General features: G+C 66.1%; 52 protein-coding genes and 4 tRNA genes. 21 read left to right on the top strand and 35 right to left on the bottom strand.

Annotated features, from left to right (window positions below; genetic code table 11):
- Both AC3WL8_RS32910 and aceE read right to left on the bottom strand, forming a co-directional pair.
- The coding region (locus AC3WL8_RS32910; RefSeq protein WP_492379701.1) for a biotin/lipoyl-containing protein at positions 1-643 on the bottom strand (643 nt) is incomplete at its 3' end.
- A 167-nt stretch (positions 644-810) separates the two neighbouring features.
- Positions 811-3,498, bottom strand: coding sequence for a pyruvate dehydrogenase (acetyl-transferring), homodimeric type (gene aceE / locus AC3WL8_RS32905; protein WP_153955938.1), 2,688 nt, complete (start codon positions 3,496-3,498; stop codon positions 811-813).
- A 422-nt stretch (positions 3,499-3,920) separates the two neighbouring features.
- Here aceE and AC3WL8_RS32900 point away from each other — a divergent pair, with 422 nt between their 5' ends.
- The gene (locus AC3WL8_RS32900; RefSeq protein ID WP_492379700.1) at positions 3,921-6,506 is read left to right on the top strand and encodes a PAS domain S-box protein; all 2,586 of its coding nucleotides are present in this window, start codon (positions 3,921-3,923) and stop codon (positions 6,504-6,506) included.
- A 169-nt stretch (positions 6,507-6,675) separates the two neighbouring features.
- Positions 6,676-7,308, top strand: a complete 633-nt coding sequence (locus tag AC3WL8_RS32895; RefSeq protein WP_010813074.1) for a response regulator transcription factor — start codon at positions 6,676-6,678, stop codon at positions 7,306-7,308.
- A gap of 102 nt (positions 7,309-7,410) precedes the next feature.
- On the opposite strand, the gene AC3WL8_RS32890 is transcribed toward AC3WL8_RS32895, so the two are convergent.
- Positions 7,411-8,091, bottom strand: coding sequence for a hypothetical protein (locus tag AC3WL8_RS32890; protein ID WP_153955936.1), 681 nt, complete (start codon positions 8,089-8,091; stop codon positions 7,411-7,413).
- A gap of 160 nt (positions 8,092-8,251) precedes the next feature.
- Between AC3WL8_RS32890 and folD the strand changes: the two genes are divergently transcribed.
- The 5 genes from folD to AC3WL8_RS32865 all read left to right on the top strand — a co-directional run bounded on the left by folD (position 8,252) and on the right by AC3WL8_RS32865 (position 14,533).
- Entirely contained in the window at positions 8,252-9,103 is an 852-nt protein-coding gene (gene folD, locus AC3WL8_RS32885) for a bifunctional methylenetetrahydrofolate dehydrogenase/methenyltetrahydrofolate cyclohydrolase FolD (protein WP_013956386.1), read from the top strand.
- A gap of 103 nt (positions 9,104-9,206) precedes the next feature.
- Complete coding sequence (locus AC3WL8_RS32880) at positions 9,207-11,291, top strand: M3 family metallopeptidase (protein WP_013956385.1); 2,085 nt, start codon at positions 9,207-9,209, stop codon at positions 11,289-11,291.
- Positions 11,288-12,118: an exodeoxyribonuclease III gene (xth, locus tag AC3WL8_RS32875; protein ID WP_153955935.1), complete on the top strand. Its 831-nt coding sequence runs from the start codon at positions 11,288-11,290 to the stop codon at positions 12,116-12,118. Before AC3WL8_RS32880 ends, xth begins: the two co-directional genes overlap by 4 nt.
- Before the next feature lie 86 nt (positions 12,119-12,204).
- Complete coding sequence (gene hpaR / locus AC3WL8_RS32870; RefSeq protein WP_211980966.1) at positions 12,205-12,723, top strand: homoprotocatechuate degradation operon regulator HpaR; 519 nt, start codon at positions 12,205-12,207, stop codon at positions 12,721-12,723.
- A 19-nt stretch (positions 12,724-12,742) separates the two neighbouring features.
- Positions 12,743-14,533, top strand: coding sequence for a SulP family inorganic anion transporter (locus AC3WL8_RS32865; RefSeq protein ID WP_492379699.1), 1,791 nt, complete (start codon positions 12,743-12,745; stop codon positions 14,531-14,533).
- A 221-nt stretch (positions 14,534-14,754) separates the two neighbouring features.
- Here AC3WL8_RS32865 and AC3WL8_RS32860 read toward each other — a convergent pair whose 3' ends face one another.
- Positions 14,755-15,018 carry a DUF1488 family protein gene (locus AC3WL8_RS32860; protein WP_010813081.1) on the bottom strand — a complete coding sequence of 88 codons (264 nt, stop codon included), beginning with the start codon at positions 15,016-15,018 and terminating at the stop codon, positions 14,755-14,757.
- Positions 15,019-15,244: 226 nt separating this feature from the next.
- On the opposite strand from AC3WL8_RS32860, the gene AC3WL8_RS32855 reads away from it, so the two are divergent.
- Positions 15,245-15,320: transfer RNA gene (locus AC3WL8_RS32855), tRNA-Lys, on the top strand.
- A gap of 115 nt (positions 15,321-15,435) precedes the next feature.
- On the opposite strand, the gene AC3WL8_RS32850 is transcribed toward AC3WL8_RS32855, so the two are convergent.
- Positions 15,436-16,824 (bottom strand): 8-oxoguanine deaminase, encoded by a 1,389-nt coding sequence (locus AC3WL8_RS32850; RefSeq protein WP_211980964.1) that lies wholly within the window; start codon positions 16,822-16,824, stop codon positions 15,436-15,438.
- Positions 16,825-16,957: 133 nt separating this feature from the next.
- Positions 16,958-17,866, bottom strand: coding sequence for a LysR family transcriptional regulator (locus AC3WL8_RS32845; protein WP_153955931.1), 909 nt, complete (start codon positions 17,864-17,866; stop codon positions 16,958-16,960).
- A 147-nt stretch (positions 17,867-18,013) separates the two neighbouring features.
- Between AC3WL8_RS32845 and AC3WL8_RS32840 the strand changes: the two genes are divergently transcribed.
- The 3 genes from AC3WL8_RS32840 to AC3WL8_RS32830 all read left to right on the top strand — a co-directional run bounded on the left by AC3WL8_RS32840 (position 18,014) and on the right by AC3WL8_RS32830 (position 20,086).
- Positions 18,014-18,089: transfer RNA gene (locus AC3WL8_RS32840), tRNA-Lys, on the top strand.
- 339 nt (positions 18,090-18,428) lie between these two features.
- Positions 18,429-19,409 (top strand): Bug family tripartite tricarboxylate transporter substrate binding protein, encoded by a 981-nt coding sequence (locus AC3WL8_RS32835; protein WP_013956378.1) that lies wholly within the window; start codon positions 18,429-18,431, stop codon positions 19,407-19,409.
- 317 nt (positions 19,410-19,726) lie between these two features.
- Positions 19,727-20,086 carry a hypothetical protein gene (locus AC3WL8_RS32830; RefSeq protein WP_114130423.1) on the top strand — a complete coding sequence of 120 codons (360 nt, stop codon included), beginning with the start codon at positions 19,727-19,729 and terminating at the stop codon, positions 20,084-20,086.
- Positions 20,087-20,167: 81 nt separating this feature from the next.
- Here AC3WL8_RS32830 and scpC read toward each other — a convergent pair whose 3' ends face one another.
- Complete coding sequence (gene scpC / locus AC3WL8_RS32825; protein WP_013956375.1) at positions 20,168-21,685, bottom strand: succinyl-CoA:acetate CoA-transferase ScpC; 1,518 nt, start codon at positions 21,683-21,685, stop codon at positions 20,168-20,170.
- A gap of 396 nt (positions 21,686-22,081) precedes the next feature.
- Here scpC and AC3WL8_RS32820 point away from each other — a divergent pair, with 396 nt between their 5' ends.
- The gene (locus AC3WL8_RS32820; RefSeq protein ID WP_153955930.1) at positions 22,082-22,636 is read left to right on the top strand and encodes a MarR family transcriptional regulator; all 555 of its coding nucleotides are present in this window, start codon (positions 22,082-22,084) and stop codon (positions 22,634-22,636) included.
- Positions 22,637-22,804: 168 nt separating this feature from the next.
- A complete protein-coding gene (locus tag AC3WL8_RS32815) occupies positions 22,805-27,661 on the top strand; it encodes an NAD-glutamate dehydrogenase (protein ID WP_211980963.1) in 4,857 nt (1,618 codons plus the stop codon).
- A gap of 22 nt (positions 27,662-27,683) precedes the next feature.
- Here the strand turns inward: AC3WL8_RS32815 and AC3WL8_RS32810 are convergent, their stop codons facing one another.
- The 4 genes from AC3WL8_RS32810 to AC3WL8_RS32795 form a co-directional block, all read right to left on the bottom strand.
- On the bottom strand, positions 27,684-28,043 hold the full coding sequence (locus tag AC3WL8_RS32810; RefSeq protein WP_013956372.1) for a hypothetical protein: 360 nt from the start codon (positions 28,041-28,043) through the stop codon (positions 27,684-27,686).
- Between the two features lie 100 nt (positions 28,044-28,143).
- On the bottom strand, positions 28,144-28,332 hold the full coding sequence (locus tag AC3WL8_RS32805; protein WP_018310329.1) for a hypothetical protein: 189 nt from the start codon (positions 28,330-28,332) through the stop codon (positions 28,144-28,146).
- Positions 28,333-28,423: 91 nt separating this feature from the next.
- Complete coding sequence (locus tag AC3WL8_RS32800; protein ID WP_035817458.1) at positions 28,424-28,657, bottom strand: hypothetical protein; 234 nt, start codon at positions 28,655-28,657, stop codon at positions 28,424-28,426.
- A 40-nt stretch (positions 28,658-28,697) separates the two neighbouring features.
- Positions 28,698-29,039, bottom strand: a complete 342-nt coding sequence (locus AC3WL8_RS32795; RefSeq protein WP_235205703.1) for a DUF6566 family protein — start codon at positions 29,037-29,039, stop codon at positions 28,698-28,700.
- Between the two features lie 271 nt (positions 29,040-29,310).
- Here AC3WL8_RS32795 and AC3WL8_RS32790 point away from each other — a divergent pair, with 271 nt between their 5' ends.
- The 4 genes from AC3WL8_RS32790 (at position 29,311) to AC3WL8_RS32775 (ending at position 31,029) form a co-directional block, all read left to right on the top strand.
- Complete coding sequence (locus tag AC3WL8_RS32790) at positions 29,311-29,571, top strand: hypothetical protein (protein ID WP_035817461.1); 261 nt, start codon at positions 29,311-29,313, stop codon at positions 29,569-29,571.
- 43 nt (positions 29,572-29,614) lie between these two features.
- Entirely contained in the window at positions 29,615-30,121 is a 507-nt protein-coding gene (locus AC3WL8_RS32785; protein WP_211980962.1) for a cupin domain-containing protein, read from the top strand.
- A gap of 314 nt (positions 30,122-30,435) precedes the next feature.
- Positions 30,436-30,714 (top strand): type II toxin-antitoxin system RelE/ParE family toxin, encoded by a 279-nt coding sequence (locus AC3WL8_RS32780; protein WP_041228359.1) that lies wholly within the window; start codon positions 30,436-30,438, stop codon positions 30,712-30,714.
- 12 nt (positions 30,715-30,726) lie between these two features.
- Entirely contained in the window at positions 30,727-31,029 is a 303-nt protein-coding gene (locus tag AC3WL8_RS32775) for a HigA family addiction module antitoxin (protein ID WP_013956365.1), read from the top strand.
- Between the two features lie 92 nt (positions 31,030-31,121).
- Here AC3WL8_RS32775 and AC3WL8_RS32770 read toward each other — a convergent pair whose 3' ends face one another.
- The 14 genes from AC3WL8_RS32770 to phaZc all read right to left on the bottom strand — a co-directional run bounded on the left by AC3WL8_RS32770 (position 31,122) and on the right by phaZc (position 43,756).
- Positions 31,122-31,415: a hypothetical protein gene (locus tag AC3WL8_RS32770; protein ID WP_238553062.1), complete on the bottom strand. Its 294-nt coding sequence runs from the start codon at positions 31,413-31,415 to the stop codon at positions 31,122-31,124.
- A 160-nt stretch (positions 31,416-31,575) separates the two neighbouring features.
- A tRNA-Pro gene (locus tag AC3WL8_RS32765) sits at positions 31,576-31,652 on the bottom strand.
- Positions 31,653-31,707: 55 nt separating this feature from the next.
- Entirely contained in the window at positions 31,708-32,133 is a 426-nt protein-coding gene (locus AC3WL8_RS32760; protein ID WP_013956331.1) for a MerR family transcriptional regulator, read from the bottom strand.
- A 116-nt stretch (positions 32,134-32,249) separates the two neighbouring features.
- A complete protein-coding gene (locus AC3WL8_RS32755) occupies positions 32,250-32,660 on the bottom strand; it encodes an integration host factor subunit alpha (RefSeq protein WP_153955928.1) in 411 nt (136 codons plus the stop codon).
- A gap of 101 nt (positions 32,661-32,761) precedes the next feature.
- A complete protein-coding gene (gene pheT, locus AC3WL8_RS32750) occupies positions 32,762-35,209 on the bottom strand; it encodes a phenylalanine--tRNA ligase subunit beta (RefSeq protein WP_211980961.1) in 2,448 nt (815 codons plus the stop codon).
- A gap of 57 nt (positions 35,210-35,266) precedes the next feature.
- Positions 35,267-36,298, bottom strand: coding sequence for a phenylalanine--tRNA ligase subunit alpha (pheS, locus tag AC3WL8_RS32745; RefSeq protein ID WP_013956328.1), 1,032 nt, complete (start codon positions 36,296-36,298; stop codon positions 35,267-35,269).
- 238 nt (positions 36,299-36,536) lie between these two features.
- Positions 36,537-36,893, bottom strand: a complete 357-nt coding sequence (rplT, locus tag AC3WL8_RS32740; protein WP_008650487.1) for a 50S ribosomal protein L20 — start codon at positions 36,891-36,893, stop codon at positions 36,537-36,539.
- 28 nt (positions 36,894-36,921) lie between these two features.
- On the bottom strand, positions 36,922-37,119 hold the full coding sequence (gene rpmI / locus AC3WL8_RS32735; protein ID WP_006575466.1) for a 50S ribosomal protein L35: 198 nt from the start codon (positions 37,117-37,119) through the stop codon (positions 36,922-36,924).
- 167 nt (positions 37,120-37,286) lie between these two features.
- A complete protein-coding gene (gene infC / locus AC3WL8_RS32730) occupies positions 37,287-37,808 on the bottom strand; it encodes a translation initiation factor IF-3 (RefSeq protein WP_080569535.1) in 522 nt (173 codons plus the stop codon).
- 48 nt (positions 37,809-37,856) lie between these two features.
- Positions 37,857-39,764 carry a threonine--tRNA ligase gene (thrS, locus tag AC3WL8_RS32725; protein ID WP_013956326.1) on the bottom strand — a complete coding sequence of 636 codons (1,908 nt, stop codon included), beginning with the start codon at positions 39,762-39,764 and terminating at the stop codon, positions 37,857-37,859.
- 361 nt (positions 39,765-40,125) lie between these two features.
- Positions 40,126-40,202, bottom strand: a tRNA-Val gene (locus tag AC3WL8_RS32720).
- 21 nt (positions 40,203-40,223) lie between these two features.
- Complete coding sequence (locus AC3WL8_RS32715; RefSeq protein WP_153955926.1) at positions 40,224-42,452, bottom strand: RelA/SpoT family protein; 2,229 nt, start codon at positions 42,450-42,452, stop codon at positions 40,224-40,226.
- A gap of 15 nt (positions 42,453-42,467) precedes the next feature.
- Complete coding sequence (locus AC3WL8_RS32710) at positions 42,468-42,830, bottom strand: RidA family protein (protein WP_010813105.1); 363 nt, start codon at positions 42,828-42,830, stop codon at positions 42,468-42,470.
- Positions 42,831-42,874: 44 nt separating this feature from the next.
- Entirely contained in the window at positions 42,875-43,756 is an 882-nt protein-coding gene (gene phaZc, locus AC3WL8_RS32705) for a 3-hydroxybutyrate-oligomer hydrolase PhaZc (protein WP_013956324.1), read from the bottom strand.
- A 206-nt stretch (positions 43,757-43,962) separates the two neighbouring features.
- Between phaZc and AC3WL8_RS32700 the strand changes: the two genes are divergently transcribed.
- Positions 43,963-44,739, top strand: a complete 777-nt coding sequence (locus AC3WL8_RS32700) for a 3-hydroxybutyrate dehydrogenase (protein ID WP_114130446.1) — start codon at positions 43,963-43,965, stop codon at positions 44,737-44,739.
- Positions 44,740-44,749: 10 nt separating this feature from the next.
- Positions 44,750-45,232 carry a DUF411 domain-containing protein gene (locus AC3WL8_RS32695; protein ID WP_153955925.1) on the top strand — a complete coding sequence of 161 codons (483 nt, stop codon included), beginning with the start codon at positions 44,750-44,752 and terminating at the stop codon, positions 45,230-45,232.
- Positions 45,233-45,267: 35 nt separating this feature from the next.
- Here AC3WL8_RS32695 and AC3WL8_RS32690 read toward each other — a convergent pair whose 3' ends face one another.
- From AC3WL8_RS32690 to AC3WL8_RS32680, 3 genes are all read right to left on the bottom strand, one after another.
- Complete coding sequence (locus AC3WL8_RS32690) at positions 45,268-45,651, bottom strand: putative zinc-binding protein (protein WP_211980960.1); 384 nt, start codon at positions 45,649-45,651, stop codon at positions 45,268-45,270.
- Positions 45,652-45,876: 225 nt separating this feature from the next.
- Positions 45,877-46,515, bottom strand: coding sequence for a CoA transferase subunit B (locus tag AC3WL8_RS32685; protein WP_013956320.1), 639 nt, complete (start codon positions 46,513-46,515; stop codon positions 45,877-45,879).
- Positions 46,516-46,526: 11 nt separating this feature from the next.
- Positions 46,527-47,228, bottom strand: coding sequence for a CoA transferase subunit A (locus AC3WL8_RS32680; RefSeq protein WP_013956319.1), 702 nt, complete (start codon positions 47,226-47,228; stop codon positions 46,527-46,529).
- A 182-nt stretch (positions 47,229-47,410) separates the two neighbouring features.
- On the opposite strand from AC3WL8_RS32680, the gene AC3WL8_RS32675 reads away from it, so the two are divergent.
- On the top strand, positions 47,411-47,956 hold the full coding sequence (locus tag AC3WL8_RS32675) for a PAS and helix-turn-helix domain-containing protein (protein ID WP_013956318.1): 546 nt from the start codon (positions 47,411-47,413) through the stop codon (positions 47,954-47,956).
- A 15-nt stretch (positions 47,957-47,971) separates the two neighbouring features.
- On the opposite strand, the gene AC3WL8_RS32670 is transcribed toward AC3WL8_RS32675, so the two are convergent.
- From AC3WL8_RS32670 to AC3WL8_RS32650, 5 genes are all read right to left on the bottom strand, one after another.
- Positions 47,972-48,373, bottom strand: a complete 402-nt coding sequence (locus AC3WL8_RS32670; protein WP_013956317.1) for an acyl-CoA thioesterase — start codon at positions 48,371-48,373, stop codon at positions 47,972-47,974.
- 52 nt (positions 48,374-48,425) lie between these two features.
- On the bottom strand, positions 48,426-49,454 hold the full coding sequence (locus tag AC3WL8_RS32665) for a DctP family TRAP transporter solute-binding subunit (RefSeq protein WP_013956316.1): 1,029 nt from the start codon (positions 49,452-49,454) through the stop codon (positions 48,426-48,428).
- 49 nt (positions 49,455-49,503) lie between these two features.
- A complete protein-coding gene (locus AC3WL8_RS32660) occupies positions 49,504-50,808 on the bottom strand; it encodes a TRAP transporter large permease (RefSeq protein WP_013956315.1) in 1,305 nt (434 codons plus the stop codon).
- Positions 50,805-51,407, bottom strand: a complete 603-nt coding sequence (locus AC3WL8_RS32655) for a TRAP transporter small permease (protein WP_013956314.1) — start codon at positions 51,405-51,407, stop codon at positions 50,805-50,807. The genes AC3WL8_RS32660 and AC3WL8_RS32655 overlap by 4 nt, the downstream gene beginning before the upstream one ends.
- A gap of 268 nt (positions 51,408-51,675) precedes the next feature.
- Positions 51,676-52,461, bottom strand: a complete 786-nt coding sequence (locus AC3WL8_RS32650; protein ID WP_013956313.1) for an SDR family oxidoreductase — start codon at positions 52,459-52,461, stop codon at positions 51,676-51,678.
- A gap of 310 nt (positions 52,462-52,771) precedes the next feature.
- Between AC3WL8_RS32650 and AC3WL8_RS32645 the strand changes: the two genes are divergently transcribed.
- On the top strand, positions 52,772-54,460 hold the full coding sequence (locus tag AC3WL8_RS32645; protein WP_013956312.1) for an electron transfer flavoprotein-ubiquinone oxidoreductase: 1,689 nt from the start codon (positions 52,772-52,774) through the stop codon (positions 54,458-54,460).
- Between the two features lie 73 nt (positions 54,461-54,533).
- Here the strand turns inward: AC3WL8_RS32645 and AC3WL8_RS32640 are convergent, their stop codons facing one another.
- The gene (locus tag AC3WL8_RS32640; protein ID WP_256449307.1) at positions 54,534-55,583 is read right to left on the bottom strand and encodes a lipase secretion chaperone; all 1,050 of its coding nucleotides are present in this window, start codon (positions 55,581-55,583) and stop codon (positions 54,534-54,536) included.
- Positions 55,570-56,103 carry a hypothetical protein gene (locus AC3WL8_RS32635; RefSeq protein WP_013956310.1) on the bottom strand — a complete coding sequence of 178 codons (534 nt, stop codon included), beginning with the start codon at positions 56,101-56,103 and terminating at the stop codon, positions 55,570-55,572. Before AC3WL8_RS32635 ends, AC3WL8_RS32640 begins: the two co-directional genes overlap by 14 nt.
- Positions 56,104-56,226: the final 123 nt, after the last annotated feature.

Below are 56,226 nucleotides of genomic sequence, written 5' to 3'. Positions count from 1 at the left end.
CCGGTGCCGCGGCGGCAGCGGCCGGGGCGGCGGCTGCGGCGGCGCCTTCCAGGATCAGCAGCAGCGTGCCTTCGGCGACGTTGTCACCGACCTTGACCTTGACTTCCTTGACCACGCCGCCTTGCGGCGACGGCACGTCCATGGTGGCCTTGTCGGACTCCAGCGTCACCACGGCGTCTTCGGCATTGATGGTGTCGCCCGCCTTGACGTGAACTTCGATGACCGGCACGGCGTCGTAGTCGCCGATATCAGGCACCTTCACCTCGATGATGCCGCCACCGCCAGCCGGCGCTGCGGCCGGAGCCGGCGCGGGGGCTGCGGGGGCTGCGGCGGCTGCCGGGGCCGGTGCAGCGGCGGCAGGCGCCGGTGCGGCTGCAGGCGCGGGCGCAGCAGCGGCCTGGCCGGCCGGCTCCAGCATCACCAGCACCGAGCCTTCGGCGACGTTGTCGCCAACCTTGATCCTGACTTCCTTGACCACGCCGCCCTGCGGCGAGGGCACGTCCATGGTGGCCTTGTCCGACTCCAGCGTCACCAGCGCGTCTTCCGCGTCGATGCTGTCGCCGGGTTTCACATGCACTTCAATGACGGGAACGGCGTCATAGTCGCCGATATCCGGCACCTTGATTTCAATCGCTTGACTCATTCAGTGTCTCCTGGGCAGGCCGGCACGCGCGACGTCCGCAAGCGGCGAGATTACCTTCGCCGCCCGCTTCTGTCACGCCGCCATGCCGCAAGGCGCCGTCCGGGCTCTGGCCGGGGCGCCCGCGGCACGGCGTTGCCGTACTGCGGGGGTTGGTGCTGGCTGCCGGATCAGACCGACATCGGGTTGGGCTTGTTCGGATCGAGGTTGTACTTCTTGATGGCCTCGGCGACCTTGTCGCGGCCGATCGCACCCTCGTCGGCCAGCGCCTTGAGCGCGGCCAGCGTGACCCAGTAGCGGTCCACTTCAAAGAAGTGGCGCAGCTTCTCGCGCGTATCCGAGCGGCCGAAGCCGTCGGTGCCCAGCACCACGTAGCGGCGCGGCACGAACGGACGGATCTGCTCGGCAAAGGCGCGTACGTAGTCGGTGGAGGCGATCACCGGGCCGCGGGCCGATTTCAGACTCTTGGCCACGTGCGATTCGCGCGGGGTCTCGGTCGGGTGCAGCAGGTTGAAGCGCTCGACGTCGTGGCCTTCGCGGGCCAGTTCGGTGAAGCTCGGGCAGCCCCACAGGTCCGACTCCACGCCCCAGTCCTTCTTGAGGAGGTCAGCAGCGGCGATCACTTCGCGGAAGATCGTGCCCGAGCCCAGCAGCTGCACGCGCGGCGCGTTGCTGTTCTCGACGCCCTTGCGGAACTGGTACATGCCCTTGACGATGTCCTGCTCTACGCCAGCCGGCATTTCCGGATGCTCGTAGTTCTCGTTCATCACCGTCAGGTAGTAGTAGACGTCTTCCTGCTCGGCGTACATGCGGCGCAGGCCGTCCTGCATGACCACCGCCAGCTCGTACTGGAAGGTCGGGTCGTACGAGATGCAGTTCGGGATGGCGGCGTGGAACACGTGCGAGTGGCCGTCTTCATGCTGCAGGCCTTCGCCGTTCAGCGTGGTGCGGCCGGCGGTGCCGCCCAGCAGGAAACCGCGCGAGCGCATGTCGGCAGCGGCCCAGCACAGGTCGCCGATCCGCTGGATGCCGAACATCGAGTAGTAGATATAGAAGGGGATCATCTGCACGCCGTGCGTCGAGTACGACGTGGCGGCGGCGATCCAGTCGCACATGGCGCCGGCTTCGTTGATGCCTTCCTGCAGCACCTGGCCAGTCTGCGATTCCTTGTAGAACATCAGCTGGTCATGGTCTTCCGGCACGTACTTCTGGCCTTCCTGGTTCCAGATGCCGACCTGGCGGAACAGGCCTTCCATGCCGAAGGTGCGCGACTCGTCCGGGACGATGGGCACCACGTGCTTGCCGATCTGCTTGTCTTTCAGCAGGGTGTTCAGGATACGCACGAAGGCCATGGTGGTGGACACTTCTCGGCCCTCGCCGGTGGCCTTCAGCAGCGCCTCGAACGCGGACAGTTGCGGGACCGGTAGGGCTTCGGCCTTCTGGCGGCGGGTCGGCAGGTAGCCGCCCAGGTTCTGCCGCGCCTGGCGCATGTATTCCAGTTCCTTCGAACCTTCCGGGAAGGTGATGTACGGCACATCTTCCAGCTGGTCGTCGGCAACGGGGAGATTGAACTGGTCGCGGAACTTGCGGATCGCGTCCACCGGCATCTTCTTCTGCTGGTGGGCCACGTTCATGGCCTGGCCGGCGTCGCCCATGCCATAGCCCTTGATGGTCTTGGCCAGGATCAGCGTGGGCTGGCCCTTGTGCTCGCTGGCGGCCTTGTAGGCGGCGTAGATCTTGTGCGGATCGTGGCCGCCGCGGTTCAGGCGCCAGATATCGTCGTCGGACCAGTCGGCCACCATCGCCTTCAGTTCAGGCGTGTTGAAGAAATGCTCGCGGACGTAGGCGCCGTCCTTGGCCTTCATAGTCTGGTACTCGCCGTCGACGCATTCCATCATGCGCTTCATCAGCAGGCCCTTGGTGTCGCGCGCCAGCAGGGAATCCCACTTGCTGCCCCAAACCACCTTGATCACGTTCCAGCCGGCACCGCGGAATTCGGATTCCAGTTCCTGGATGATCTTGCCGTTGCCGCGCACCGGACCGTCCAGGCGCTGCAGGTTGCAGTTGATGACGAAGACCAGGTTGTCGAGTTTCTCGCGGCCGGCCATGCCGATCGCGCCCAGCGATTCCGGCTCGTCGGTCTCGCCGTCGCCCAGGAAGGCCCAGACCTTGCGATCGCCGGCCTTGGCCAGGCCGCGGCTGTCCAGGTACTTCATGAAGCGGGCCTGGTAGATGGCCATGATCGGGCCCAGGCCCATCGACACCGTCGGGAACTGCCAGAAGTCCGGCATCAGCCATGGGTGCGGGTAGGACGAGATGCCCTTGCCGTCCACCTCCTGGCGGAAGTTGTCGAGCTGGTCCTGGGTCAGGCGGCCGAGCAGGAAGGCGCGCGAATACACGCCCGGAGCCGAGTGGCCCTGGACGAAGACCAGGTCGCCGCCGCTGGCTTCCGACGGGGCGCGCCAGAAGTGGTTGTAGCCGACGTCATACAACGTGGCAGCCGAGGCGAACGACGAGATGTGGCCGCCGACGTTGGTGTGCTTGTTCGCGCGCAGCACCATCGCCATGGCGTTCCAGCGGGTGTACGAGCGGATGCGGTGCTCGATGTCCTGGTCGCCGGGAATGCGGGCCTGCTGCTCGACCGGAATCGTGTTGATGTACTGCGTCTCGGCGTGGAACGGCTGGGTGACGCCGTTCACGCGTGCGTATTCGATCTGCTTGTCGATCAGGAAAGCGGCGCGCGCCGGACCTTCGGCGGCCAGGACGCCCTGCAGGGCGTCGAGCCATTCATGGGTCTCCTGGGGATCGGCGTCGTTGGCGCTCGAGGCGCCGAGAATCTGCTCTGGTACGGCGGACATGACTGTCTCCTGGGTGAATTCTTTGCTTCCGCGCCCGCGCTGGCAGCGCCTGGACACGACTTTACGTATGACTCGCACCGACTTGCGGATCCGGTGCCATGCCGCCTTGCATCGGGCCGCCGCCGGGAAACCTGTTCCGGTCTCTCCGCGCGGCAGGCACATGGCTACCGCCGGCATTGTTGGGTCGAACCGATTCTATGGAAGCGCAAAGTCCAACACAAGTGAAATTTTCAAATTGCGATATCGTTTTTTATAATGTGGGATTATGCGGCAGCGCACCAAGAATCACCACCGGACCGGCCCGCCATGCGCCATAAGCCTGCCCGCACCGGCCGCAGCAGCAATGTTTTCATTGGCGCTTTCCCCAAGCGACGCACCGCAATAATCTCGGTACACTGGTCGATCAGCCGTCAATCCCTCCCATGCCGTTTTTCGACCGACTTCTCTCCAGCCTGCGTGCAGCCATGCTTCCTCCCGACGCGTCGGGATCAGCCAAGGCGGCCGGAGGCGATCCCGCGCACGCCCCTTCGCCGGCGGCCGGACTGGGGCCGATCGAGGCGCTGGGCCCCGACGACGGCGCCCCCGTGGCCGCACCGCGCGGGCTGTGGTGGCTGCGCTGGCGCAACCTGGTGGCCACCAGCTGGTTCATGTTCATCCCGCTGGTTGCCATCGTACTGTTCACGGTGGCCATGGGCGTGATCCTGTGGTCCCTTCACGAGACCGAGCGCCAGCAGCAACGCGACGCCCTGTACCGCGACGCCGCCTGGGCACAGCAGCGCGTGCGTCTGTCGCTGCTGAGCAACCAGGACCAGCTGGCCTCGCTGGCGCGCGACATCGCCGCCGCGCAGCTCGAGCAAGGCGCCTACCGCACCGCGGCGCAGGAAATCCTGCGCGAAAACCCCGAGATCGTCTTCATCAACTGGCTCGATGCCACCAAGCGCGGCCGCTGGTCGCTGCCATCGACCTCGGAATTCGCCAGCCGCCTGCGCGAGACCCAGGACCAGCCGCTCGAGCCCGAAGTGCTCGACACCTTCGACGCCGCGCGCGAGACCCAGCGCGTGGTCTACTCGCGCCCGCTGGTCAACGACCGCGGCGACAGCTTCATGCTGATGGAAGTGCCGATCGTGCGCGACAACGAGTTCCTCGGCACGCTCGGCGCGCTGTACTCGATCAACGGCATCCTGACGCACCTGCTGCCGCCCGAGCTGACCGAGCGCTACCGCTTCTCGCTGATCGACAAGAACAACCAGACCCGCGCCAGCACCTCATTGCGGCCAGTGCCGGGCAATGCGCTGTCGTACGAGGTGCTGCTGGATCCGCCGGGCCACTCGCTGTCGCTGCGCGCCGATGCCTACCCGCCGGCGTCGAACCTGCCCAACAACATGCTGCTGTGGCTGGTGGTAGGGCTGTCGTGCTTCCTGCTGTGGAGCCTGTGGAGCATGTGGCGCCACACCAGCCGCCGCTCCGAGGCGCAGCGCGCGCTGCTGGCCGAGACCTCGTTCCGGCGCGCGATGGAAAACTCGATGCTGATCGGCCTGCGCGCGCTCGACCTGAACGGCCGCATCACCTATGTCAACCCGGCCTTCTGCCGCATGACCGGCTGGCAGGAGAACGACCTGGTCGGGCGCCTGCCGCCCTTCCCCTACTGGCCGCCCAACGACCAGCAGGAGATGCAGAAGCAGATCGACCTGACCCTGCAGGGCAAGTCGCCCGCCGGCGGCTATGAGATGCGCGTGATGCGCCGCGACGGCAGCAGCTTCTATGCGCGCATGTACGTGTCGCCGCTGGTGGACAGCCGCGGCCGCCATACCGGCTGGATGAGCTCGATGACGGACATCACCGAGCCCAAGCGCGCGCGCGAGGAACTGGCCGCGGCGCATGACCGCTTCACCACGGTGCTGGAGAGCCTGGACGCCGCGGTGTCGGTGCTGGCCACCGACAAGGCGGAGCTGCTCTTTGCCAACCGCTATTACCGGCAGCTGTTTGGCTGGGAGGCCGAGGGCCACCTGAAGCTGGCCGGCGACGACCTCGACAAGGACCAGGTCTCCAGCGACAACACCGACTATGTCGACGCCTATGCCGGCCTGCCGGCGTCCGAGCTGATGCCGTACGCATCGGATGCGCGCGAAGTGTTCGTGCCGGACATGCAGAAATGGTTCGAAGTGCGCCGCCGCTATATCCAGTGGGTCGACGGCCACCTGGCGCAGATGCAGATCGCCACCGACATCACCGCCCGCAAGGCCGCCGAGGAAATGGCGCGCCAGCATGAAGAGCGCCTGCAGTTCACCAGCCGCCTGACCACCATGGGCGAGATGGCGTCGTCGCTGGCCCATGAGCTGAACCAGCCGCTGGCGGCCATCAACAACTACTGCATGGGCGCGGTGGCGCGGCTGCACTCGGGCCGCAGCACGCCCGAGGACCTGATCCCGGTGCTGGAGAAGACCTCGGCCCAGGCGGTGCGCGCCGGCACCATCATCAGCCGCATCCGCGGCTTCGTGAAGCGCAGCCAGCCGCAGCGGCGCGAGGCCGCGCTGCACGACATCGTCGCCGACGCGGTAGGCCTGGCCGACCTGGAGGCCACGCGCCGCCGCGTCACCATCCTGACCCGCCTGCCAACCCCGCCGCTGACGGTCTATGTCGACCCGGTGCTGATCGAGCAGGTGCTGGTGAACCTGCTCAAGAACGCCGTGGAAGCCATGGCCGGCCTGCCGGCTCTGCATGCCGGCGGCGTGGTGCGCCTGCACGCGCGGGTGGAGCCGGGCGAGATCGGCGACAACGTCCATATCGACGTGATCGACCAGGGGCCGGGCGTGGACGAAGCCACCAAGGAGCGCCTGTTCGAACCCTTCTTCAGCACCAAATCCGACGGCATGGGCATGGGGCTGAACATCTGCCGCTCGATCATCGAGTCGCACCAGGGCCGCCTGTGGGTGGAGAACAATGCCGACGGCATCGGATGTACATTTAAAATCATGCTGCCGCTGCAATCGGCGCTGGCCGAGCATTAAGCCGAACCACAGGCCCTGTTGCCGGGGCCTTCGCGCCCGGGCGTACCCAAGGATTCCAGAAAAAGCCGGCCCGCCCCGTTTCCCCACGGATGTGGGGGGCCTGTCTCGCCACAGAGGGCCGCTGCCGGTTACACTTCGCAGCAATGAATTGTTGTCCCGAGGAGACTACATGACCGCAACGCCAAACCCCACGCCCCACCGCGGCGAGACCGTGTTCATCGTCGACGACGATGAAGCCATGCGCGACTCGCTGACCTGGCTGCTGGAGGGCAATGGCTATCAGGTGCGCAGCTTCACCAGCGCCGAGCAGTTCCTCGCCGCCTACGATGCCAGCCAGGTGTCGTGCCTGATTCTCGACGTGCGCATGCCCGGCATGAGCGGCCCGGAGTTGCAGGAGCGCATGCTGGCCGAGCAGATCGACATTCCCATCGTCTTTATCACCGGCCACGGCGACGTGCCGATGGCGGTGTCGACGATGAAGCGCGGCGCCATCGACTTCATCGAAAAGCCCTTCGACGAGTCCGAGTTGCGCGCACTGGTCGAGCGCATGCTGACCAAGGCCCGCACCGACCATTCCGCCGCACGCGAGCAGCGCGCCGCCAAGGACCTGCTGGGCAAGCTGACCACGCGCGAACAGCAGGTGCTGGAGCGCATCGTGGCCGGCCGCCTGAACAAGCAGATCGCCGACGACCTGGGCATTTCCATCAAGACCGTGGAGGCGCACCGCGCCAACATCATGGAAAAGCTCAACGTCAACACCGTCGCCGACCTGCTGCGCCTGGCGCTGTCGCGCAACAGCTGAGCGGCCGGCGCCTGCCTCCGCCTGACCCGGTGCGGCCCGCGGCCGCACCGGCTGCCCTCTCCGCGCGCCGTCCGGCGCCGCCTCTGCATCCCCTCAGTCCCGTCAGCGGTCCAGGTATTCCTCGTCCCGGAACGTGACGACCCATTGTGGCCGATAGACCACAAAAATCGCCACCAGCATGCCGGTCAGGAAGGCCTCGCCAAAGGCCAGGATGACGGCTGCCGTCAGGGTTTCGGCAACGCTCCATGGCAGGCCCGGCGCCGTCAGGTGGCGCCAGCCGGCTTCCGCCGCACTGGCGCCCAGCGCGGCCAGCCCGGCCGTGAAATAGCCGTGCCCCAGGATAAAAACGAACGGATGGCGTGGCAGCAGGCGCCGCATCATTGCCTGCAGCGCCGCGGAGATCAGCGCCGGCAGCAGCGCCAGCCAGACGTAGCGCACCCACAGCGAGGGCCAGTCGAACTGGGCCCAGCCATGCCCGGCCAGGTATTCGAGCCCGAACAGCGACACCACGTCCACCACGAACAGCGACAGCAGCGCCAGCGGCAGCCCGAACAGCGTCACCATCAGCGTGGCGCCGAGCAGCTGGATCACCAGCCCGCCGACCAGCGTGGCGCGCAACGTCCACAGCAGCGCCACCAGCACCATCGCACCCAGCCAGGCGTTCTGCAGCGCATTGCGCCGCAACAGCTGCCAGGGCCGGCGCGTCAGCGCCCACAGCAGTGCCGCCAGGGACAGCAACAGCAGCAAGGGGTGGGACAGCAGGGACGGCAGCGCGGTGTGCATGCGGCCGATGCTACCAGCGCTGCCCCCGCTCGGCCCTTGCACCCGGTCAAGCTCCGTGCGGCAAGCCCCACGCAACCTTTATAATTCCGCCTTTAGCCCAACCCGCGCTCCGGCGCGCGGCGGCACCTCCACCTCCCGGCCACGAACCCGCCCAGCCTCCATGCCTGCCCACCTGATCGACGGCAACGCCCTTGCCAAACAAATCCGCTCCGAAGCCGCCCTGCGCGCCGCCCGCCTGACTGAGCGTGGTCACCGGCCCGGCCTGGCCGTGATCCTGGTCGGCGAGGACCCGGCCAGCCAGGTCTACGTCCGCAACAAGGTCAAGGCCTGCCAGGACAACGGCTTCCATTCCTCACTCGACCGCTACCCGGCCGACCTGTCGGAGGCGGAACTGCTGGCCCGCATCGAGGCACTAAACCAGGACCCCAACATCCACGGCATCCTGGTGCAGCTGCCCTTGCCCAAGCATATCGACAGCCACAAGGTGCTTGAAGCCATCGCGCCGGAAAAGGATGTCGACGGCTTCCACGTGGCCAATGCCGGTGCGCTGATGACCGGAGCCCCGCTGTTCCGCCCCTGCACGCCCTACGGCTGCATGAAGATGCTGGAATCGGTCCAGTTCCCGCTGCGCGGCGCGCGCGCCGTGGTGGTGGGCGCCTCCAATATTGTCGGCAAGCCGATGGCGATGCTGCTGCTGCAGGCCGGCGCCACCGTCACCATCTGCAACAGCAAGACGCGCGACATCGGCGCCCACACCCGCGACGCGGATGTGGTGGTGGCCGCGGTCGGCAAGCGCAACCTGATCACCGCCGACATGGTCAAACCGGGCGCGGTGGTGATCGACGTGGGCATGAACCGCGACGACAACGGCAAGCTGTGCGGCGACGTCGACTTTGCCGGCGTGCGTGAAGTCGCCGGCTACATCACGCCGGTGCCGGGCGGGGTCGGGCCGATGACCATCACCATGCTGCTGGTCAATACGCTGGAAGCCGCCGAGCGCGCCGCCGGCTGAGGCCGCGCGTACGATACGCCACCCGGGGCTCTGGAAAATCCAGCGCCCCGGCCCCATCTGCGGGAATATTGCCCGATCGAGGCCAGCCAACCGAGAACACGCCATGGACCAAGCCGCCAACGCTACCAATCCTCTGCTGGACTTTTCCGACCTGCCCCGCTTTGCAGAAATCCGGCCCGAGCACATCAGCCCGGCGCTGGACGTGCTGCTGGAACGCGCCCAGCAGGCCGTCGCCCGAGCCGAAGATCCGGCCACGCCCGCCGACTGGGCCAGCGCCGTGCAGGCGCTGGAAGCGGCCACCGAGCCGCTGGGCCGCGCCTGGGGCGTAGTCAGTCACCTGAGCGCCGTGGCCGATACGCCCGAACTGCGCCGCGCGCACGCCGAGAACCTGCCGCGCATGACCGAGTTCTGGTCCTCGCTCGGCCAGAGCCTGGCGCTGTACGACAAGTACAAGGCGCTGGCCGCCAGCCCGGAGTTCGCCGGCATGAGCGCGGCGCGCCACCAGCTGATCGAAAACGAACTGCGCGGCTTCCGCCTGGGCGGTGCCGAGCTGCCTGAGGACAAGAAGCCGCGCTTCGCCGAGATCCAGGAGCAGCAGGCCCAGCTGTCCAAGGCCTTCTCCGACCACGTGCTGGATGCCACCAACGCCTACGCGCTGCATGTCGAGGACGAGGCCCGCCTGTCCGGCCTGCCCGACGACGCCAAGGAAGCCGCCCGCCATGCCGCAGAGAAGGATGGCAAGGCCGGCTGGAAATTCACCCTGCACTTTCCGTCCTACTTCCCGGTGCTGCAGTACGCGGACGACCGCGCGCTGCGCCAGACCCTGTACGAAGCCAACGTCACGCGCGCCTCGGAACTGGGCCCGCAGCATGGCCAGGGCCAGGCCGACTGGGACAACACCGCCAATATGCGCGAGCAGCTGGCCCTGCGCCGCGAAGAGGCGCAGATGCTCGGCTACCAGTGCTACGGCGAAGTCTCGCTGGTGCCGAAGATGGCCGAATCGCCGGCCGAGGTGTTGAAGTTCCTCGACGAGCTCGCCGTCAAGGCGCGCCCCTATGCCGAGAAGGACTGGGCCGAGATGAAGGCCTTCGCCGCAGCAGAGCTGGGGCTGCCTGAACTGGCTCCGTGGGATGTCGCCTATGCCTCGGAGAAGCTGCGCCAGCAGCGCTATGCGTTCTCCGAGCAAGAGGTCAAGCAGTACTTCCCAGAGGCGAAGGTGCTCGAGGGCCTGTTCGGCGTGGTGCAGAAGCTGTTCTCGGTGCGCATCGAGCCCGAGCAGGCGCAGACCTGGCACAAGGACGCACGCTTCTTCCGCGTCACCACCGCCGACGGCACGCTGCTGGCCCAGTTCTACATCGACCTGTACGCGCGCGAAGGCAAGCGCGGCGGCGCCTGGATGGACGACGCGCGCGGCCGCAAGGTGCTGGAGCAAGGCGGCGTGCAGACGCCGGTGGCCTACCTGACCTGCAACTTCTCCGCGCCGGTGGGCGGCAAGCCCGCGCTGTTCACGCACGATGAAGTGATCACCCTGTTCCATGAGTTCGGCCATGGCCTGCACCACATGCTGACGCAGGTGGGCGAGCTGGGCGTGTCGGGCATCAACGGCGTGGAATGGGATGCGGTGGAACTGCCGTCGCAGTTCATGGAGAATTTCTGCTGGGAGTATGAGGTGCTGACCGGCATGACGCAGCACATCGACACCGGCGCGCCGCTGCCGCGCGCGCTGTTTGACCGCATGCTGGCGGCCAAGAACTTCCAGAACGGCATGATGACACTGCGCCAGATCGTGTTCTCGTCGTTCGACATGCACCTGCACACCGACTTCGACCCGGCCGGCGCCACCTCGGTGCTGGACCTGTCGCGCCAGATCAACGACCGCGTGCACGTGGTGCCGCAGCATCCGCTGTCGCGCTGGCCGAACACCTTCAGCCATATCTTCGCCGGCGGCTATGCGGCGGGCTACTACAGCTACAAGTGGGCCGAGGTGCTGTCGGCCGACGTGTACGCAGCGTTCGAAGAGGCCGCGCAGCTGTCGGGCAGCGTGCTCGACAGCGAGACCGGTGCGCGCTACCAGCGCGAGATCCTGTCGGTCGGCGGCAGCCGTCCGGCGATGGACTCGTTTGTCGCATTCCGCGGCCGCGCGCCGCAGATCGACGCGCTGCTGCGCCACGGCGGGATGGCAGCATGAGCGCCGCCGCCCTGCCCGCCAGCGGCCCGCTTCGCATTGCCAGCTGGAACGTCAACTCGCTCAAGGTGCGCCTGCCGCAGGTGCTGCAATGGCTGGCCGAGCAGGACCAGGCCGGCGCGCCGATCGACGCGCTGTGCCTGCAGGAACTGAAGCTGCCGGACGACAAGTACCCGCTGGCCGAGCTGGAGAACGCGGGCTTCCACAGCATCTACACCGGGCAGAAGACATACAACGGCGTGGCCATCCTCGCCCGCGACGACAGCATGCCCGGCCCCGCCGACGTGGTGCGCAACATCCCCGGCTTCGAGGACGCGCAGCAGCGCGTGATCGCGGCCACGTACGGCGACGTGCGGCTGGTCTGCGCCTACTTTCCCAACGGGCAGGCGCTGGACTCGGACAAGTTCGTCTACAAGCTCAAGTGGCTGGATGCGATGACGGCCTGGCTGCGCGAAGAGATGAAGCGCTACCCGAAGCTGGCGCTGCTGGGCGACTTCAATATCGCGCCGGAAGACCGCGACGTGCACGACCCCAAGAAATGGGAAGGCCAGAACCTGGTCTCGCCACAGGAGCGCGCTGCATTCGCCGCCCTGGTGGAACTCGGCCTGGCGGATGCGTTCCGCCAGTTCGAGCAGCCCGAGAAGGCCTTCTCGTGGTGGGACTACCGCATGATGGCATTCCGCCGCAATGCGGGCCTGCGCATTGACCACATCCTGCTGTCGCCGGCATTGACCAGCGGCTGCAGCGCCTGCGTGATCGACCGCGTGCCGCGCACGTGGGAGCAGCCGTCGGACCACACGCCGGTGGTGGCCACACTCAGCTGCGGCTGAACGCGCCGCTGGCGCCGCGCGCAGGTTCAGGCAAGTCCGGACAAGCCCCGCTCGCCGCGCGGCGCCGCGCCCGCTACACTGCGGGCATGAGCCACACCAGCCAGGCCATGTTCCGCCACCGCAACCTTCCTCACCTGCTGCTGCAAGCGCGCGAGACATTGCTGGCCGGCTTTCGCCCGATCTTGCGGCAGTTCGGCATCACCGAGCAGCAATGGCGCGTGATGCGCACGCTCAACGAGCACGAGCCGATGGAGCCGAACCAGCTGGCCGATGCCTGCCTGATCCTGAGCCCCAGCCTGACCCGCATGCTGTGCGGCATGGAAGACGCCGGGCTGGTCGAACGGACCCGCTCTGCCACCGACCAGCGCCGCCAGCTGGTCAGCCTGACGCCGTCGGCGCGCGCCATCATCATGCAAATGGAGCCGCTGGTCGATGCACGCTACCAGGAGCTGGCGCAGCGGCTCGGCCCCGAGCGTCTGACCGAGGTCTACCGCGCGCTCGACGCCATGCTGGCCGGCCTGGCGCCGCAGCCGAACCTGCCCGAATCCACCTCGCCCGAATCCGTTGCCTCGCCACCGCCCGGGCGCGGCGGCGAGGCCGGCTAAGCCTGCTCCTTCATTGCCAATGCCCGCGTCCCATCCCGGATCACTCCTGCCGCGCCTGTTCCCATGGAGCCAGCGCGTCGACAAGACCACGCTGCGCACCGACCTGGTGGCCGGCCTGCTCGGCGCCGTGCTGGTGCTGCCGCAGGGCGTGGCCTTCGCCACGCTGGCCGGCCTGCCGCCGCAATACGGCATCTACAGCGCGGTGGTGCCGTGCATCGTGGCGGCGCTGTTCGGTTCGAGCTGGCACGTGATGTCGGGGCCGACCAACGCCAATTCGCTGGCATTGTTCGCGATGCTGAGCCCGCTTGCGTTTGCCGGCAGCCCGGCCTATATCGGGCTGGCGCTGGCGGTCACCATCGTGGTGGGCGTGATCCAGCTCGCCGTGGGGACGTTGCGGCTCGGCACGCTGGCCAACTTTATCTCGCCGTCGGTGCTGCTCGGCTTCACCTGCGGCGCCGCGACGCTGATCGGCCTGTATGCGCTCAAGGACCTGTTCGGGCTGGCGGTGCCGACCGGCACCAGTGCGTTCGGCGTGCTGCGCCACCTGTTCGAGAACATCGACACCATCAACTGGGGCGCGGCCACCGTAGGCGCGGTCACGCTGGTGGTGACGCTGCTGTGCAAGCGGCTGTGGCGGCGGCTGCCGTTCATGTTGCTGGGGCTGCTGGCCGGCTATGGCGTGGCGCTGCTGCTGAACCAGTCCGGCGCGGGTGGCGCCCACCATGTCAACGTGGTCGGGCCGATCCCGTCGGCGATGCCGCGCTTCCACCTTCCCGATGTCGACTGGCGCAAGCTGCCCGACCTGCTTGGCATTGCCTCGGCGCTGACCATCGTCGCGCTGGGCCAGTCGATCTCGATCGCCAAGGCGGTGGCGCTGCGCTCGGGCCAGCATATCGACGCCAACCGCGAGTTCATTGGCCAGGGTCTGTCCAATATCGCGGGCGGCTTCTTCTCTGGCTATATCTCGTGCGGCTCGCTCAACCGCTCGGTGCCGAACTTCGAAGCCGGCGCGCGCACGCCGCTGGCCAGCGTGTTCTCGGCGCTGTGGCTGGTGGCGCTGGTGGCCGTCAGCTCCCCGCTGCTGGCACAGATCCCGATGGCGGCGATCGCCGCGATGCTGCTGCTGGTGGCGTGGGGCCTGCTCGACACCGCGCGGCTGCGCCGCATCTTCACGCTCAGCCGCACGGAATTCGCCATTTCCATCGGCACCTTCGCCGCCACGCTGGTGATCCGGCTGGAGATGGCGGTGCTGCTCGGCACCGTGCTGTCGCTGGTGGCCTACCTGTACCGCACGTCGCGGCCTGCCGTGCGCAGCCTGGTGCCCGACGCCGACGATCCCGGCCGGCGCTTCACGCCGCTGGACGAACTGCGCCGCCCGCAGCCGGAATGCCCGCAACTGAAACTGCTGCGCATGGAAGGCGCGATCTACTTCGGCGCCGTGCAGTACGTGACGGATCGCCTGCACTGGTTGCGCACGGTCAACGCCGGCCAGACGCACCTGCTGGCGATGACCAAGAGCATGAACTTCATCGACCTGGCCGGTGCCGAGATGTGGGAAAACGAGCTCGCCGAACGGCGCGCGCTGGGCGGCGATCTGTACTTCCACCGCCCGCGCACGCAGGTGCTGCAGACCTGGGCGCAGACCGGCTTTACCAACAAGCTCGGGGCCGACCATATCTTCCCGACCAAGCGGCAGGCGCTGCACACGATCGTCGAGCAGCTTTCGCCGGACATCTGCGCGCAATGCACCGTGCGGATCTTTGAAGAGTGCGCGTCACGGCCTGGCGCCGCGGCCCCGGCAGCACAATGAACTGAAGCACCGGCGCGTCGGCATGAGCGGCGGCCGCACACCAGCGTTCAAGCCACAATACGGCTGCAGGAAAACCAGGAAACTGAAACGGGAAAACCGGGAGATTGCCTGTGCCGGCGTTGCCGGCTTGGCACGCAAGGCCGGACGGCCCTACGTCTGGGAACCTGACAACAGATGGGCGCCCGCGGCATGCCGGGGGCTGGCCGGGGCATCCATCCGCATCAGATCGGCGCCACGTGGGCGCGCTTGACGACGATTGGCTGGGGCGCGCCCTGCTCGATCAGCACCACGGCGGCGCGTTCGATGGTTTCGCGACCGGCACGGAATGCCTCTTCCAGCGACAGTACCTGGTCGGCACTGAAGCCTTCCCACAGTGCTTCGCGTGTCACCACGCAAGTCACCTTCTCGCCATTGACAAGTGCCTGGAACAGCAAGCCTTCATTATTGATGTCGTAGCGCTCTTGCTCTTGGAATTTGATTTCCATCGGTGCAGCCCTCCATATGCAAGTGGAGAAACATCCTAACATGGCTCCGGCAAAATCGTATGGATAGAGCCCATGCGAATGCGCTCATTGCGAAGACCATCGCGGCCGTCTTTGAGTTCCATCCGCGCGTATGTGTGGCTCCCGGTCACAACGACGGGGGGTGTTCCGGCAAGTGCATCAAACATTTGACAGCGCCGAAAATCATGCTAGAATCTCGTTCTTCGTTGGGGCGTTAGCTCAGTTGGTAGAGCAGCGGACTCTTAATCCGTAGGTCGAGTGTTCGAGTCACTCACGCCCCACCACCGAATACAGAAAGGCCGGAAGCAGCAATGCTTCCGGCCTTTTGCTTTGTGCGCTTGCTTGATTGGCTAATCTGCTGTGGCACAGGCACATGCCCACGCCACGGCGGTCCCTGCATCAGGCGCCCTGGCTGGCCCGCTCGAACAGCGTACGCGCCAGCGCGCGATGACGCAGCAGTACGTTGGGCAGGTCGGCCGTCAGCAGTGCACCGTCGCGCACCACTTCCCTGCCGTTGATCACGCTCGCCGCGACGTTGGCCGGCGTGCAGAACACCAGCGCCGCCACCGGGTCATGGCCAGCGCCGGCAAAGCCGACCTGCGACATGTCGAAGGCGACAAAATCCGCCGACATGCCCGGCGCCAGCGCGCCGATATCGTCGCGGTTGAGCACGCGCGCGCCACCCAGCGTGGCAATCTCCAGCGCCTCGCGCGCGCTCATTGCGGCCGGCCCGTAGCCAACGCGCTGCAGCAGCATGGCCTGGCGCGCCTCGCCCAGCATATGCGCGCCGTCGTTCGAGGCGCTGCCGTCCACGCCCAGGCCCACCGGCACGCCGGCATCGCGCATGGCGCGCACCGGCGCAATGCCGGACGCCAGCCGCATGTTCGAGCACGGACAATGCGCCACGCCGGTCCCGGTGCGGGCAAACAGTGCGATGCCCTCGTCGTCCAGCTTGACGCAGTGCGCATGCCACACATCGTGGCCGACCCAGCCCAGGTCCTCGGCATACTGGGCCGGCGTCAGGCCGAATCTCTCACGCGAGTAGGCAATGTCGTTGTCGTTCTCGGCAAGGTGCGTGTGCAGCGACACGCCATAGTGCCGCGCCATGTTGGCCGACTCGCGCATCAGGTCGCGCGACACCGAAAACGGCGAGCACGGCGCCAGCACCACGCGCAGCATCGCGTGGCGCGCACTGTCGTGGTACTGCTCCACCAGCCGCTGGCTGTCGCGCAGGATGGCGGCTTCCTCTTCCACCACCACATCCGGCGGCAGGCCGCCCTTGCTGCGGCCCACGCTCATCGAGCCGCGCGCGGCGTGGAAGCGCATGCCCATCTCCTGCGCCGCGGCAATCGAGTCATCCAGGCGCGAGCCGTTCGGGAACAGGTAGAGGTGGTCGCTGGTGGTGGTGCAGCCCGACAGCATCAACTCGGCTATCGCGGTCTTGGTCGACACCGCGATCATTTCCGGCGTCAGGTGCGACCACAGCATGTACAGGTTGGTCAGCCACGAGAACAGCTCGGCATCCTGCGCCGCCGGCACCGCGCGCGTCAGGCACTGGTACATGTGGTGGTGGGTGTTGACCAGCCCGGGCGTGACCACGCGGCCGCGCATGTCGAGCACCTGCGCGCTGCCGTCATCGACCATGCGCCGGTACTGCGGCGGCAGTTCCGAGGTGGGGCCGACCCACTGCACGGCGGGGCCTTCGGCAACCAGGGCGCCGTCGCGGATCTCGCGGCGTTGCGCGTCCATGGTGACCAGCACGTCGGCGTTCAGGGCAATCAGGGTCATGGCGGAATTCCTTCTGCAAAGCGAATTGGGGGACTGGATGGCCGCCAGTCTACGGCGGCGAGGTGCCATCCCCCAAGCGCAGAATTCCGATCAACCTGTCCACAAAAAGTGGACACCTGCGGCACCCTGTTGCTCAGCGCGCCTGCGCGAACAACACCGCCAGCGCGTCGCCGATGCGCTCGGCCATCAGCTCGGCTGCGGCGCTGAGCGGGCCACGGGCGCGCGCCACCAGTGTCAGCGTCTGGCCCTGCAGGTGGCGGTCGCGCAGCGGCACATAGACCAGCGCCTGGCGGGCGCGCTCTTCCATCACATCGAGCGGGTTCAGCAGCGCGATGCCGGTGCCCAGCATCACCAGTTGCCGGATCAGCGCGGTCGAGGTGGACTCCGCCACCGGCGAGACCTCGATTGCATTGCGGGCAAAGGCCGCGTCAAGGATGGCGCGGATCGATAGCGAGGGCGCCGGCAGGATCAGCGGATAGCCGACGCATTCGCTCAGCAGCGCCGATTGCCGGGCCGCCAGCGCATGGCCCGGCGGCACCACCGCGCCGATCTGCCAGTCGCTGGTGGCCAGCGCGCGGAAGGCAGGCAGCTCAGGCAGGTCATAGCCAAGGCCCAGGTCGGCGTCGCCCTGCTCCACCGCCGCGATAATGTCGGCCACCGGCAGGTCGGCGACGCGCACCACGATGCCCGGATAGCGCTGGCGGAAGTCATGCACCAGCGACGGCATCAGCGAGCCCGCCAGGCCGGCCGTGACCGCCACGGTGACCTCGCCGCGGCGCGCGCCTTTGAAGTCCTCGATGCGCTCGCGCAGCGCGTCGTGCTCGCGCAGCGTCTGGCGCACGTGGGCCAGCACCATCTCGCCCAGCGGCGTCAGCCGCAGCCGCTTGTTGATGCGCTCGAACAGCGGCGCGCCCAGTTCCGCCTCCAGATCCAGGATCTGGCGGTTGACCGCGGTCGGCGCCACATGCAGGTGCTCGGCCGCCTTGCGGATCGAACCGCGGCGGACGACCTCGTCGAGATAGCGCAGGACTCTGGCATGCATGGGCTGGGCAAGCTGGTGGATCGGAACCACCGCGCGGGATGCGCGCGGTGGCCTGGCATTGTAGCGGCCAGTGCAGCCTGGCTCGCAGAAATTGCGCGAAGGCTATTGCGTCTTATCCGATACCTTGCTACAATCTTTTTCTTCGTTGGGGCGTTAGCTCAGTTGGTAGAGCAGCGGACTCTTAATCCGTAGGTCGAGTGTTCGAGTCACTCACGCCCCACCAGCGAATTCAGGAAAAGCCGGAAGCGTTGCTTCCGGCTTTTTTCATTTCCGCCGCCCGGCTTCTGCGCGCGGTCGGCATGGCTGCCGCTTTCTTGATACGCGGGTTCTCACCAATTCCCCTGCGCCCGCTTTCCCGGTTGAATCGCATCCGCGCACATTGTGGAACATGGTTCCGTATCGCGGAACTATCGCAAGGTGCCGGCCGTCGCCGCATCCCGGCACGGCCTGGTCATGCCAGCGCGGGGATCCGTGACAGCGCGGGGCGCAGACGAAAGGTCGCGCCCGAAGAAACGCCTGCAGCCCGCCTGGCAAATCAGTGAAAGAAGAACGGAGGCACTCCTTGAAAGCAGTTATCAACGCCGGCGCAGCCACCTGCATCGCCGCCCTTGGCCTGGCCCACGCCGGCCTGGCCCAGGCCCAGTCCTACCCCAACAAGCCGATCCGCCTGATCGTTCCGTTCGCGGCCGGCGGCACCACCGACATCGTCGCGCGCGCGGTCTCCGACGGCCTCGGCCGCGAGCTGGGACAGCCGGTGGTGGTGGAAAACCGCGGCGGCGGCGGCGGCGCGATCGGCGCCGACGCGCTCGCCAAGTCCGCCCCGGACGGCTACACGCTGGGCATCGCCACCGTCAGCACGATGGCGACCAACCCCGCCACCAACCCCAAGAACCCGTACGACCCGCTCAAGGACTTCGCGCCGATCACCAACCTGGTCAACGTGCCGAACGTGCTGACGGTCAATCCGAAGGTGCCGGCCAAGACCCTGAAGGAATTCGTCGCGATGCTGAAGGCCAACCCCGGCAAGTACAGCTACGCCTCGGCCGGCAAGGGCAGCATTTCGCATCTGGACGGCGAGCTGTTCAAGGACATCACCAAGACCGACATGGTCCATATCCCCTACCGCGGATCGGGCCCTGCGCTGAATGACACGCTGGCCGGCCAGGTCAACGCGCAGTTCGACAACCTGCCGTCGTCGATGCCGCATATCCAGGCCGGCAAGCTGCGCGCGCTGGCAGTGGCGGCGCCCAAGCGGGTCGAGGGCCTGCCTGACGTGCCGACCTTTGCCGAAGCCGGCATGAAGGACATGAACAACATGGCCTGGTACGGCCTGGTGGCCCCGGCCGGCACGCCGGCGGCAATCATCACGCGCGTGCATGATGCCGCGGTCAAGGCGCTGCAGGACCCGAACGTCAAGCGCCGCCTGGCCGACAGCGGTGCCTACACCGACGGCAACACCCCGGCGCAGTACGCCGCCCAAATCAAGCGCGAACTGGACCTGCGCAAGAAGATCGCACGCGACCAGAACATCACACTGGAATAACCGGACGGCGAAACCGTCCCGCGAGGGTCATGACCGGCTGCCACCTGGCAGCCGTTTTTTTATGGCTGGCCGTTGAAAATGGGCCATGGGGCACCCACATCTATCTAAAGAGCGTTGCATTTGATCCGGCGCAGTACGCAGGCAACGCCATGGGTGTTCAATACTTGTAAAAGAAATTTTCACTTTGCGGACAAGCGCTGACTCGGTACATTTACCGGGTGTTCCGCCATATGTGCCCGGCCGTCACCGGCCAAGCTCGGCCCTAAAACCGGATTCGCGCAGGCGCTGCGCGACCGTCAATCGCGAGGATAAGCAAGATGCTGAAGAAGACCGTTTCGACCCTGATCGTTGCAGCACTGGCCGCGCTGGGCGCGACGCAGGTCTATGCGCAGAAGAACTACACTGACGGCGGCGATCTCTACGGTGGCAGCCACACCAAGAAAGCCAGCCCGAACCAGAACCCGGCCAAGTCCGGCAAGTTCGACCCGTACACCGATGGCGCCAAGCAATCGACCAAGTCGGACCTGACCAACTCGGGCAAGAAGTTCGATCCGAACACGGATGGCGCCAAGGCCGGCAAGTTCGATCCGTACACCGACGGCGCCAAGGCCGGCAAGGCTGATCCGTATACCGACGGCGCCAAGGCACCCGCCAGCCAGGGCGGCAAGGCGCAGTAAGCCTGCCCCGCCGCCAACCGGCGGCACCAAGGCAGACAGCCCGCTTGCGCGGGCTGTTTTGCTTTCTGGCGGAGGCAGCGCTCAGGCTGCCATCGCCTGGGCCGGGTGCGCGGGCTGCATGGTGCCGCGGTCGCGGAAGCCGACATGCCAGGACAGCGCCTCTTCCAGCAGGTGCGGGGTCTGGCCACCATGGGCGCTGGCGCGCCGGAAGTAGTCGCCCAGCAGCTCGCGGTATTGCGGGTCGGCACAGTTGGCGATGAGCGTGCGCGCGCGTTCGCGCGGCGCCAGGCCGCGCAAGTCGGCCAGGCCGTGCTCGGTGACGATGATGTCGACGTCGTGCTCGGTATGGTCCACGTGCGCCACCATCGGCACGATGCTGGAGATATCGCCGCCCTTGGCCACCGACTTGGTCACGAATACCGACAGGTGCGCATTGCGCGCAAAATCCCCGGAGCCGCCGATGCCGTTCATCATGTGCGTGCCCCCCACATGCGTGGAGTTGACGTTGCCGTAGATGTCGCACTCCAGCGCCGTATTGATGGTGATCAGCCCGAGCCGGCGCAGGATCTCCGGATGGTTGCTGATCTCCTGCGGACGCAGCACCAGGCGCGAGCGATAGCGGTCCAGGTTCGACAGGAAGCGCTGGTACACCTCGCGCGTCAGCGTCACCGAAGAGGCCGAGGCAAACGCCAGGCGCCCCGCATCCAGAAGTTCGATGGTGCTGTCCTGCAGCACCTCGGAATACATCTGCAGGTCGCGGAACGGTGAATCGACCATGCCGTGCAACACCGCGTTTGCAATGGTGCCAATGCCCGCCTGCAGCGGCTGCAGCGAGGGCGAGAGCCTGCCGGCGCGGACTTCGCGCAGCAGGAAATCGTTGAGATGGCCGGCGATATTGCGCGTATCGGCATCCGGCGGCAGCGCGTTGGACGGGCTGTCGTCCTTGGCGGTGATGACGATGGCCGCGATCTTCTCGGGATCGATGGGGATATACGGCAGGCCAATGCGCTGCTCGGGCGCGATCAGCGGGATCGGCTGGCGGTAGGGACGCTGCACCGGGAAGTAGATGTCGTGCAGCCCTTCCAGCTCCAGCGGCATGTTCAGGTTGATCTCGACGATCACCTTGCGCGCCAGCATGGCGAAGCTGGCCGAGTTGCCGACCGAGGTGCTGGGGATGATGCCGCCCTGCTCGGTGATCGCCACCGCTTCCACCACCGCAACGTCCACCGGCGCGATCTGGCCGGAGCGCAGTTGCTCCACGGTCTCGGACAGGTGCTGGTCGATGAACATCACTTCGCCGGCGTTGATCTTGCGGCGCAGCGTGGCGTCAGACTGAAACGGCAGGCGGCGCGCAATCACGTCGGCCTCTGCCAGTACCCGGTCGATATCGTTGCCCAGCGAGGCGCCGGTCATCAGGGTGATGCGCAGTGGCTCGGTTGCCGCCCGCCGCGCCAGCGCAAACGGGACTTCCTTGCAGTCGCCCGCGCGCGTGAAGCCGCTCATGCCTACCGTCATGCCGTCGCGGATCAGCGCGGCGGCTTCGTCGGCCGAGACAACCTTGTCGTGCAGCCTGGCCAGGCGAATGCGTTCCTTGTACATCCTTATCTCCGGTCTGGCGGCCGGGCCCGTGCCCGCGCCGCGCGCCCCGTGCTGGCCTGAAGGCTCGTTGGCGGGGGTCTCCGGCAGGCAGTGTAGCCAGCCGCATACATTCTGGCTGTGATTTAAAATCATAGTATCCAGTCGCTTTATTCATAGCTAAAAGAATGCTGGGAGACGTGCGGGCCACTATGTCCCTGTGATGCCACAGGGCATTCCCTCGCTGTCACATTGCCGGCAAAGGATTCTGGTAGTGTCTGCCCCATCGGTCGACCGTGCCCCGCCAGAGAGGTTGCGGCGTCCGTGCCGCCCGGGCCGGCCATGCTCCGGCCCCTGGTATCTGTGAGACGGATGCCAGCGCATCGCAGTGGCGGCAAACCAAAACAGGAGACGCCATTCATGCAGCCAAGACCCCTCGAACCCAGCGAGCCGGTTGTCCTTGCCCTGGTTGATGCCGTAACCGCCTGGCAAAGTGCGTTGGAACAGACGCTGTGCGCCTCTGGCCTGAACTACGCCCAGTGGCTTCTGTTGCGGGCCATCCGCCAGGATGCCTTCGTGCGCGGCTCGCCCTTGACCGGCCCGATGCCGATCGATGTCGCGCGTTCCGAGACGATGCTGGATGAACTGCAGCGCGACGGCTGGATCGAGTACGCAGACACCCAGGCGCCCCGCATTGCAGATAGCGCAGCCAGCCGGCTGCAGCGCACCGCGCAGGCCCTCAGCGCGCTGCACAGCGTGTCAGTGGCGGCGTTCAGTTCGCAAGAGCGTGTTGCGCTGGGCTCCCTGCTGGAGCGGATGAAGACCACGCTGAGCGACCACACCACGCGCCAGGTTCGCGCGGGCACCCAAGCCGCCCGGCAGGAGACAGCTGCCGCGCCCCCGCATTGCCCCGGCCTGCCGCCGGTCGCCCACCGCCCCACCACCTGCCCCACCCTCGCCGCCACGCGCCTCTGAGCGCCGCGCAAGCCGCTCCCGCGGGCAGCAGCGGGAGCCGACCCTTTTCTTCACGCGTCATCCTCATACCCGCCACTTTTCTTGCGCCGGGCATGCGGTTTTTTCCTAAAGTATGAGCATGCCCCGGCACATGCTGCGGGCCGCCCATCGACACCGCGAGGAGGGATCATGCCGCAGGAGAACGAAGACAAGGTCGCGCACCTGCTGGACGAACTGTCCAGCTTCGCGCGCGAGCGGCTGCCGGCGGCGATGTTCGCCGTGGTCGAGCCCTTCCTGCTGCACTACTACGACCAGGCCGACGCCGAAGACTTGCTCCAGCACGACGTCGACGATCTCTACGGCGCCGTGATGGCGCACTGGCAGACCGCACAGAAATTCACGCCCGGCAATGCGCGCATCCGCGTCTACAACCCCAACCTGGAAGAGCACGGCTGGCACTCGGACCACACCGTGGTCGAGATCGTCAATGACGACATGCCCTTCCTGGTCGACTCGGTGACGGTGGAGATCAACCGGCAGGGACTGGCGCTGCACTCGGCGATCCATCCCGTGTTCCGGGTCTGGCGCGACGCGCGCGGCGGCATCGAGCGGATCGCCAAGGGCGGCGCCGGCGAAGCCGGGGACAGCTCGCGCCTGGAGTCCTTTATCCACTTCGAGATCGACCGCAGCGGCGAGGCCGCGCGGCTGGAGGCGCTACGCAGCTGCATTGCGCAGGTGCTGGTCGACGTGCGCGCGGCGGTGGAAGACTGGCCGAAGATGTGCGACATCACCCAGACCACCATCAGCGCCATGGCGCAGGCGCCCGACGCGGCCGCGCCGGAAAGCGCCGAAGCGCGCGCCTTCCTGGACTGGATGATGGATGACCACTTCACCTTCCTCGGCCAGCGTGACTACCAGCTGGTGTCGCAGGACGGGCGCTACTTCCTGCGGGGCGTGCCGGGCTCGGGCGCGGGCATCCTGCGCGAAAGCCTGCGCGAGCCCGATACCGAAGACCTCACGCTGCTGCCCGCCGCGGCCACCGCGATCATCGAAGGGGCTTCGCCGATCTTCCTGACCAAGGCCAACTCGCGCGCCACCGTGCACCGGCCGGGCTATCTCGACTATGTCGGCGTCAAGCTGCTCGATGACAAGGGGCAGCTGTTCGGCGAGCGGCGCTTTGTCGGCCTGTACACCTCGACTGCCTACATGGCGCCGATCGCGGAAATCCCGCTGGTGCGGCTCAAGTGCGCCAATATCCTGGCGCGCGCGGGCTTCCTCGCCAAGGGGCACCTGTACAAGTCGATGGTGACCATCCTTGAGCAATACCCGCGCGATGAACTGTTCCAGGCCACCGAGGATGAACTGTTCGATATCACCACCGGCATCCTGCGGCTGCAGGAACACCAGCGCACCCGGCTCTTTGTACGGCGCGACCGCTTCGACCGCTTTGTCTCGTGCCTGGTGTTCGTGCCGCGCGACAAGTACAACACCGACCTGCGCCAGAAGATCCAGAAGCTGCTGACCGCGGCCTTCCACGGCACCAGCTGCGAGTTCACGCCGCTGCTGTCCGAGTCGCCGCTGGCGCGCATCCAGCTGACCGTGCGCGGCGAGCCCGGCACCATGCCGCACGTTGATACGCGCGAGCTGGAGGCGCGCATCGTGCACGCCAGCCGCCGCTGGCAGGACGATCTCGCCGAAGCCTTGCATGAAAGCCATGGCGAAGAGCAAGGCAACCGGCTGCTGCAGCGCTATGGCGGCTCGTTCCCCGCCGGCTACCGTGAGGACTATCCGGCCCGCACCGCGGTGCGCGATATCGAGCTGATGGAGCACGCGCTGCGCGGCAACGGCATGGCGATGAACCTGTACCGGCCGATCGAGGCCGCGCCGGGGGTGTTCCGCTTCAAGGTGTACCGTGCCGGCGAGCCGATCGCGCTGTCGCACAGCCTGCCCATGCTGGAGCACCTGGGCGTGCGCGTGGATGAAGAGCGCCCCTACCTGATCGAACCCGACAGCGGCACGCCGGTATGGGTGCACGACTTCGGGCTGGAGATTGCGGACAGCGGCGGCGCGGCGGAATTCGATATCGCGCGCGTCAAGGCATTGTTCGAGGATGCCTTCGCGCGCGCCTGGCACGGCGAGATCGAGAACGACGACTTCAACCGCCTGGTGCTGCGCGCCGAGCTGGCCGCGCGCGACGTCACCATCCTGCGCGCCTATGCTCGCTACCTGCGCCAGGTCGGCTCGACCTTCAGCGACGCCTATATCGAGCGCGCACTGACCGGCAACGCGGCCATTGCCGCCATGCTGGTCGGCCTGTTCGTTGCGCGCTTCGACACCTTCAGCGAGGTCGCCACCGACACCGCTCGCCAGGCGCGCTGCGACAAGCTGCTGGCCGATATCGGCGCGGCGCTGGACAAGGTGCCCAACCTGGACGAGGACCGCATCCTGCGGCTCTTCCTGGGCGTGATCAACGCCACCGTGCGCACCAACTATTTCCACCGTGGCGAGGAAGGCCAGCCGCGCCCGTATGTGTCGTTCAAGTTCAATCCCGCGCTGGTCCCCGGCCTGCCCGAGCCGCGCCCGATGTTCGAGATCTGGGTCTACTCGCCGCGCGTTGAGGGCGTGCACCTGCGCGGCGGGCGCGTGGCCCGCGGCGGACTGCGCTGGTCAGACCGGCGCGAGGACTTCCGCACGGAAGTGCTGGGACTGATGAAGGCGCAGATGGTCAAGAACACGGTGATCGTGCCCGTGGGCTCCAAGGGCGGCTTCGTGGTCAAGCGCCCGCCCCCGCCCACCGACCGCGATGCTTTCCTGCAGGAGGGCATTGCCTGCTACCAGACCTTCCTGCGCGGGCTGCTGGACCTGACCGACAACCTCGTCGGCGGCCAGCTGGTGCCGCCTCCCGAGGTGGTGCGCCACGACGACAACGACCCCTACCTGGTGGTCGCAGCCGACAAGGGCACCGCGACGTTCTCCGATTTCGCCAACGCGATCTCGGCCGAATACGGCTTCTGGCTGGGCGATGCCTTTGCGTCCGGGGGCTCGGTCGGATATGACCACAAGAAGATGGGCATTACCGCGCGCGGTGCGTGGGAATCGGTCAAACGGCATTTCCGCGAGATGGGTGTCGATATCCAGACCACGGACTTCACCGTGGCCGGCATCGGCGACATGTCGGGCGACGTGTTCGGCAACGGCATGCTGCTGTCGCCGCATATCCGGCTGGTGGCGGCTTTCGACCACCGGCATATCTTCCTCGATCCCGACCCGGACACGGCAAGGAGCCTGCAGGAACGCACGCGGCTGTTCGGCCTGCCCCGCTCCAGCTGGGCCGACTACGACGCCACGCTGATCTCCGCCGGCGGCGGCATCTATCCGCGCAGCGCCAAGACCATCCCGCTGTCGCCGCAGGTGCAGGCAGTGCTGGGGGTCACGGCAGCCACACTGTCGCCGGCCGAGCTGATCCACGCCATCCTGATGGCGCCGGTCGACCTGCTCTACAACGGCGGCATCGGCACCTACGTCAAGTCCAGCCAGGAAACCCACCTGCAGGCCGGCGACCGCACCAACGACGCGGTGCGCGTCAATGGCAACGACCTGCGCTGCAAGGTGGTCGGCGAAGGCGGCAACCTCGGCTTCACCCAGCTGGGCCGCATCGAGTTCGCGCGCAACGGCGGTCGCATCAACACCGATGCCATCGACAACTCGGCCGGGGTGGATTGCTCGGACCACGAGGTCAATATCAAGATCCTGCTCGGACTGGTGGTTGCCGACGGCGAAATGACCGAGAAGCAGCGCAACAAGCTGCTGGCCGAGATGACCGACGAGGTCGGCCTGCTGGTGCTGCAGGACAACTACTACCAGACCCAGGCACTGTCCGTGGCCGGGCGCAGCAGCCCCGCGCTGCTCGACGGCGAGGCGCGCCTGGTGCGCTGGCTGGAGCGCGCCGGGCGGCTCAACCGCCCGCTGGAGTTCCTGCCTTCGGAGGAGGAAATCGCCGAGCGCAAGCTGGCCGATGAAGGCCTCGCATCGCCCGAACGTGCGGTGCTGCTTGCCTACAGCAAGATGTGGCTGTACGACGAACTGCTGGCCTCCGACGTGCCGGAAGACGCGCTGGTTGCCGGACTGCTGTCGGACTATTTCCCGGTTCCGCTGCGCCAGCGTTACGCCGACGCGATGCAGCGCCACCCGCTGCGACGCGAGATCCTGTCGACGCACCTGACCAATATGCTGGTCAATCGCATCGGCGCCACCTTCGTGCACCGGATCATGGAAGAGACCGACGCACGCCCGGCCGATATCGTGCGCGCCTGCCTGATCGCACGCGATGTCTTCGGCCTGACCACCCTGTGGCAGGAGATCGATGCGCTGGACAACCGTGTGGCCGATGCCGAGCAGGCGCGCATGTTCGGGGCCGTGGCGCTGCTGCTGGAGCGCGCGTGCCTGTGGTTCATCCGCTATCTGCGTAGCGGCAGCAAGGCCGCCGAGGATCTGGCGCGCTTTGCCCAGGCAGCGCAATGGCTGGCACCGCAACTGCCGCGGCTGCTGCCACCGGCCGATGCGACGGCGCTGTCAGAGCGCACCCGCGCCTTGACGGATGCGGGGGTCGACGAAGCGCTGGCCGTGCGCGTGGCCGGCAGCGAGATCTCCGCTGCCGCGCTCGATATCGCCGAAGTGGCCACCGCGTGCGAACGCAGCCTGGACCTGGTGGCGGGGGTTTATTTCGCGCTGGACAGCCACCTGAGCTTCAGCTGGCTGCGCGAGCGCGCGCTGGCGCTGCCATCGGACACGCACTGGGATCTGCTGGCACGCACCACCACGCTGGAAGACCTGGGGCGGCTCAAGCGCGCACTGACCGTCAGCGTGCTGACACAGGCGGGTGAACTGGATACGCCCGAAGCCATGATCGATGCGTGGCGGTCCAGCCGTCATGGCGCGCTGGAACGCTTTACGCGCATGCTGGCCGACCAGCGCGCCTCGGGGGCTGCTGGGCTGTCGATGCTGTCGGTCGCGGTGCGCGAAATCGGTATGCTGGAACGCGCATAGAGCGGCGCTGTCCAGCCGGGGGTTATTGGTCTGCTTCTGCGTCCGTGTCGATGTCCGCAGCGTCGCCGAAGCCTGCGTCGGCACCACGCGGGCGCAGTTCCAGCCCGAGCAGGACCAGCAGATCGAAGGCATCGGAAAGCAGGTGCTTCTGCCTGGGCAGCAGGCTGGCGTACGGCATGTCGTAGATCGACTGGTGCGCGGCACGCTCGCCCTTGAGGCCACGGTCGCGCGCGATATCCGACAGCAGCGCGGCAAACCCTGAGAGATCCTGCGCTGCCAGTGCTGAATTCAATACCTTGGCGATCACTTCCGGCGAAGCGTTCGCCCAGCCCATGCGTTCGGCATTGGAAGCAGAGTCTTGAGGAAGGTCGGCAAAGTCCATGATGTGTATAACGGTCCCGCCTGAGCAAGCTTAAGGCAGCAGCCATGTGTATTTGACCCCACATGCGTGGGGTGACATGGCGTGCCGCCGTCGGTCCGGACTAGCGCGGTGCCGGCTTCGCCGCCACCTGGCGGTAGACCGTGCTGCCGTCGCGCGCGGTGCGTGCCTGGACGTGATTGCGTGCACCGCATTGCGGGCAGCGGAACACGGGACCCTGCCCTTCATTGCGGATCTGCACCTCATTCGGCTCCCAGCGCGCCCCGCAAGCCTGGTTCCCACAAACAAACATGAATTCTCCTTGAAACAGACGCCCGAGAGCCTGAGCCGGGCGCGATACCGGGCATGGCCGCACCGCCTGGTGGCGGCGCGGCCATGCCTGCTCAGCCGTGATTATCAGGCCAGTCGGCCGGCCGCGGGCCCATTCGCCACATATTCGGCGGCTCACCCAATGCCGTGCTCTGATACATCCAGGCGCCGCAGCCAGTGCAGCGCCAGCGGCTGTCGACCTTGCAGCGGTTGCTCATCGCAGCCATGCCCGAGGCAGCCAGGTTCTCGTGCGGCGGCACGCTGGACGGTTCGCCCACCAGCTGATGACACAGGTCACAGGCGTGCATCGGCATCTCCTGTCATGGCGATGATTGCGCGGCGGCGCCTTCAGCCATTGTGCTGCACCCATTGCCGCGCCCACGAAATCGCCGCGGCCCGCGCGTCTTCAGGCGTCGCGTGCGTGGCCGGCGGCGCGCCGCCCTCCAGCACCACGGCGCCCGACTCCCAGATATCGCACAGGGCCTTGAACCGCCCCATGCCCAGCGCGTGGCAATACACGTGGATCACGAAGCCGCCGTACTCCACCACGTCGGTGGCGGTATCGGTCAGCGCCTGATCCGCCGCGGGATCGGACGGCACCAGCGGCGCATCGCGCTGGCGCAGCACCCGCTGCTCCGCGGCGGTGCGCACCAGCATGGCGCAGGCACTGCCCACCGCCGCGCCCAGCACCGCGCCCAAGCCAAACCAGCAAGCCCTGCTCCCGCACCTCGCCATGGCATCCCCCGTAGCGACCCTGCCGGCCTGCCACGACCACGCTGTGCGACCGGCATCGTTTTCAGGTTATACCAATCCAGGCCGACACCGCTTGCCACCAACTTCCACGCGGCAAGGACGCAGCGCCGCAGGGTGTGCCGGCGCACGAAAATGAGAATCGTGGGGGATGACCGAACCGCCGGCCAGGGCTATACTGTACATCCATACAGTATCCGGATACTGCCCCATGCCCTTGTACCAGTCCGATTCCATCCTGCTCGAGGCCTACTACTTCGGCGACGACAGCGAATCCCTGCGCCTGCCCTGCGGCAGTGTCTGCGTGGGCGCCGGCGCCATCCTCGTCGACGGCATCGAGCCACGCCAGCTGCAGGCGCTGCGCTGGACGCCGGATTTCCTGTCCTTCGACGCCCAGGGCACCCGTCACCGCTACCCGGTCAGCCGCCCCGCCCTTGTCGGCCCCGGCCAGGCACGCTTCGCGCTGCTTTAAGCTACGGCTTCCGCATCCCCGATGCGCCACGCCCCTTGCCCACATGCCAGACCTCAGTCCGACCGCCCGCCAACTGATCCGCTCGCTCGACCTGCAGCCACATCCGGAAGGCGGCTACTACCGCGAAACCTATCGCGGCGAAGAACAGGTCGTCTGCCAGGACGGGCGCACGCGCGAAGCCTGCACCGCAATCCACTACATGCTGTGCGGCAACGACTATTCCGCGTGGCATCGCATCCGGTCCGACGAACTCTGGCACTACCACGCAGGCTCCCCCGTGGACGTGCACCGGATCGTGGACGGCACCATCGTCACGCAGCGCCTGGGCGACCCGCTGCGGCATCCCGGCGCGGCCTTCCAGGCAATGGTGCCCGCCGGACTATGGTTTGCCGCCGAACGCCTGGATCTGGGTGATGGCGTGGACTTCGCCCTAGTCGGCTGCACCGTGGCACCGGCCTTCCGCTTCAGCGATTTCGAACTGGCCGACGCAACAGCGCTTGCCGGCCTGGCAAGCGGACATGACGCGCTGTTGCGCAGACTGACTCGCTAGCCCCCAAAAAAACAGCCCGCCGCGGCGGGGTGCGGGCGGGCTGGCAAGTACAGCGGCACGAGTCTAAGCCAGGGCCCCAGCGGGCCATGATGGGAGAACCCGGGTATCTCGCCGCTTTTTCTGGAAACGGCCGAGCAGCGCGTATAGCCCAACAGGCACTCAGGATGCAGATCAATATCTGCGGCTACAGATAATCTTGAGCTCGCCTATCACTCCCGGTCTGGAGCGGGCTCCCGGAATCGAACCGCTCGGCAAGGCCGCACGGGAAACAGTAATAACGCTTTACGTTATTAACGCTTCGCGTTAATATGACCATGATCACTTCGTTCAACTGCCGCGACACGGCACTGCTCTTCGCAGGCACGCGGATCGCCCGGTTCGTCAACATAGAATCTGTTGCCATGCGCAAGCTCCAGCAGTTGCACGCGGCCGGCGACCTCAGCTTTCTGCGAGTCCCGCCGGGTAACAGGCTGGAAGCGCTGCAAGGGCACCGGGCTGGTCAGCACAGCATCCGTATCAACGACCAATGGCGAATCTGCTTTTGCTTCGCCAATGGCCATGCAACTGACGTCGAGATCGTCGACTACCACTGAAAGGAGGCCTCCATGGCACGCGAAGTACCCCTGGCCACTCCGGGAGAAATCCTTCAACTGGACTGGCTCGACCCGCTTGGCATTTCTCAGTACGCCCTGGCCAAGGCCATCGACGTACCGCCTCGCCGTATCAATGAAATTGTGAAGGGTGGCCGCGCCATAACGGCGGACACCGCTGTACGCCTTGGTGCGTTCTTCGGCACCGATCCCCAGAGTTGGATGAACCTGCAGACGCACTTCGACACCGAAATGGCAAAGGAGAAGATCGGCGAGAAGAAGCTGGAGTCGATCAGGCAGCATGCCGTGCTGGCATGATGCGCGAAGCCTGAAATCGGCATTGGGGGCAGCCGCCAATGGGGCTGCGGCCCAGCCACGCCACCCGGCTGGCGGACCGAAAGGTCATGCACTCATCCACGCTTGCATTCGACCTTCTCTTCGTATTCACCGTCGTCCTTCCATTCGCGCTCGATCAGGCAAGGGCCGTCGCGGTACTTCTGCTTCTGCTCATAGCCACGCGGACCACCCTTGCATTTGCGCTCTTCCTTGTATTCGCCATCGCGCTTCTGTTCGCGTTCGATTTCACAAGGGCCGCTACGGAATTTCTCTTTGTACTCGCCGCCACGATAGGCGCTCGGGTAGCCGCGGTCATCGGCGCGTGCGGCAGGCGCGGCCGTCAGCCAGAGGAGCGCAAAGGTAGCCACACAGAGCTTTCGGAACATAAGTGGGGAATCGGCCAGGAGGATGGCAGAGCATAGCAACGGGCATCGGCGACGGCTGTATCAAAGCGTTACCGCACCGGCCGGCCATTTCCACGCGGAAAATAAAAAACCCGCTTGGCTATTCACCAAGCGGGTTTCTGTCTGGTCGGGGCGAGAGGATTTGAACCTCCGACCACCTGCACCCCATGCAGGTACGCTACCAGGCTGCGCTACGCCCCGAAGCAAAAGATTATAACAGAAGCATTTCTCGTATGACTAGCTCCTGACGTCGAAATTATCCGTGCTTCGCGATCTCCCGCAGTTGCGCGAGCAGGTGCTGCACTTCGACCAGTTCATTGCGCAGGCCGCTGATGTCGACCGACAATGCCGCCGCGTTTTCTTCGCCAACCTCTGCGGCCTCAGGCGCTGCCGCTGCCCCACTGTGATGACGGCCTTCATCGAGGCGGTTGCGCGCCCCGTTGATGGTGAAGCCCTGTTCGTAGAGCAGTTCGCGGATGCGGCGGATCAGCAGGACTTCATGGTGCTGGTAGTAGCGGCGGTTGCCGCGGCGCTTGACGGGCTTGAGTTGCGTGAACTCCTGCTCCCAATAGCGCAGGACGTGCGGCTTGACAGCGCAAAGCTCGCTCACCTCACCGATGGTGAAGTAGCGCTTGGCCGGAATCGGCGGCAACGCGATGCGATCGCTGGATTTGTCCGACATGTGGTGTGTAGACGAGCGTCAGGCCATGCCGGCCATGCGGTTGGCGCGCACCAGGTGCGCGCCCAGAAGCATACCGATGCCGGCTTCGGGAAGCAATCCGCCGTTCGGGTGACGCGTCAGCCGACGATGCCTGCGCGTTCTTCCACCAGGCCCTTGAGCTTCTGGCTGGCGTGGAACGTGACCACGCGGCGCGCGGTGATTGGAATGACTTCGCCGGTCTTGGGATTGCGGCCGGGCCGCTGCGGCTTGTCGCGCAACTGGAAGTTGCCGAAGCCGGACAGCTTGACGCTGTCGCCCTGCTCCAGCGCTTCGCGGATGACGTCGAAGAAGGCTTCGACCATGTCCTTCGATTCACGCTTGTTCAGGCCCACCTGGTCGAACAGCATCTCGGCGAGTTCGGCCTTGGTCAGCGTGGGAACTTCGGTCGCGCGGTTATCCGGCATCGCGTCGTCAAGGGAGGAAGCCTGCCGGTCGCTCATCTCACCCAGTGCTGCAGCGGTCATGGAATTCGCGTCTCGATCATTCATGTCGATCGCTCAAGTGTATGTCTGGCGATCCGCCCAGGGCGAGCCCGGGCGCCCTTGTTTATCGTGTGTCCGTCGCGTACTTGTCGCGTACTGGCGATGGCTTAGCCGCGCAGCCGGGCCTGGAAGGCCTCTGTCAGCGCGTCGACCATGCAGCGCACTGCGCTGTCGACGGTTTCGTCCTGGAGGGTCGACCCAGTATCTTGCAAGGTCACCCGGAACGCAAGGCTTTTCTCGTCCGCGCCAATGGCAGCTGAAGCGCCCTTGGGACGGAACTCATCGAACACCACCAGGTTCTGGCAGTAGCGGCCGTAGCCCTGCTTTTCCAGTGCGGCACGCATGGCGTCGAGCAGATCCTGCACGCGTACCGATTGCTTCACGACCACGGCCAAGTCGCGCACGGCGGCCGGGAACTTGGAGATCTCGGTGTACACCGGCAGGCCGGCGTCGCGCAGCGCGTCAAGCGCCAGTTCAAACACGACCGGGGCGTGCGTCAGCTCGTATTCCTGCAGCCAGCGCGGATGCAGCTCGCCGACCACGCCCACGGCCTTGCCGTCGAGCAGCACGCGCGCGGCGCGGCCCGGGTGCAGCGCGGGGTGCGACACCGGCTCGAAACGCGGCACGCGCGGATGGAACAGCGCCTCGACATCGCCCTTGATGTCGAAGAAGTCGACGTTGCGCGTGGGGATGCCCCACTGCTCTTCGAAGGCCGGGCCGTAGGCAATGCCCGCGGCCATCATCGGCTGATCGTAGCCGGCCACCGTCAGGCCGCCGTCCTTCACGCTGTCGTCACGATGGAACACGCGGCCCACCTCGAACAGGCGCACGCGCGCGGCCTTGCGGTTCAGGTTGTAGCGCACCTTGTCGACCAAGCCGCCGATCAGCGTCGAACGCATCACCGCCAACTGGCTGGCGATCGGGTTCAGCAGGCGGATCGGGTTGTCGTTGGTGGCGAAGTCGCGCTCCCACTTCTCTTCGACGAAGGCGAAATTGATGACTTCCTGGTAGTCGCGCGCGGCCACGGCATGGCGCACCACGTGGGTGGAGCGGCGAGCCTCGTTGGTCGGGCGCATCTCGCTCTCGGCGATCGGCGGACGCGCCGGGATGCGCTCGAAACCATAGATGCGGGCCACTTCCTCGATCAGGTCTTCCTCGATCTCGATATCGAAGCGGTAGCTCGGCGGCGTGACTTCAAACACCTCGCCCTCGGCGCCCTGGGTGCGCACGAACGGCAGCTGCAGGCGCTGGAATACATCGGCGATGGCCGCCGGCGACAGCTCGATGCCCAGCACGCGCTCGGCGCGCGCCACGCGCAGGCTGACCGGCTTGCGCTGCGGCAGGTTGACCACGTGGTCGTCCACCGGACCGGCCTGGCCGCCGCAGATCTCGAGGATCAGCGCGGTGATGCGCTCGATATGCTCGACCGTGGTGGCGTAGTCCACGCCGCGTTCGAAGCGGTGTCCGGCGTCGGTCGAGAAATTGTAGCGGCGGCCCCGGCCCTGGATCGCAGCGGGCCACCAGAATGCGGCCTCGAGATAGATGTCCGTGGTGTCCAGCGTCACGGCAGTGCTGTCGCCGCCCATGATGCCAGCCAGGCTTTCGATCTCCTTGTCATCGGCGATCACGCCGACCTGTTCGTCGACCTCGATGGTATTGCCGTTGAGCAGCTTGATCTGCTCGCCCTTGCGGCCCCAGCGCACATCCAGGCCGCCGTGGATCTTGTTCAGGTCGAACACGTGCGACGGACGTCCCAATTCCAGCATCACATAGTTCGAGATATCGACCAGTGCGGAAACACTGCGCTGGCCCGAGCGCTCAAGGCGCTGCACCATCCATGCCGGCGTGGCCGCGCGCGCATTGACACCGCGGATCACGCGGCCGGAGAAGCGGCCGCACAGGTCCGGCGCCGATACCTTGACCGGCAGTTTGTCCTGGATCGTCACCGCCACCGGCTTCATCTCGGGCAGCGTCAGCGCGGCGCCGGTCAGTGCCGACACTTCGCGCGCCACGCCATGGATCGACAGGCAGTCGGCCTTGTTCGGCGTCAGCTTGATGACAAAGACCTGGTCATCCAGGTCGAGGTATTGGCGGATGTTCTGGCCGACCGGCGCGTCTTCCGGCAGCACCAGCAGGCCACCGTGCTCTTCCGACAGCTTCAGTTCGCGCGCCGAGCACAGCATGCCATAGCTGTCCACGCCGCGCAGCTTGCCGACCTTGATCTCGAACGGCTTGCCGCCGTCCTCGGACGGGGGCAGCACGGCGCCAACCAGTGCGCACGGCACCAGGATGCCGGGCTTGACGTTGGGCGCACCGCAGACGATCTGCAGGGTCTCGCCGGTGCCGGCATCGACCTGGCACACGTTGAGGCGGTCGGCGTTGGGATGGCGCTCGGTCGACAGCACGCGCGCGACCACCACCTTGTCGAACGGCGGCGCGACCGAGCCCACCTCTTCTACTTCCAGGCCGGCCATGGTCAGCGTGTGCGACAGCGCGTCGGTGGAGATCTTTTCAGGGTTGGCGAAGGTGCGAAGCCAGGATTCCGAGAATTGCATGGCGCTTCTGATCCGGTAAGTATTCTGTGTGGTCGTTGACGAGGGGACGGCGGCGCGTCAGGCGAACTGGCGCAGGAAGCGCACGTCGCCCTCGAAGAACAGGCGCAGGTCGTTGATGCCATAGCGCAACATGGTCAGGCGCTCCAGGCCGGAGCCGAACGCAAAACCGATATAGCGCTCGGGATCGAGGCCCATGTTGCGCAGCACGTTCGGATGCACCTGGCCCGAACCGGAGATCTCCAGCCACTTGCCATTGCCGAAGGCCATGTCGATCTCTGCCGACGGCTCGGTGAACGGGAAGTACGATGGGCGGAAGCGCACCTGAATGTCATCGCGCTCGAAGAACTTGCGCAGGAAATCGGTGTACACGCCCTTGAGGTCGGCAAAGCTGACGTCCTCGCCGATCCACAGGCCTTCGACCTGGTTGAACATGGGCGAGTGCGTGGCGTCGCTGTCGACACGGTAGGTGCGGCCCGGACAGATCACCTTGATCGGCGGCATCGCCTTGCCGGCGTACTTCTCGACATGCATCTTCGCGTAGCGGACCTGCATCGGGCTGGTGTGCGTGCGCAGGAGCAGCAGCTTGTCGTCGCTGTCGCGGCCGTCGACATAGAAGGTGTCCTGCATCGAACGCGCCGGATGGTTATCCGGATTGTTCAGCGCGGTGAAGTTCATCCAGTCGGTCTCGATCTCGGGGCCGTCGGCCACATCGAAACCGATCGAGCCGAAGATCTGCTCGACGCGCTCCCACGTGCGCATCACCGGGTGCAGGCTGCCGCGGCTGACCGCACGGCCAGGCAGCGTGACGTCGATGGCCTCCGCGGCCAGGCGCGCGTTCATCAGCGCATCGGCCAGCGCCTGGCGGCGTGCCTGCAGGGCGGCTTCAACCTGCTGCTTGATCTGGTTGATGCGGGCGCCTTCCGTCTTGCGGGTTTCCGGGTCGAGCTTGCCTAGGCCCTTGAGGAGTTCGGTCAGCGCACCGGTCTTGCCCAGGAAGCGGGCCTTTTCGTTTTCCAGCGTGGCGTTGTCGTTGGCAGCAGCGAAGGCGGCCTGGGCATCGGCGACAATTTGATCCAGATCCTGAGACATGGCGGCGGTCGTGGGACTTTTGGCGTCGGGCCGGTACGCACCGGTCCGACGTGGGTTGGCACTACGTGCGGTGTTCGTTTCGAATGCGGTCTCGGCAACCGGATTCCGGCAACTGAAACGGCATTCGAAATAAAAACGGGGCTCGGTGAGGAGCCCCGTTTCAGCGGACCTTGCGGTCAGCGGTCGACCTTGCGGTCGGTGCTTGCCCGGCAGCGCTTACGCGCTACCGCAGCCGGCATCAGGCAACGGTGGCTTTCACCTGGTTGACGATGGCGGCAAAGGCAGGCTTGTCGTGAATAGCCATGTCCGACAGCACCTTGCGGTCCAGTTCAATCGAGGCCTTCTTCAGACCGTTCATGAACACGCTGTAGGTCATGCCATGCTCACGCGTCGCGGCATTGATACGCGCAATCCACAGAGCGCGGAACACGCGCTTCTTGTTGCGGCGATCGCGGTATGCGTACTGGCCAGCACGCATGACCGCCTGCTTGGCGATGCGATAGACATTATTGCGACGGCCGCGGTAACCCTTGGCAGCATCGATGACTTTCTTGTGACGGGCCCGTGCAGTGACCCCACGCTTTACTCGAGGCATGTAATTCTCCTTTCGTTTTCGTCAGGGGTTATGCGTAAGGCATCATCGCGCGCACCGACTTCAGATTCGTCTCATGGACGTCCTGAGTACCGCGCAGTTGACGCTTGTTCTTGGTGGTCTTCTTGGTCAGGATGTGACGCTTGAAGGCCTGGCCACGCTTGAACGAACCGTTCGGACGGGCAGTAAAGCGCTTGGAGGCGCTTTTCTTCGTCTTCATCTTCGGCATGAAAAACTCCAGCTCATATGACATGCATGCAGGTGGACGGCTCACGCCGACGCTTGCAAGACCCGCATCCACTTGTTGTTGCACAGCGGCCCTTGCGGGCCGCGCGCGACTTCCGCACGAAGCAACGCCGGGATGCCTGGCATCCCGGCCGCTGCAACGCGCAGGAATTACTTCTTCTTCTTGGGGGCGAGCACCATCACCATCTGGCGCCCTTCCATCTTCGGCATCTGCTCGACCTGACCGATTTCATCCAGGTCCGCCTTCAAGCGTTCGAGCATGCGCGCGCCGATTTCCTGGTGCGCCATCTCGCGACCACGGAACCGCAGCGTGATCTTGGTCTTGTCGCCATCTTCCAGGAAGCGCTTCAGGTTGCGCAGCTTGACGTTGTAGTCGCCATCATCCGTACCCGGCCGGAACTTGACTTCCTTGACCTGGATGATTTTCTGCTTCAGCTTCGCCTCGTGGGCGCGCTTGGCTTCCTCGTACTTGAACTTCCCGTAATCCATGATCCGGGCGACGGGCGGAACCGCGTTCGGCGCGATCTCGACCAGGTCCAAGTCCTTATCTTCAGCCAGCCGCAGTGCGTCCATGAACTTGACGATGCCGAGCTGTTCGTTATCAACCCCTACCAGGCGCAGCTCAGGCGCGCTGATTTCCCGGTTGATGCGATGACCTTTGTCCGTAGCGATGTTGCGTTACCTCAAGAAGACAAAAAAACAAGCCGTGCTCACCACCCATCAGGCTTTGCTGGCGACGTCGTTTTGCAGACGCTCAACAAACGCGGAGACGGGCATCACACCCAGATCCACGTTGCCACGGGCACGCACGGCCACTTGACTGGCATCCCGCTCCTTGTCGCCCACTACCAGCAGGTAGGGAACCTTTTGAAGCGAATGCTCGCGGATTTTATACGTAATTTTCTCATTACGCAAATCGGCCTTGGCCCTAAACCCTTGTTTTTGCAGCAATTGCACGACGCTTTCGGCGTATTCCGCCTGCGAATCCGCAATATTCATGACCACCACCTGCTCCGGGGCCAGCCAGGCCGGCAACGCACCGGCGTGGTTTTCCAGCAGGATGCCCAGGAAACGCTCGAACGAACCCAGGATGGCGCGGTGAAGCATCACCGGGCGCTTGCGCGAGTTGTCCTCGGAGACGTATTCGGCATCCAGGCGCTCCGGCAGCACCAGGTCAAGCTGCAGCGTGCCGCACTGCCACGAGCGGCCGATCGCGTCCTTGATGTGGTACTCGACCTTGGGGCCGTAGAAGGCGCCCTCACCCGGCAGCTCTTCCCAATCCACGCCGCAGGCGCGCAGCGCCAGGCGCAGGCCCTCTTCGGCGTGGTCCCAGACCTCGTCGGAGCCAGCACGCTGGTCCGGGCGCAGCGACAGCTTGACCTTCACATCCTTGAAGCCGAAGTCGTCGTAGACCGAGAACGCCAGTTCGTTGAAGGCCTTGGCCTCCGCCACGATCTGCTCTTCCGTGCAGAAGATGTGCGCATCATCCTGCACAAAGCCGCGCACGCGCATCAGCCCGTGCAGCGCGCCCGACGGCTCGTTGCGGTGGCAGGCGCCGAACTCGGCCAGGCGCAGCGGCAGGTCGCGGTACGAACGCAGGCCGTGGTTGAAGATCTGCACATGGCCTGGGCAGTTCATCGGCTTAATCGCGTAGTCGCGCTTCTCCGACTCCGTGACGAACATGTTCTCCTTGTAGTTCTGCCAGTGGCCGGACTTCTCCCAAAGCGAACGATCCATCACCTGCGGCGTACGGACTTCGTCATAGCCGGCGTCTGTCAGGCGGCCGCGCATGTATTGCTCGACGGCCTGCCACACCTGCCAGCCCTTCGGATGCCAGAACACCATGCCGGGCGCCTCTTCCTGAAGGTGGAACAGGTCGAGCGTCTTGCCCAGCTTGCGGTGGTCGCGCTTCTCGGCCTCTTCCAGCATGTGCAGATAGGCTTCCTGGTCTTCTTTCTTCGCCCAGGCCGTTCCGTAGATGCGCTGGAGCATCTCGTTGTTGGCATCGCCGCGCCAGTAGGCGCCGGCCACCTTCATCAGCTTGAAGACCTTCAGCTTGCCCGTGGACGGCACGTGCGGGCCACGACACAGGTCGACGAAGCTGCCTTCGCGGTACAGGCCGATTTCCTGGTCGGCGGGGATCGAGGCGATGATCTCGGCCTTGTACTTCTCGCCCATCGACTCGAACAGCGCCACCGCTTCGTCGCGGTTCCACACTTCGCGCACGACCTTCTCGTCCTTGCGGGCGAGCTCCGTCATCTTCTTCTCGATGGCGGCCAGGTCTTCGGGCGTGAAGGGACGCTTGTAGGCAAAGTCGTAGTAGAAGCCGTTTTCGATCACCGGCCCGATCGTCACCTGCGCTTCCGGATAGAGCTCCTTGACGGCATAGGCCAGCAAGTGCGCCGTGGAGTGGCGGATCACATCGACGCCATCGGCGTCCTTGTCCGTGACGATGGCCAGCTCGCCATCGCGGTCAATCTTGTAGCTCGTGTCGACCAGCTGGCCGTCCACCTTGCCGGCCAGCGCGGCCTTGGCCAGGCCGGCACCGATGCTCTGCGCCACTTCGGCAACCGTCACCGGGCCGGGAAACTCGCGGCGGGACCCATCCGGCAGCGTGATTGCGATCATTTCGACTCTCCAGGTTCCGCTGGCTGCGCCTTGCGCATCGCCTGAGCGGATCAAACTGCATCTTGTGGCACCGGCCCCGGCATGCCTGCGGGACTGGCGATTTATTCTTTACTGCCCTGCTCTGCCGCACCGGAAAGGCGGCAGCTTATCAGGGTGCTGGCAGGCGACAGACGAAAAAAAACGCGGCCAAGGCCGCGTTTCTCTTTGTCAAACCCAATCCAACCGGGTCGAAGGCGCACCTCGACTACTGTCGCTTGCCAGCGGTAGTAGTTCGCGGTGTCATAACCATGATGCCCTTCCGTTCCGTATGGGGTTGAATCGGACTTGCCACACTTCTTTTTACTGCTTTCCTGCAATTCGTTGGTAGGCTCGATTGGACTCGAACCAACGACCCCCACCATGTCAAGGTGGTGCTCTAACCAGCTGAGCTACGAGCCTAGCGAAGCCGCAAGTATAGCATCACTTTCTTTTCGCCTGCAACACCCCCTGGACGTCTTCGATCAACTGCAGCGCGCGCTGCAGCTGCGTAGCCTCGGACACTTCGGCAGTGAACTGCATGCGTGCCACGCCCTTGCTGGAGAGCGTCTTGACGCCGGTGACGTTGATCTTCTCGCGCGACAGCACTTCGGAGATATCGCGCAGCAACCCCTGGCGATCGATCGCCTCGACGTGGATGTCGACCGGGTAGACCGCGGCGTGGCTCTTCTGGCCCCACTCGGTCTGGATCACCCGCTCCGGCGCGCGCCCGGCCAGTTGCTGGAAGGTGTGGCAGCTGCGCCGATGGATCGACACCCCGCGCCCGCGCGTGACAAAGCCGACGATGTCATCCGGCGGCGCCGGCTTGCAGCAGCGCGACATCTGCGTCATCAGCGAATCCACCCCCACCACCAGCACGCCGCTCTTGGCGCCGCGCGCCACGCTGGTGGCGCGGCTTTTCTTGGTGACAGCATCTTCCTCGCTCAGCGGCGCCTGGACCTCGCCCTCCGGGTGTCGCAGCGCGTGCTCTACGTGACGCAGGCTGAACTCATCCTTGGCCACTGCCGCAAACAGGTCCTCCGGCGTCTTGAAGCCCAGCCGCGTGGCCAGGTCTTCCAGCTTGACCGCGGTCTTGCCTTCGCGCTGCAGGGTCTTGTCGATCAGCACGCGGCCCTGCGCGATGGTCTCCTGCGAATCGAGCGCATTGAACCAGGCCCGCACCTTGGCCCGCGCGCGGCTGCTGGCCAGGTAGCCCAGGTCCGCGTTGAGCCAGTCGCGCGACGGTCCGCCCTGCTTGACCGCGATGATCTCCACGGTCTGGCCGTTCTTCAGCGGCGTGTTCAGCGGCACCATGGTGCCGTCCACGCGCGCGCCGCGGCAGCGGTGGCCGAGATCGCTGTGCAGGTAGTAGGCAAAGTCCACCGCGGTGGCGCCCTGCGGCAGCGCCACAACGCGCGCCTGCGGCGTCAGCACGTAGATGTGGTCGTCGATCGCGGCATGCTTGATCTGCTCCCACGACTCGTCGTGCGCCACGCTGTGGTCGGCATCGTCCTTCCACGCCAGCAGCTGGCGCAGCCAGGCTATCTTCTCGTCATAGCGCTCGCTGGCGGAAAACTGCCCGGCATAGCCGCGGCTGCCCGCCTCCTTGTAGCGCCAGTGCGCGGCCACGCCGTATTCAGCAAAGTGGTGCATCTCGTGGGTGCGGATCTGCACCTCGAAGGCGCGCCCGTCATCGCCGATCACCACCGTATGCAGCGACTTGTAGCCGTTGGCCTTGGGTCGCGAGATGTAGTCGTCGAACTCGCGCGGGATCGGCTGCCAGATATGGTGGACGATACCCAGCACCGTGTAGCAGTCCTTGATATCGTCGACGATCACGCGGAAGGCACGCACATCGTACAGGTCGGCAAAATCCAGCTCCTTGCCGCGCATCTTCTTCCAGATGCTGTAGATATGCTTGGGCCGCCCGCTGACCTCGGCAGGGATGCCGGCGGTCGCCAGTTCGGACTGCAGCCGTTCGATGGCGCTGGCGATATAGCCTTCGCGCTCGATGCGCTTTTCATCCAGCAGCTTGGCGATGCGCTTGTAGGTATCGGGCTGCTCGAAGCGGAACGCCAGGTCCTCCAGCTCCCACTTCATCTGCCAGATACCAAGGCGGTTGGCCAGCGGCGCGTAGATGTCCAGCGTTTCGCGCGCCACGCCCGGCTGCGGCGCCTGTTTGGTCTCGGCCATCCAGCGCAGCGTCTGCAGCCGCGAGGCCAGGCGCACCAGCACCACGCGGATATCCTGCGCAAACGCCAGCAGCATCTTGCGCAGCGCCTCGACCTGTTCGTGGCGCGCCTGCGCTTCGTTTTTGGACGGCGCGGCCGGCTCGGCCTCGGGGCGGCTGCCGGCGATGGCACCGATGCGCAGCAGCTGCCGCACACCGTCGACCAGCCGCGCCACCTCGTCGCCAAAGCGCGGCGCGATCTCGGCCTCGGTGGCGGGCACGAAGGCCACCAGCCCGAACAGGCAGGCGGCGGCGCGCGCGGCGTCGTCGACGCGCAGGCCGTCGAGAATGCGCAGCATGCCCTGCGCGTGCGACAGCACGGTCTCGCCGGTGGGCAGCGCGACCTCGGCACCATGCTCGCGCACGTAGGCCAGTGCGCGTTCGACCAGTTCGGCATCCGGAATGCCCGCGACCCGACCGGTCAGGTCGGTGGACGTCACCATGTCACAACGCCTGCATCAGTTGAGCGCAGCGGTCACCACCACTTCGATCAGGTAATCGGGATTGGCCAGGCGGGCTTCGACGGTGGCGCGCGGGGGCGTGTTGCCTTGCGGCACCCAGGCGTCCCAGACCTCGTTCATCTCGCCGATCTGGTCGACATTGGTCAGGAAGATCTGGCACGACAGGATGCGGGTCTTGTCGCTGCCGGCCTCGGCCAGCAGGCGGTCGATATGGCCGAGGACCTCGCGCGTCTGGCCGCGGATATCGGCCTTGGGATCGACCTCGGGCACCTGACCGGCGAGATACACCACACCGTTATAGACCGCGTATTCGGACAACCGCTTGCCCACGTGGGCGCGCTTCAGTTCAAGGTTACTCATGACAATGCGTTGACTGATAAAAACAAGGCCGGCATGCGATGCAATCAGGCCCCGGTAAAAAACTGCCGGGCGATCGCAATCTGCGCCGGATCGACAAAGGTCGGGGCATGGCCCACGTCGGGCACTTCCACCGAGCTCACATGCTTGCCGCGCGCCACCATTTCGGCCACGGTCTCGCGCAGCAGCAGGTCCGACTGCGCGCCGCGCACCACCAGCACCGGGCCTTCGATGGCCTCGAAGCTGCGCCACAGCGCGGCCTCGCCGGCAGCAATGGCCTCGGGCGTGGATTTGCGGAACGGCACTGCCAGCTGCGGATCGTAATGCAAGCCCCATTCCAGGCCGTCCGTGCCCTGCACCGGTTTCAGGATGGCGGCGTTGAGCTCGCGCCACTGCTCTGGCGTATGGCGCCCGAACGATGCGCTGATGGTCTGCAGGTAGGCCAGGCCTTCCTCGAAGGTCTTGAAGCGCACCGGCAGCCCCAAGTAGGCGCCGATCCGTTCCACCGCCGAGGGCGCCAGCTTCGGCCCCACGTCGTTGAGCAACAGCTTGCGCACCGGCGACTTCGGCAACCCGGCCAGGCCCATGCCGATCAGCCCGCCCATCGAGGTGCCGAACCAGTCCACCTTCTCCACATTGAGCCGCGCAATCAGCGTGACCATGTCCGCGACGTACTGCGGCACCACGTAGCCGTGGGCATCGGCCAGCCATTCCGAGCGGCCGCGCCCGGCCACATCGGGGCAGACCACGCGGTAGTCGCCGCACAGCGCGCTGGCAACGGTGTCGAAGTCGCGGCCGGTGCGCGTCAGCCCATGCGCGCACACCAGCACGCGCGGATTGGCGGGGTCGCCCCACTCGTGGTAGGCCATGCGGTGCAGGCCCGCCGGACTGATGCACTGGACAAAACCGAGACGCGGACTGGCAGACATCTGGACTCCCTGGCGAACCGGACCGCGGACCGCAAAAAAGACGGTGCTGCCGGAGGTTGAGCAAAGCTGGATTGTACGCCGCAGCGGGTACAATGCCACAGCACAGTGTCAGCGCCCCGCGTGCGCGGCCGCGCACCGCCACGGCGCGCGCCGCCAACCCTGTGGCATTCCTTCTGTGGCATCCCTTTCTCTCGACGGAGGCTTACATGCTCAACGGCAAGACCGCACTGGTGACTGGCTCGACCAGCGGCATCGGGCTCGGCATCGCGAAAGCGCTGGCGGCCCAGGGCGCTAACATCATCGTCAACGGCTTTGGTGACGCGGACGCCGCAAAGGCAGAGATCGCGCAGGCCGGCCAGGGAATCCGGGTCGGCTACCACGGCGCCGACATGAGCAAGGCGGCCGAGATCGAGGACATGATGCGCTACGCGCAGTCCGACTTCGGTGGCGCCGACATCCTGGTCAACAACGCCGGCATCCAGCACGTGGCCGCCATCGAGGATTTCCCGCCCGAGCGCTGGGACGCGATCATCGCCATCAACCTGACTTCGGCCTTCCACACGACGCGCCTGGCGCTGCCCGGCATGAAGCAGAAGGACTGGGGCCGCATCATCAATGTTGCCTCCACCCACGGGCTGGTGGCCTCGGCGCAGAAGTCCGCCTATGTGGCGTCCAAGCACGGCATCGTCGGCTTCACTAAGGTGACCGCGCTGGAAACCGCGCAGACCGGTGTCACCGCCAACGCGATCTGCCCGGGCTGGGTGCTGACGCCACTGGTGCAGAAGCAGGTCGAAGCCCGCGCGCAGAAGGAAGGCATTCCGGTGGAACAGGCCAAGCGCGAGCTGGTGCTGGAGAAGCAGCCCTCGGGACAGTTTGTCACGCCCGATGAACTGGGCGCGCTGGCCGTGTTCCTGTCGTCCGAAGCGGCCCGCCAGGTCCGCGGAGCGATCTGGAACATGGACGGCGGCTGGGTGGCGCAGTAAGGAGCAAGCGATGCAACGACGCAGTTTCCTGCGCGCGCTGGCGCTGGGCGCGGTCTCGGCCGGAGCGCTGGCACCGGTGGCCGGCGCGCTGGCGCAAGCCGCCAGGCCGCTTGCCATCGACGTCTACAAGAGCCCGCTGTGCGGCTGCTGCGAGGATTGGGTCAAGCACCTGCGCAGCAACGGCTTCACCGTGACGGTGCATGACGTCGAGGACACCGGCGTGTACCGCAAGCGCTTCGGCATGCCGGAACGCTTTGGCTCCTGCCACACCGGGCATATCGGCGGCTACGCCATCGAGGGCCATGTGCCGGCGGCGGATATCCGCAAGCTGCTGGCCACAAAACCCAGGGCCGTCGGGCTGGCCGTGCCGGGCATGCCGGTCGGCTCGCCCGGCATGGAGCAGGGCCCGCGCAAGGACCCGTTCGACGTGCTGATTGTAAAAGCGGACGGCGCCGCTTCGGTGTTCGCAAGCTACAACAAGCAGGCCGGCTGACCTGCCGCACCGGGCGTGCCACGGCGCGCCCGGCTTCAGCCTGCGGCTGCCAGGCTCGTCAGTGCCGCCTCTACCGCTCCCCAGATCGCTTGTTCCTCGGCCTCGGTGCATGCGCGGTGCTGCCGCTTGGTCGCGCCGAGCCGGTTCAGCACCAGGTGCCGGTCCGCCGCCACGCCCGCGCTGGCCAGGCAGGCCTTGACACAGGCCAACGGGCAGCCGTCCAGCGCCAGGATCGGCCGCCCCGAGCGCGCCACCCGCGTCAGCGCCGGCACGCCGCCACCCACGCCGCTGATGCAGGACATTTCCGCACGGCCGCTGCGGTCGAGCCGCACCGCGCAGGCATTGGCCAGTTGCGCCACGCTGGAGCAACCGGAGCAGGCGTAGACCAGTGGCAAGGATTGGTTCGGGGAAGCCGGCATGACGCACCTTCCGTGAGGGTTCGACCGCGGCAGGGTCTGCGCCTTGCCGGAGAGCAGCCAGCATAGTGCGCTGCGATGCTGCCGGGCTATTCGCCGGAAGAGCTAGGGAGTGCAGCCGGCTGGCGTAGCCCGGCCGGTGAGTTCCAAGGCGGAGCGACCTGACAAAAAAGCCCCTGCGGCGCATCGCACTGCAGGGGCCCTGTCAGGCTTCGGAGCTCAGCCCGCTTACAGCAGCGGCGCGCCCGTCTTGGCCTGGATTTCCTCGCGGCTGACGCCCGGAGCGGTTTCCACCAGCTTCAGGCCGGCCTCGGTCACGTCGATCACGCCCAGGTCGGTGATGATGCGGTTGACCACCCCAACACCCGTCAGCGGCAGGTTGCAGTCCTTCAGGATCTTGATGTCCTCGGTGCCGTCCTTCTTCTTCGCGGTGTGTTCCATCAGCACCACCACGCGGCCGACGCCGGCCACCAGGTCCATCGCGCCGCCCATGCCCTTGACCATCTTGCCCGGGATCATCCAGTTGGCCAGGTCGCCCTTCTCACTGACCTGCATCGCACCCAGGATCGCCAAGTTGATGTGGCCGCCGCGGATCATCCCGAACGAATCCGCCGAAGAAAAGATCGACGAGCCTGGCAGCGTCGTCACGGTCTGCTTGCCGGCGTTGATCATGTCGGCGTCGACTTCGTCCTCGGTCGGGAACGGGCCGATGCCCAGCAGGCCGTTCTCGGACTGCAGCCACACTTCCATGCCTTCCGGCACCCAGTTGGCCACCAGCGTCGGCAGGCCGATGCCCAGGTTGACGTAGAAACCGTCCTGCAACTCGGTCGCGGCGCGCGCGGCCATTTCGTCACGTGTCCATGCCATGATGGGTCTCCTCAGCTGGCCGCGCGCACGGTGCGCTGCTCGATGCGTTTCTCGGGGGTGGTGTTCAGCACCAGGCGCTTCACGAAGATGCCGGCCAGGTGGATTTCATCCGGGTCCAGCTCGCCGGTCTCGACGATATGCTCGACCTCGGCGATGGTGACCTTGCCCGCCATCGCGCACATCGGGTTGAAGTTGCGCGCAGTGCGGCGGAACACCAGGTTGCCGGCCTTGTCGGCCTTGTATGCCTTGACCAGCGCGACGTCGGCGGTCAGCGAACGCTCCATCACGTACTGCTCGCCGTCGAATTCGCGGATTTCCTTGCCTTCGGCGACGATGGTGCCGACACCGGTCTTGGTGAAGAAGGCCGGGATGCCGGAGCCGCCGGCGCGCAGCTTCTCGGCCAGCGTGCCTTGCGGCGTGAATTCCAGCTCCAGTTCGCCCGCCAGGTACTGGCGCTCGAACTCCTTGTTCTCGCCCACGTAGGACGAGATCATCTTCCTGATCTGGCGCGTGGCCAGCAGCAGGCCCAGGCCGAAGCCATCGACGCCGGCGTTGTTGGAGATGCAGGTCAGCTGCTTGGCACCGCTGTCGCGCAGCGCGGCAATCAGCGCCTCGGGGATGCCGCACAGGCCGAAACCGCCAACGGCGATCGTCTGGCCGTCGCGGACGACGCCTGCAAGCGCTTCTGCGGCGCTGGCGTAGACCTTGTTCATGTTTCGCTCCTTCCTCGGTAGTTCCCTGTCGCTCTTCCCGCCACCGGATTGTGCGGCGGGCGACGCAGGGAAATTGTAACGGTACAATCGGCAACAGGCGGGCGACAGTCGCCGCAACTCGTCCGACCGACAGCATACGCAAGCGCAGCCGGCTACGCCATTACGTAAAAATACATAAGCAGATGCCCGCAATCGACTACCAGACCGCCTTCCAGCTCGCCCCCGTGGGCCTGGTGCTGTCACGCGAACGCGTGATCGAGGACTGCAACGAGGAGGTCTGCCGCATTTTCGGCACCACGCGCGAGGCGCTGCTGGGCCAGTCCTTCCTGGTGCTTTACCCCACCCCCGACGAATTCGAGCGCACCGGCGCGCGCATCGCGCCTATCATGGGCAAGCGCGGCATGTACTCGGACGAGCGCATCATGAAGCGCGCAGGCGGGGAACTGTTCTGGTGCCATGTCACCGGGCGCGCGCTGGACCGCACGCAACCGCTGGGCGCCGGGATCTGGACCTTCGAGGACCTGTCGCAGAAGCGCCAGGTCACGGCCGAGCTGACCGCGCGCGAACGCGAGATCGCGGCGCAGCTGGTGGAGGGGAAAACCAGCAAGCAGATCGGCAAGTTGCTGGCGATCAGCCCGCGCACGGTGGACATCTACCGGGCGCGGCTGATGAAGAAGTACGGGGCCAGTACCTCGGTGGACCTGGTGCAGCGGCTGGTCAACCACTGAGCCCCGTGGCGGGCGTCAGCCCTCGATGATCGCTCGGATCTCGGCCGGCACCGGCACCGACTTCTCCTGCGTGTAATCGCACCACACCACCTTGGCCCCGCCCTCGGCCCAGACCACGTCGGGCAGGTCGGTGCGGCGGATTTCCATGCGGGTCTCGAAGCTGGTGCGGCCGAGCTGGCCGGCGTAGACGCGGCACTCGATGTCGCCCGGATAGCGCAGCTGCTTCAGGAAGGTCATATGCGCATTGATGATGACCGGGCCCTGCCCGTTCGCGTCCTTGCCGCCGCGGCCCAGCGACGCGAACCACTCGATGCGCGCCTGCTCCAGGTACTGGAAATAGACGGTGTTGTTGACATGGCCCATGGCATCCATGTCGCCCCAGCGGATCGGCATGACCACCGTATAGACGTGCTTCATCACAGTCTCCAAAGGAACAGGCCCGCCGAGTCTGGCGGACCCTCTGCGTGGCTTAGCGCTTGGCGATCGCGCCTTCGGCCTTGGTCACCAGGTCGGCGCCGATCTGCTTCTTCCACTTGTCGTAGACCTTGGCGGTGGCCTTGCGGAAGCTGTCGTGCTCGGCCGGCGTCAGGTGCGTGACCCTGACGCCGTGCGCCTCCATGTCCTTCCAGGCCGGCGCGCCCGGCTCCACCAGGCCCTTGCGGGCCAGCGCGATTTCCTGCTTGCCGGCGTCGATGGCGGCCTGCCTGACGATCTCGCGGTCGGCCGGGGTCCAGCTTTCCCAGATCTGCTTGTTGACCACGAAGATCAGCGGGTCAGCCACGTAGCCCCAGGTGGTGACGAACTTCTGGCCCACCGTGTACAGCTTGGCGGCGGCGAACACCGACTGCGGGTTCTCCTGCCCGTCGACCGCGCCCGAGGCCATCGCCGGCTGCGCGTCGGCCCAGCTCATCTGGGTCGGGTTGGCGCCCAGCGCGTTGAAGGTCTCGATGTACAGCGGCGAACCGACCACGCGCAGCTTCATGCCCTTGAGGTCTTCCGGCTTGCGGATTTCGCGCTTGGAGTTGGACACTTCGCGGAAGCCGTTCTCGCCCCAGGCCAGCGGCACGACGCCAGCCTTTTCCAGCGTGGTGAAGAGCGACTTGCCGACTTCGCCCTGCGTGAGCGCGTCCAGCGCCTTGTAGTCGGGCATCAGGAACGGCAGCGAGAACAGGTTCAGTTCCCTGACCTGCGGCGACCAGTTGATGGTCGAGCCCACCGCCATGTCGATCACGCCCTGGCGGATCGCCGAGAATTCGCGGGTCTGGTCGCCGGCCACCAGCGAGGTGCCCGGGTACAGCTTGATATTGATGCGGCCGTTGGTGCGCTGCTTGACCAGGTCGGCCCAGATCTCGCCGCCCTTGCCCCACGGGAAGGCCGGGCCGAGCACCAGCGACATCTTGTACTCGGACTTGTAGGTCTGGGCCATTGCGCCGGCGGGGGCGAAGGCGGAAGCGGCAATGGCGGCAGCCGTTGCGAGCATCAGGGCACGACGTTTCATCTCATCTCCTCTCGGGAAAGCGTCAATTCTTGTTTGTGAATGCGGAACATCAGTAGCCGAGGTACTCAGGCAGCCAGGTCGCCAGCGGCGGATAGGCCAGCACCATCAGCATGGCGATAAACATCGCCAGCAGCATCCAGATCACCCAGGGCACGGTCTCTTCCATGCGCACGCGGGCAATCCGGCACGACACCATCAGGTTCACGGCCAGCGGCGGCGTGAACTGGCCCAGCGCCACCTTCAGCGTCAGCACCACGCCGAACCATACCGGGTTCCAGTGGAAGGCATTGGCGATCGGCAGCAGCAGCGGCACGAAGATCAGGAAGATCGAGATGCCGTCCAGGAACATGCCTACCGTCATCAGCAGCAGCACGATCAGCGCCAGCACGCCGTACTCGCCCAGCCCGGAGGTGGCGATGGCATGCGCCAGCGGGTCGATCACGCCCAGCGTCGACAGCGCATAGGCAAAGATGCCGGCCAGCGCCACCACCAGCAGGATCACCGCCGAGGTCTCGGCCGCCTCCTGGAAGATGGTGAACAGGTCGCGCATGCCGATGCTGCGGTACACCACCATGCCGACAAAGAGACCGTAGACTACGGCCACCACGGCGGCCTCGGTCGGCGTGAACCAGCCAGCGCGCATACCGCCCAGGATCAGGAACGGCGCCACCAGACCCCAGGCGGCCTCGCGCAGGCTCTTCCAGAACGGCGGGCGCGGCAACCCGGCCTCGATCGCGCCCATATTGTGCTTGCGCGCCAGCCACACCGCCGGAACGATCAGCGCAACGCCGGCCAGGATGCCCGGAATCATGCCGGCCGCGAACAGCGCCGGTACCGACGCGCCGGGCACCAGCACGCTGTAGATGATGAACGCCACCGACGGCGGGATCAGGATGTCGGTCGCGGCGGCAGCGCCAACCACCGCCGCGCTGTACGAGCCGGGATAGCCGGCGCGCGACATCGCCGCGATCATCACTCCGCCCACCGCGGCCGCGTTGGCCGGACCGGAACCGGAGATGCCGCCCAGGAACATTGCCACCAGGATCGCCACCAGCGGCAGCATGCCGGGGCCGCGGCCGACGATGGCGATGGCAAAGGTCACCAGCCGCTGCGCCACGCCGGAGCGGTCGAAGATCGACCCCACCAGCACGAACATCGGGATCGCCAGCAGCGGATACTTGGCCAGCCCCGCATAGAAGTTCTGCGGCACGGCCAGCAGGCCGAACATCTGGGTGTCGAGATTGGACAGGCCGATGGCAACCAGGCCGCCCAGCCCCAGCGACACGCCGATGGGCACGCCCAGCAGCATCAGGCCGATAAAGACCACGAACAGGATGATGGCAACGAGAGTCATGGCGCCTGCTCCATCGTGCCTGTCCTGGCTGCATGCAGCGCCTTGAGCGCGCGCACGTTGCGCAGCACCAGCCCCAGCGCGCGCAGCGCGATGCCGGCCGACAGCACCGGCAGCCAGATCGAGTACCACCAGCTTGGCACGCCAATGCCCGGCGAGGTCTCGCCGAAGGTGTATTCGTCCCAGGTGATGCGCGCCCCCAGCACTGCCAGCGCGATGAACATCACCGCCACGGCCAGCGCCGACAGGATCGCCAGGCGCCGCTGCCGGGCCGCGCTGCCGCGCTCGAAGAAGAATTCGATGCGGATATTGCGGTCGCGCGCCACCGCGGCGCTGCCGGCGACCAGCGCCAGCACGATCATCAGGAAGACCGAGAACTCCTCGGTCCAGGCAAACGACTCGTCGGTGAAATAGCGGACCACCACGTTGGCGAAGGTGATGCCGACCAGCAGCACCATCACGATCACGCCAATCCAGTCCTCGATGCGGGGCGAAACCCGGAATTCAGCGTCCTGCGCTTCGTCGGCAGCCTGCGGGATCACCGCGGAATCGACGACGTGTTGCGGCACGGCGTTGCGCCGTGCCTCTTCTTGTTGCTCCATCTCCCCGGCCTCCGGTCCGGGCCGCTCGGGCCATGCAGCCACCGCGGCGTTTTTTTACTTGTATGTAAAGACTTAATCTGCAGACATGGCGGATTATGCCAAGACTGGCCCATCACGCACGAATTTTCTGATGATTGGTGTGTGCTGACGACGGCGCACCCAAGGGGACCGGATAAGCCCTGGGCGTGCAATCTGGCCATCCCGCGGCACTTTTGGCGCGCAGCCGGGATGCAGGGGGCCTTGCGCCCCCCGGTCAGCGGTCAGGCGGTCAGACCATGCCGTCGTCGGCGGTAATGACAGCCCCGTTGATGAATTGCGACTGATCGGATGCCAGCAGCAGCAACAGGCCGTCGAGATCCTCTGGCTTGCCCAGGCGCTTGCGCGGCAGCATCTGGATCAGCTTCTGCCCCGCGTCCGAGTCCCAGTGGTGGTGGTTGATATCGGTGTCGATATAGCCCGGGCAGATGGCATTGGTATTGATGCCGTGGCGCGCCCATTCCAGCGCCATGGCCCTGGTCATGTGCACCACGGCCGCCTTGCTCATGCAATAGACGCCGATCTGCGACAGCACCTTGAGCCCGGCCACCGAGGCGATATTGACGATGCGCGCCTGCGGCAGCGGGCTGCCGTTGCGCTCGGCGCCCTTGGCGCGCGCAATCATGCGCTTGGCCACTTCCTGGGCGACGAAGAAGGCACCGCGGGTATTGGTGTCGAAGACGAAATCGAAGTCATCGGCGGTCACATCGGTCAGCTTCTGCGTGGTCGACACGCCGGAGTTGTTGACCAGGATGTCGATGGAACCGGCCTCGGTCTCCGCGTGCGCCACCGCGGCGCGGATGCTGTCCGGGTCGGTGACGTCCAGGCGCACCACATGGGCGCTGCCGCCCTCGGCCTCGATCGCCGCGCGCAGTTCCTTGAGCCGTTCGGTGCGGCGCGAGGCCAGCACCACCTTGGCGCCGGCGGCGGCCAGCACCGTGGCGAAACGCGAGCCCAGCCCGCTTGAAGCGCCGGTGACCAGCGCGACCTTGCCTTCCAGATTGATCGACAAACCCATGATTACCTCTTGTGCGGGAGCTCCTCCGGCCTATGCGGGAGCAGAAGGCAGCATATCAAAAAAAGAACGACCGTTCCAAAAAAATCCTTGCCTGTGGGTGGCGAGTCCCGGACAATGCCGGAGATTCTAAGAACTTGGCCAGTAAAGGGAAAGAGGGAAAACGCGCGATCCGGGCGTCTTTGGACTCCAAATCGCTGCCAACTCACCCACCCGCGGCTCCCGTCCGCGCGCTGGCCCGGTTCTCGGCAAAACGATCACCGCATTTCCCACAATTGCAAGCAAGCAGCAAAGAAATAGAGGGTTAGAGACAATGGATCAGCAACAGCTCGTGGAGCAGTTCGGCCCGCGCGAAGCCATGGAATACGATGTGGTCATCGTCGGCGGCGGCCCCGCCGGCCTGGCCACCGCCATCCGCCTGAAGCAACTCGCGCAGGAGAAAGGCGCCGACGTCAACGTGTGCGTACTGGAAAAGGGCTCCGAGCCCGGCGCCCACATCCTGTCGGGCGCCATCATGGATCCGCGCGCCCTCAATGAGCTGATCCCGAACTGGAAGGAACTGGGTGCGCCGCTGAACCAGGCGGTCACCGAAGACAAGTTCCTGTTCCTGAACGAGTCCGGCTCCAAGGGCACGCCGCCCGCGCTGCTGCCCGAGTGCTTCCACAACGAAGGCAACTACATCATAAGCCTGTCGAACTTCGTGCGCTGGCTGGGCCAGCAGGCCGAAGCGCTGGGCGTGGAGATCTTCCCGGGCTTCCCCGCCGCCGAAGTGCTCTTCAACGAAGACGGCTCGGTCAAGGGCGTGGCCACCGGCAATATGGGCATCAACAAGGAAGGCGAGCCCACCGAGAACTTCCAGCTGGGCATGGAGCTGCATGCCAAGTACACCATCTTCGCCGAAGGCGCGCGCGGCCACCTGGGCAAGCAGCTGATCGAGAAATTCAAGCTCGACACCGGCAAGGATCCGCAGAGCTACGGCATCGGCCTGAAGGAACTGTGGGAGATCGATCCCGCCAAGCACAAGCCTGGCCTGGTGGTGCACACCGCCGGCTGGCCGCTGGACCCGGCCACCTACGGCGGCTCGTTCCTGTACCACATGGAAGACAACAAGGTCGCGGTCGGCTTTGTGGTCGGCCTGGACTACACCAACCCGTGGCTGTCGCCGTTCGAGGAATTCCAGCGCTTCAAGACGCATCCGGAAATCCGCCAGTACTTTGAAGGCGGCAAGCGCCTCTCCTACGGCGCGCGTGCCATCACCGCCGGCGGCCTGCTGTCGCTGCCCAAGACCGTGTTCCCGGGCGGCGCGCTGGTCGGCTGCGATGCCGGCTACCTGAATGCCTCGCGCATCAAGGGCAGCCACGCCGCCATCAAGACCGGCATGATGGCCGCCGAGGCCGCCTATGACGCGCTGCAGGCCGGCCGCCAGCACGACGAACTGGCCGCCTACCCGGCTGCGTTTGAGCAGAGCTGGCTGCACAAGGAACTGCTGCAGGCCAAGAACTTCAAGCAGTGGTTCAAGAAGGGCCGCACCACCGCCACGCTGATGACCGGCATCGAGCAATGGCTGCTGCCCAAGCTGGGCATCCGCAACCCGCCGTGGACCATCCACCGCGTGAAGCCGGATCATGTGTACCTGAAGCCCGCGGCCGAGTGCCAGAAGATCGAGTACCCGAAGCCGGACGGCAAGCTGACCTTCGACCGCCTCAGCTCGGTGTTCATCAGCAACACCAACCACGAAGAGAACCAGCCGGCGCACCTGACGCTCAAGGACGCCAGCGTGCCGGTCAACATCAACTGGGACAAGTACGCCGGCCCCGAGTCGCGCTACTGCCCAGCCGGTGTGTATGAGTTCGTGCAGGACGAGACGTCGGGCAAGGAGCGTCTGCAGATCAACGCGCAGAACTGCGTGCACTGCAAGACCTGCGACATCAAGGATCCGACCCAGAACATCGTCTGGGTGACGCCGGAAGGCGGCGGCGGTCCGAACTACGTCGGGATGTAAACCTGCCGAGCCAGCGGCTGTAAAAACGGCACCGGGAACCCGGTGCCGTTTTTCTTTGGGCGATGCAGCGCGGCTATCGTGCCTGCCGCCGCGCGGCCATCGCCTTGTCGACCACCTCGGCCTGCAGCGCTTCGCTGGGATTGCCGAAGGTCTGGCTGCGCAGCGCATCCAGTTGCTGCCGGCGGTCCTGCTCCGACAACCCCGGGAAGGCCTCGATCTGCGCGCGGCGCGCGGCGTAGTCGTCGTAGCGCTGCTGCCAGGCCTGCCCGGCTTGCGCCTGCTGCTGGTAGCGCTGCGCCACCTCGGGACCGTAGGCCTGCGCCAACGCCGCACCGATGTCCTGCGCACTGCGGCCGGCGGCCTGCATGCCGGCGATGGTGTCGCTGATCGCCTGCGGACGCGCGCTGGCCTCCCGTGCCGCGCGCAATGGCTCGGGCAGCATGGCTTCGAGTTCGGCCAGCCGCTGCTGCCGCTGCGCGTCATCCAGGCCGGATTGCGCCGCGATGTCGAGCCGCGCCAGCATGGCATCGTCATACGCCTGCTCGTCGCCGAACCAGATTGCCGCCACCTCCGGCAGCAGGCGCTGCCGCGCACCGTTGCGCTCAGCCTGCAGCGCGCGCAGCTGCTGCACCTGCGCCGCATCCAGCGTGCCGTTCGAATCCGCCCGCGGCTTGCGGGTGGCCTGCGGTTGAATCTCGGCAAGATAGGCTACATAGCGCTGCCACAGCTGCCACGCCTGCCCTGCCGCTGGCTGCGGCACGCGGCGGCGGATATCGTCGTACACCAGCCGGTCCAGCGCGTCGGCGCCGCCGGCGTCGTGGCGGGTGCTGAGGAAGTAGTCGAAGTAGGTGCGCAGCGCGCGCGTCAGCCGCAGCTTGCCCTGCGCGTCGAGTTCGAGGCCTGCGGGCACGTCGACGCCGGAAAGCGATGGCAACGCAGCCACGCCGGCGGGTCCGGCGTCAGCCGATGTTGTCGAAGGACTCGCAGCAGTGGTGATCGCCGCCGTGCGCTGCGGCACGGCAGCCGGGCCGGACGCCATCGTCAGCCAGTACACCGCTGCTGCCGCTGCGCCGGCCGGCAGCAAGGCCAGCCAGAGCCGCGGCGAGCGCTCAGAGCTGGTCATTGCGCAGCCGGTTGGCGTGGCTGAGGATGACTGTGCGCGGATCGACGTCCTGGTACAGGCCGGCCATCTGGTTCACCTCGTCGAGGTGGTTCCAGTAGTAGCCAGTGGCCAGCACCCGGCCCCACTTGCTGCTGCAGACCGAGACCAGCCCGTCATTGGGGCCGGCGCCCTTCAGGTCCATCAGCCCGGCCGAGGTCGACATCATCACCGTGGTCGGGTCCAGCAGGTTGGAGCGCAGCAGGCTGAACGGCCCGCCCTGACCAGTCCAGGAATACGCGGCCTGGGTATGGGTGACAAGGTTGCCCGCGGCATCGCGCGCCTGCCGTTGCTCGGACACCGCGCCAGCGGTATTGCAATCCGGCCCCAGTGCCGATTTCGTGCCGGGCACCAGCGTGGCATTGAGGCGCGCATTCTGCTCGGCGGCGCCGCGCGTGGTCAGGATCTTGAGCGAGGCCAGCGCATCCTGATCCAGCGCCTGCCCGTTGCCGATGCCGTTGAACCAGCCCACCGTATCGAGCACGCCCTGGATGATGCCGACGAGTATCGGCCCGGCGATTGGAATACTGTTGACCAGGTGCGCGGCAAGCCTCGGCCTTTAGGCCGGGGAAGGATAGCGCGGACGCCGTCGGCGTCCTTTCGGCGG

It is taken from the genome of Cupriavidus sp. FW305-F7, assembly GCF_058782875.1.
The sequence above is the reverse complement of the archived record's forward strand: the minus strand, read 5'-3'. Positions and strand labels throughout refer to the sequence as shown.

Bases quoted from the DNA above. Each gene is read 5' to 3' on its own strand.
- pheT (WP_211980961.1), bottom strand. From the start codon at position 35,209: ATGCAATTCTCGGAATCCTGGCTTCGCACCTTCGCCAACCCTGAAAAG.
- AC3WL8_RS32895 (WP_010813074.1), top strand. From the start codon at position 6,676: ATGACCGCAACGCCAAACCCCACGCCCCACCGCGGCGAGACCGTGTTC.
- AC3WL8_RS32710 (WP_010813105.1), bottom strand. From the start codon at position 42,830: ATGAGTAACCTTGAACTGAAGCGCGCCCACGTGGGCAAGCGGTTGTCC.
- AC3WL8_RS32680 (WP_013956319.1), bottom strand. From the start codon at position 47,228: ATGAACAAGGTCTACGCCAGCGCCGCAGAAGCGCTTGCAGGCGTCGTC.
- aceE (WP_153955938.1), bottom strand. From the start codon at position 3,498: ATGTCCGCCGTACCAGAGCAGATTCTCGGCGCCTCGAGCGCCAACGAC.
- hpaR (WP_211980966.1), top strand. From the start codon at position 12,205: ATGAGCCACACCAGCCAGGCCATGTTCCGCCACCGCAACCTTCCTCAC.
- AC3WL8_RS32865 (WP_492379699.1), top strand. From the start codon at position 12,743: ATGCCCGCGTCCCATCCCGGATCACTCCTGCCGCGCCTGTTCCCATGG.
- folD (WP_013956386.1), top strand. From the start codon at position 8,252: ATGCCTGCCCACCTGATCGACGGCAACGCCCTTGCCAAACAAATCCGC.
- pheS (WP_013956328.1), bottom strand. From the start codon at position 36,298: ATGTCTCAGGATCTGGATCAAATTGTCGCCGATGCCCAGGCCGCCTTC.
- AC3WL8_RS32800 (WP_035817458.1), bottom strand. From the start codon at position 28,657: ATGCACGCCTGTGACCTGTGTCATCAGCTGGTGGGCGAACCGTCCAGC.
- AC3WL8_RS32780 (WP_041228359.1), top strand. From the start codon at position 30,436: ATGATCACTTCGTTCAACTGCCGCGACACGGCACTGCTCTTCGCAGGC.
- rpmI (WP_006575466.1), bottom strand. From the start codon at position 37,119: ATGCCGAAGATGAAGACGAAGAAAAGCGCCTCCAAGCGCTTTACTGCC.
- AC3WL8_RS32700 (WP_114130446.1), top strand. From the start codon at position 43,963: ATGCTCAACGGCAAGACCGCACTGGTGACTGGCTCGACCAGCGGCATC.
- AC3WL8_RS32805 (WP_018310329.1), bottom strand. From the start codon at position 28,332: ATGTTTGTTTGTGGGAACCAGGCTTGCGGGGCGCGCTGGGAGCCGAAT.
- AC3WL8_RS32830 (WP_114130423.1), top strand. From the start codon at position 19,727: ATGCTGAAGAAGACCGTTTCGACCCTGATCGTTGCAGCACTGGCCGCG.
- AC3WL8_RS32640 (WP_256449307.1), bottom strand. From the start codon at position 55,583: ATGACCAGCTCTGAGCGCTCGCCGCGGCTCTGGCTGGCCTTGCTGCCG.
- AC3WL8_RS32660 (WP_013956315.1), bottom strand. From the start codon at position 50,808: ATGACTCTCGTTGCCATCATCCTGTTCGTGGTCTTTATCGGCCTGATG.
- AC3WL8_RS32790 (WP_035817461.1), top strand. From the start codon at position 29,311: ATGCCCTTGTACCAGTCCGATTCCATCCTGCTCGAGGCCTACTACTTC.
- AC3WL8_RS32645 (WP_013956312.1), top strand. From the start codon at position 52,772: ATGGATCAGCAACAGCTCGTGGAGCAGTTCGGCCCGCGCGAAGCCATG.
- AC3WL8_RS32755 (WP_153955928.1), bottom strand. From the start codon at position 32,660: ATGAATGATCGAGACGCGAATTCCATGACCGCTGCAGCACTGGGTGAG.
- AC3WL8_RS32880 (WP_013956385.1), top strand. From the start codon at position 9,207: ATGGACCAAGCCGCCAACGCTACCAATCCTCTGCTGGACTTTTCCGAC.
- AC3WL8_RS32650 (WP_013956313.1), bottom strand. From the start codon at position 52,461: ATGGGTTTGTCGATCAATCTGGAAGGCAAGGTCGCGCTGGTCACCGGC.
- thrS (WP_013956326.1), bottom strand. From the start codon at position 39,764: ATGATCGCAATCACGCTGCCGGATGGGTCCCGCCGCGAGTTTCCCGGC.
- AC3WL8_RS32775 (WP_013956365.1), top strand. From the start codon at position 30,727: ATGGCACGCGAAGTACCCCTGGCCACTCCGGGAGAAATCCTTCAACTG.
- AC3WL8_RS32785 (WP_211980962.1), top strand. From the start codon at position 29,615: ATGCCAGACCTCAGTCCGACCGCCCGCCAACTGATCCGCTCGCTCGAC.
- AC3WL8_RS32890 (WP_153955936.1), bottom strand. From the start codon at position 8,091: ATGCACACCGCGCTGCCGTCCCTGCTGTCCCACCCCTTGCTGCTGTTG.
- AC3WL8_RS32760 (WP_013956331.1), bottom strand. From the start codon at position 32,133: ATGTCGGACAAATCCAGCGATCGCATCGCGTTGCCGCCGATTCCGGCC.
- AC3WL8_RS32815 (WP_211980963.1), top strand. From the start codon at position 22,805: ATGCCGCAGGAGAACGAAGACAAGGTCGCGCACCTGCTGGACGAACTG.
- AC3WL8_RS32695 (WP_153955925.1), top strand. From the start codon at position 44,750: ATGCAACGACGCAGTTTCCTGCGCGCGCTGGCGCTGGGCGCGGTCTCG.
- phaZc (WP_013956324.1), bottom strand. From the start codon at position 43,756: ATGTCTGCCAGTCCGCGTCTCGGTTTTGTCCAGTGCATCAGTCCGGCG.
- AC3WL8_RS32860 (WP_010813081.1), bottom strand. From the start codon at position 15,018: ATGGAAATCAAATTCCAAGAGCAAGAGCGCTACGACATCAATAATGAA.
- AC3WL8_RS32850 (WP_211980964.1), bottom strand. From the start codon at position 16,824: ATGACCCTGATTGCCCTGAACGCCGACGTGCTGGTCACCATGGACGCG.
- AC3WL8_RS32715 (WP_153955926.1), bottom strand. From the start codon at position 42,452: ATGGTGACGTCCACCGACCTGACCGGTCGGGTCGCGGGCATTCCGGAT.
- AC3WL8_RS32655 (WP_013956314.1), bottom strand. From the start codon at position 51,407: ATGGAGCAACAAGAAGAGGCACGGCGCAACGCCGTGCCGCAACACGTC.
- AC3WL8_RS32675 (WP_013956318.1), top strand. From the start codon at position 47,411: ATGCCCGCAATCGACTACCAGACCGCCTTCCAGCTCGCCCCCGTGGGC.
- rplT (WP_008650487.1), bottom strand. From the start codon at position 36,893: ATGCCTCGAGTAAAGCGTGGGGTCACTGCACGGGCCCGTCACAAGAAA.
- AC3WL8_RS32670 (WP_013956317.1), bottom strand. From the start codon at position 48,373: ATGAAGCACGTCTATACGGTGGTCATGCCGATCCGCTGGGGCGACATG.
- AC3WL8_RS32900 (WP_492379700.1), top strand. From the start codon at position 3,921: ATGCCGTTTTTCGACCGACTTCTCTCCAGCCTGCGTGCAGCCATGCTT.
- xth (WP_153955935.1), top strand. From the start codon at position 11,288: ATGAGCGCCGCCGCCCTGCCCGCCAGCGGCCCGCTTCGCATTGCCAGC.
- AC3WL8_RS32845 (WP_153955931.1), bottom strand. From the start codon at position 17,866: ATGCATGCCAGAGTCCTGCGCTATCTCGACGAGGTCGTCCGCCGCGGT.
- AC3WL8_RS32665 (WP_013956316.1), bottom strand. From the start codon at position 49,454: ATGAAACGTCGTGCCCTGATGCTCGCAACGGCTGCCGCCATTGCCGCT.
- scpC (WP_013956375.1), bottom strand. From the start codon at position 21,685: ATGTACAAGGAACGCATTCGCCTGGCCAGGCTGCACGACAAGGTTGTC.
- AC3WL8_RS32685 (WP_013956320.1), bottom strand. From the start codon at position 46,515: ATGGCATGGACACGTGACGAAATGGCCGCGCGCGCCGCGACCGAGTTG.
- AC3WL8_RS32820 (WP_153955930.1), top strand. From the start codon at position 22,082: ATGCAGCCAAGACCCCTCGAACCCAGCGAGCCGGTTGTCCTTGCCCTG.
- AC3WL8_RS32810 (WP_013956372.1), bottom strand. From the start codon at position 28,043: ATGGACTTTGCCGACCTTCCTCAAGACTCTGCTTCCAATGCCGAACGC.
- AC3WL8_RS32690 (WP_211980960.1), bottom strand. From the start codon at position 45,651: ATGCCGGCTTCCCCGAACCAATCCTTGCCACTGGTCTACGCCTGCTCC.